General features: G+C 70.7%; 49 protein-coding genes and 2 pseudogenes. 29 read left to right on the top strand and 22 right to left on the bottom strand.

Annotation, left to right across the window (positions count from 1 at the left end):
- The first annotated feature begins 127 nt into the window (after positions 1 to 127).
- From IPK81_01055 to rsmA, 4 genes are all read left to right on the top strand, one after another.
- Positions 128 to 2,356, top strand: coding sequence for an LPS-assembly protein LptD (locus IPK81_01055; protein QQS12905.1), 2,229 nt, complete (start codon positions 128 to 130; stop codon positions 2,354 to 2,356).
- A gap of 87 nt (positions 2,357 to 2,443) precedes the next feature.
- Positions 2,444 to 3,727, top strand: a complete 1,284-nt coding sequence (locus IPK81_01060) for a peptidylprolyl isomerase (protein QQS12906.1) — start codon at positions 2,444 to 2,446, stop codon at positions 3,725 to 3,727.
- On the top strand, positions 3,724 to 4,722 hold the full coding sequence (gene pdxA / locus IPK81_01065) for a 4-hydroxythreonine-4-phosphate dehydrogenase PdxA (protein ID QQS12907.1): 999 nt from the start codon (positions 3,724 to 3,726) through the stop codon (positions 4,720 to 4,722). Before IPK81_01060 ends, pdxA begins: the two co-directional genes overlap by 4 nt.
- Before the next feature lie 10 nt (positions 4,723 to 4,732).
- Positions 4,733 to 5,608, top strand: a complete 876-nt coding sequence (gene rsmA, locus IPK81_01070) for a 16S rRNA (adenine(1518)-N(6)/adenine(1519)-N(6))-dimethyltransferase RsmA (GenBank protein ID QQS12908.1) — start codon at positions 4,733 to 4,735, stop codon at positions 5,606 to 5,608.
- Here rsmA and IPK81_01075 read toward each other — a convergent pair.
- A complete protein-coding gene (locus IPK81_01075; GenBank protein QQS12909.1) occupies positions 5,596 to 7,056 on the bottom strand; it encodes a Ppx/GppA family phosphatase in 1,461 nt (486 codons plus the stop codon). The genes rsmA and IPK81_01075 overlap by 13 nt on opposite strands.
- A gap of 73 nt (positions 7,057 to 7,129) precedes the next feature.
- A complete protein-coding gene (locus IPK81_01080) occupies positions 7,130 to 7,837 on the bottom strand; it encodes a hypothetical protein (protein ID QQS12910.1) in 708 nt (235 codons plus the stop codon).
- Between the two features lie 307 nt (positions 7,838 to 8,144).
- Between IPK81_01080 and IPK81_01085 the strand changes: the two genes are divergently transcribed.
- Positions 8,145 to 9,404 (top strand): D-alanyl-D-alanine carboxypeptidase, encoded by a 1,260-nt coding sequence (locus IPK81_01085; protein ID QQS12911.1) that lies wholly within the window; start codon positions 8,145 to 8,147, stop codon positions 9,402 to 9,404.
- Positions 9,405 to 9,569: 165 nt separating this feature from the next.
- On the opposite strand, the gene IPK81_01090 is transcribed toward IPK81_01085, so the two are convergent.
- The 6 genes from IPK81_01090 to IPK81_01115 all read right to left on the bottom strand — a co-directional run bounded on the left by IPK81_01090 (position 9,570) and on the right by IPK81_01115 (position 15,358).
- Complete coding sequence (locus IPK81_01090) at positions 9,570 to 9,989, bottom strand: gamma-glutamylcyclotransferase (GenBank protein QQS12912.1); 420 nt, start codon at positions 9,987 to 9,989, stop codon at positions 9,570 to 9,572.
- A 28-nt stretch (positions 9,990 to 10,017) separates the two neighbouring features.
- Positions 10,018 to 11,415 carry a phosphomannomutase/phosphoglucomutase gene (locus IPK81_01095; protein QQS12913.1) on the bottom strand — a complete coding sequence of 466 codons (1,398 nt, stop codon included), beginning with the start codon at positions 11,413 to 11,415 and terminating at the stop codon, positions 10,018 to 10,020.
- 20 nt (positions 11,416 to 11,435) lie between these two features.
- Entirely contained in the window at positions 11,436 to 12,758 is a 1,323-nt protein-coding gene (locus tag IPK81_01100) for a UDP-glucose/GDP-mannose dehydrogenase family protein (protein QQS12914.1), read from the bottom strand.
- A 53-nt stretch (positions 12,759 to 12,811) separates the two neighbouring features.
- On the bottom strand, positions 12,812 to 13,687 hold the full coding sequence (galU, locus tag IPK81_01105) for a UTP--glucose-1-phosphate uridylyltransferase GalU (protein ID QQS12915.1): 876 nt from the start codon (positions 13,685 to 13,687) through the stop codon (positions 12,812 to 12,814).
- Positions 13,688 to 13,885: 198 nt separating this feature from the next.
- A complete protein-coding gene (locus IPK81_01110) occupies positions 13,886 to 14,635 on the bottom strand; it encodes a DnaJ domain-containing protein (GenBank protein ID QQS12916.1) in 750 nt (249 codons plus the stop codon).
- Between the two features lie 6 nt (positions 14,636 to 14,641).
- A complete protein-coding gene (locus tag IPK81_01115) occupies positions 14,642 to 15,358 on the bottom strand; it encodes a VWA domain-containing protein (GenBank protein ID QQS12917.1) in 717 nt (238 codons plus the stop codon).
- 148 nt (positions 15,359 to 15,506) lie between these two features.
- On the opposite strand from IPK81_01115, the gene IPK81_01120 reads away from it, so the two are divergent.
- Positions 15,507 to 16,781: an MFS transporter gene (locus IPK81_01120; GenBank protein QQS12918.1), complete on the top strand. Its 1,275-nt coding sequence runs from the start codon at positions 15,507 to 15,509 to the stop codon at positions 16,779 to 16,781.
- 16 nt (positions 16,782 to 16,797) lie between these two features.
- On the opposite strand, the gene IPK81_01125 is transcribed toward IPK81_01120, so the two are convergent.
- The 7 genes from IPK81_01125 to IPK81_01155 form a co-directional block, all read right to left on the bottom strand.
- A complete protein-coding gene (locus IPK81_01125; protein ID QQS12919.1) occupies positions 16,798 to 17,214 on the bottom strand; it encodes an iron-sulfur cluster assembly scaffold protein in 417 nt (138 codons plus the stop codon).
- The gene (sufS, locus tag IPK81_01130) at positions 17,211 to 18,431 is read right to left on the bottom strand and encodes a SufS family cysteine desulfurase (GenBank protein ID QQS12920.1); all 1,221 of its coding nucleotides are present in this window, start codon (positions 18,429 to 18,431) and stop codon (positions 17,211 to 17,213) included. Before sufS ends, IPK81_01125 begins: the two co-directional genes overlap by 4 nt.
- On the bottom strand, positions 18,428 to 20,119 hold the full coding sequence (locus IPK81_01135) for a molybdopterin-binding/glycosyltransferase family 2 protein (protein ID QQS12921.1): 1,692 nt from the start codon (positions 20,117 to 20,119) through the stop codon (positions 18,428 to 18,430). The genes sufS and IPK81_01135 overlap by 4 nt, the downstream gene beginning before the upstream one ends.
- Before the next feature lie 9 nt (positions 20,120 to 20,128).
- Positions 20,129 to 20,854, bottom strand: coding sequence for an XdhC family protein (locus IPK81_01140; GenBank protein ID QQS12922.1), 726 nt, complete (start codon positions 20,852 to 20,854; stop codon positions 20,129 to 20,131).
- Between the two features lie 15 nt (positions 20,855 to 20,869).
- On the bottom strand, positions 20,870 to 21,190 hold the full coding sequence (locus IPK81_01145) for an XdhC family protein (GenBank protein ID QQS12923.1): 321 nt from the start codon (positions 21,188 to 21,190) through the stop codon (positions 20,870 to 20,872).
- 48 nt (positions 21,191 to 21,238) lie between these two features.
- Entirely contained in the window at positions 21,239 to 22,423 is a 1,185-nt protein-coding gene (locus IPK81_01150; GenBank protein ID QQS14913.1) for a VWA domain-containing protein, read from the bottom strand.
- Positions 22,424 to 22,534: 111 nt separating this feature from the next.
- On the bottom strand, positions 22,535 to 23,461 hold the full coding sequence (locus tag IPK81_01155; GenBank protein ID QQS12924.1) for a MoxR family ATPase: 927 nt from the start codon (positions 23,459 to 23,461) through the stop codon (positions 22,535 to 22,537).
- 159 nt (positions 23,462 to 23,620) lie between these two features.
- Between IPK81_01155 and IPK81_01160 the strand changes: the two genes are divergently transcribed.
- The 4 genes from IPK81_01160 to IPK81_01175 all read left to right on the top strand — a co-directional run bounded on the left by IPK81_01160 (position 23,621) and on the right by IPK81_01175 (position 28,322).
- A complete protein-coding gene (locus tag IPK81_01160) occupies positions 23,621 to 24,364 on the top strand; it encodes an SDR family oxidoreductase (protein QQS12925.1) in 744 nt (247 codons plus the stop codon).
- A gap of 107 nt (positions 24,365 to 24,471) precedes the next feature.
- A complete protein-coding gene (locus IPK81_01165; GenBank protein ID QQS12926.1) occupies positions 24,472 to 25,287 on the top strand; it encodes a 1-acyl-sn-glycerol-3-phosphate acyltransferase in 816 nt (271 codons plus the stop codon).
- A gap of 146 nt (positions 25,288 to 25,433) precedes the next feature.
- Positions 25,434 to 26,672, top strand: a complete 1,239-nt coding sequence (locus tag IPK81_01170) for a class I SAM-dependent methyltransferase (protein QQS12927.1) — start codon at positions 25,434 to 25,436, stop codon at positions 26,670 to 26,672.
- A 117-nt stretch (positions 26,673 to 26,789) separates the two neighbouring features.
- Complete coding sequence (locus IPK81_01175) at positions 26,790 to 28,322, top strand: replicative DNA helicase (GenBank protein QQS12928.1); 1,533 nt, start codon at positions 26,790 to 26,792, stop codon at positions 28,320 to 28,322.
- A gap of 6 nt (positions 28,323 to 28,328) precedes the next feature.
- Here the strand turns inward: IPK81_01175 and tsaA are convergent, their stop codons facing one another.
- Positions 28,329 to 28,793: a tRNA (N6-threonylcarbamoyladenosine(37)-N6)-methyltransferase TrmO gene (gene tsaA / locus IPK81_01180; protein QQS12929.1), complete on the bottom strand. Its 465-nt coding sequence runs from the start codon at positions 28,791 to 28,793 to the stop codon at positions 28,329 to 28,331.
- 339 nt (positions 28,794 to 29,132) lie between these two features.
- On the opposite strand from tsaA, the gene alr reads away from it, so the two are divergent.
- The 8 genes and pseudogenes from alr (at position 29,133) to IPK81_01220 (ending at position 37,321) form a co-directional block, all read left to right on the top strand.
- A complete protein-coding gene (alr, locus tag IPK81_01185) occupies positions 29,133 to 30,224 on the top strand; it encodes an alanine racemase (protein ID QQS14914.1) in 1,092 nt (363 codons plus the stop codon).
- A 68-nt stretch (positions 30,225 to 30,292) separates the two neighbouring features.
- The gene (locus IPK81_01190; GenBank protein QQS14915.1) at positions 30,293 to 31,006 is read left to right on the top strand and encodes an ABC transporter permease; all 714 of its coding nucleotides are present in this window, start codon (positions 30,293 to 30,295) and stop codon (positions 31,004 to 31,006) included.
- On the top strand, positions 31,003 to 31,806 hold the full coding sequence (locus tag IPK81_01195) for an ABC transporter ATP-binding protein (GenBank protein QQS12930.1): 804 nt from the start codon (positions 31,003 to 31,005) through the stop codon (positions 31,804 to 31,806). Before IPK81_01190 ends, IPK81_01195 begins: the two co-directional genes overlap by 4 nt.
- A gap of 113 nt (positions 31,807 to 31,919) precedes the next feature.
- A complete protein-coding gene (locus IPK81_01200) occupies positions 31,920 to 32,822 on the top strand; it encodes a hypothetical protein (GenBank protein ID QQS12931.1) in 903 nt (300 codons plus the stop codon).
- Between the two features lie 49 nt (positions 32,823 to 32,871).
- Positions 32,872 to 34,350, top strand: a complete 1,479-nt coding sequence (gene radA, locus IPK81_01205; GenBank protein ID QQS12932.1) for a DNA repair protein RadA — start codon at positions 32,872 to 32,874, stop codon at positions 34,348 to 34,350.
- Positions 34,351 to 34,356: 6 nt separating this feature from the next.
- Positions 34,357 to 35,025 carry a CvpA family protein gene (locus IPK81_01210; GenBank protein ID QQS12933.1) on the top strand — a complete coding sequence of 223 codons (669 nt, stop codon included), beginning with the start codon at positions 34,357 to 34,359 and terminating at the stop codon, positions 35,023 to 35,025.
- 44 nt (positions 35,026 to 35,069) lie between these two features.
- Positions 35,070 to 36,552 (top strand): annotated as a pseudogene (locus tag IPK81_01215) (amidophosphoribosyltransferase).
- A gap of 4 nt (positions 36,553 to 36,556) precedes the next feature.
- The gene (locus tag IPK81_01220; GenBank protein ID QQS12934.1) at positions 36,557 to 37,321 is read left to right on the top strand and encodes an SDR family NAD(P)-dependent oxidoreductase; all 765 of its coding nucleotides are present in this window, start codon (positions 36,557 to 36,559) and stop codon (positions 37,319 to 37,321) included.
- Positions 37,322 to 37,327: 6 nt separating this feature from the next.
- Here the strand turns inward: IPK81_01220 and der are convergent, their stop codons facing one another.
- The 3 genes from der to IPK81_01235 are packed head-to-tail and all read right to left on the bottom strand — an operon-like array spanning position 37,328 to position 40,919.
- Positions 37,328 to 38,866, bottom strand: coding sequence for a ribosome biogenesis GTPase Der (gene der, locus IPK81_01225; GenBank protein ID QQS12935.1), 1,539 nt, complete (start codon positions 38,864 to 38,866; stop codon positions 37,328 to 37,330).
- Entirely contained in the window at positions 38,863 to 40,203 is a 1,341-nt protein-coding gene (locus tag IPK81_01230; protein ID QQS12936.1) for a PQQ-binding-like beta-propeller repeat protein, read from the bottom strand. The genes der and IPK81_01230 overlap by 4 nt, the downstream gene beginning before the upstream one ends.
- A 41-nt stretch (positions 40,204 to 40,244) precedes the next feature.
- Complete coding sequence (locus IPK81_01235) at positions 40,245 to 40,919, bottom strand: tetratricopeptide repeat protein (protein QQS12937.1); 675 nt, start codon at positions 40,917 to 40,919, stop codon at positions 40,245 to 40,247.
- 151 nt (positions 40,920 to 41,070) lie between these two features.
- On the opposite strand from IPK81_01235, the gene IPK81_01240 reads away from it, so the two are divergent.
- The 8 genes from IPK81_01240 (at position 41,071) to IPK81_01275 (ending at position 49,302) form a co-directional block, all read left to right on the top strand.
- Positions 41,071 to 41,406 carry a DUF2794 domain-containing protein gene (locus tag IPK81_01240; protein ID QQS12938.1) on the top strand — a complete coding sequence of 112 codons (336 nt, stop codon included), beginning with the start codon at positions 41,071 to 41,073 and terminating at the stop codon, positions 41,404 to 41,406.
- A 155-nt stretch (positions 41,407 to 41,561) separates the two neighbouring features.
- On the top strand, positions 41,562 to 42,116 hold the full coding sequence (locus IPK81_01245; protein QQS12939.1) for a TetR/AcrR family transcriptional regulator: 555 nt from the start codon (positions 41,562 to 41,564) through the stop codon (positions 42,114 to 42,116).
- Positions 42,113 to 43,234, top strand: a complete 1,122-nt coding sequence (locus IPK81_01250) for an efflux RND transporter periplasmic adaptor subunit (protein QQS12940.1) — start codon at positions 42,113 to 42,115, stop codon at positions 43,232 to 43,234. The genes IPK81_01245 and IPK81_01250 overlap by 4 nt, the downstream gene beginning before the upstream one ends.
- Before the next feature lie 25 nt (positions 43,235 to 43,259).
- Positions 43,260 to 46,406, top strand: coding sequence for an efflux RND transporter permease subunit (locus IPK81_01255; GenBank protein QQS12941.1), 3,147 nt, complete (start codon positions 43,260 to 43,262; stop codon positions 46,404 to 46,406).
- A gap of 100 nt (positions 46,407 to 46,506) precedes the next feature.
- Positions 46,507 to 46,674, top strand: a complete 168-nt coding sequence (gene rpmG, locus IPK81_01260; GenBank protein QQS12942.1) for a 50S ribosomal protein L33 — start codon at positions 46,507 to 46,509, stop codon at positions 46,672 to 46,674.
- A 207-nt stretch (positions 46,675 to 46,881) separates the two neighbouring features.
- Positions 46,882 to 48,381, top strand: a complete 1,500-nt coding sequence (locus IPK81_01265) for an aldehyde dehydrogenase (protein QQS12943.1) — start codon at positions 46,882 to 46,884, stop codon at positions 48,379 to 48,381.
- Positions 48,382 to 48,577: 196 nt separating this feature from the next.
- Positions 48,578 to 48,910, top strand: a complete 333-nt coding sequence (locus IPK81_01270; protein QQS14916.1) for a type II toxin-antitoxin system RelE/ParE family toxin — start codon at positions 48,578 to 48,580, stop codon at positions 48,908 to 48,910.
- Between the two features lie 23 nt (positions 48,911 to 48,933).
- Positions 48,934 to 49,302, top strand: a complete 369-nt coding sequence (locus IPK81_01275) for a transcriptional regulator (GenBank protein ID QQS12944.1) — start codon at positions 48,934 to 48,936, stop codon at positions 49,300 to 49,302.
- Positions 49,303 to 49,342: 40 nt separating this feature from the next.
- Here the strand turns inward: IPK81_01275 and IPK81_01280 are convergent, their stop codons facing one another.
- Positions 49,343 to 49,495 (bottom strand): hypothetical protein, encoded by a 153-nt coding sequence (locus tag IPK81_01280; GenBank protein ID QQS12945.1) that lies wholly within the window; start codon positions 49,493 to 49,495, stop codon positions 49,343 to 49,345.
- A gap of 95 nt (positions 49,496 to 49,590) precedes the next feature.
- On the opposite strand from IPK81_01280, the gene IPK81_01285 reads away from it, so the two are divergent.
- Positions 49,591 to 53,601 carry an AAA family ATPase gene (locus IPK81_01285; protein ID QQS12946.1) on the top strand — a complete coding sequence of 1,337 codons (4,011 nt, stop codon included), beginning with the start codon at positions 49,591 to 49,593 and terminating at the stop codon, positions 53,599 to 53,601.
- 52 nt (positions 53,602 to 53,653) lie between these two features.
- On the opposite strand, the gene IPK81_01290 is transcribed toward IPK81_01285, so the two are convergent.
- On the bottom strand, positions 53,654 to 54,511 hold the full coding sequence (locus IPK81_01290; protein ID QQS12947.1) for a citryl-CoA lyase: 858 nt from the start codon (positions 54,509 to 54,511) through the stop codon (positions 53,654 to 53,656).
- 241 nt (positions 54,512 to 54,752) lie between these two features.
- Here IPK81_01290 and IPK81_01295 point away from each other — a divergent pair, with 241 nt between their 5' ends.
- Positions 54,753 to 55,868 carry a transposase gene (locus IPK81_01295; GenBank protein QQS12948.1) on the top strand — a complete coding sequence of 372 codons (1,116 nt, stop codon included), beginning with the start codon at positions 54,753 to 54,755 and terminating at the stop codon, positions 55,866 to 55,868.
- Positions 55,869 to 56,365: 497 nt separating this feature from the next.
- Here the strand turns inward: IPK81_01295 and IPK81_01300 are convergent, their stop codons facing one another.
- A complete protein-coding gene (locus tag IPK81_01300; GenBank protein QQS12949.1) occupies positions 56,366 to 56,512 on the bottom strand; it encodes a hypothetical protein in 147 nt (48 codons plus the stop codon).
- Positions 56,513 to 56,793: 281 nt separating this feature from the next.
- On the opposite strand from IPK81_01300, the pseudogene IPK81_01305 reads away from it, so the two are divergent.
- A pseudogene (locus tag IPK81_01305) lies at positions 56,794 to 57,432 on the top strand (ROK family protein).
- The last annotated feature ends 239 nt before the right edge of the window (positions 57,433 to 57,671 follow it).

Below are 57,671 nucleotides of genomic sequence, written 5' to 3' on the forward strand. Positions count from 1 at the left end.
CCTCGGATAACCGACGAAACGCCCGGAGAGGCCGCCGTGGAGACGACGCAGACGCACGGGCGCGACGCCCCGCGCGCGTATCCGCCGGGCCGTCCAGCCGGGCCGCCGCGGAACCGCGGCTAGACGCGTGCGCGCCCCGTTCCACCGTCTCTTCGCCGCGGCGCTCGCGGTCTGCGTCGCGGCCGCCGCGCCCGGCGCGGACGCCCAGACCATGGAGCGCCGCCCGGACCGGACCGACCCGGACCGGGCGAAGCCCCCGGCCGCCGTCCCGAAGCGGCCCGCGCCCGAAAAGCGCACGCCGGCGTTGTTCAACGCCGACGAAGTGACCTACGACCGCGCTGCCGACGTCGTCACGGCGACCGGACGCGTCGAGGTCTCGCAGAACGACCGGATCCTGCAGGCCGACCGGCTCGTCTACGATCGCCGCCGCGACGTGATGACGGCGACCGGTAACGTGCGGATCGTCGAGCCGACCGGCGAGGTGATCTTCGCCGACACCGCGAGCGTCACCGGCGACCTCAAGGAGGGCGCGGCGCGCGACATCCGCCTGCGCATGTCCAACGACGCCCGCGTCGCGGCCAACGGCGGCACCTTCAGCGAGGGCAACCGCACCGAGCTCGTCAAGGCCGTCTACACGCCGTGCGAATCCTGCCCGGAGAGACCCGAGCGCGCGCCGCTGTGGCAGGTCAAGGCGCGCAAGATCGTCCACGACAAGACCAAGCAGGACATCTACTTCTACGACGCGACGCTGGAGTTCTTCGGGATCCCGGTCGCCTACACGCCCTACATGGCGCACGCCGATCCGACGGTCGACCGCCGGTCCGGCTTCCTCGCCCCGGTGTTCGAACAATCCCGGCAGCTCGGGTTCGGCGTCACCGTGCCCTACTTCTGGGCGATCGATCCCTCCAGCGACCTGACGCTGTACCCGCGCGTCATGTCGGAGCGCGGCCTGCTGCTGGGCATCGAGACGCGCAAACGGTTCGACAACGGCAGCCTGCGCTTCACGGGCACCGCCACCCGCGACACGTTCCACGAGCGTCCGGGCGCCGAGACGCGCGGCCACTTCATGTCCGAGGGCCGCTTCGACATCGACGAGCACTGGCGCGCGGGCTTCCAGGGGCAGCGCGCCACCGACAAGACCTACATGCGCTTCTACGACATCGGGTCGTACGATTTCCTCACCAGCAAGGCGTACGCCGAGCGCTTCGACCGCCGCAGCTACGGGTCGGTCTTCGCCTACGCCTTCCAGGAGCTGCGGTCCGGCTACTCGTCGCGGCAGACGCCCTACGTGGTGCCCGTCGCCGCGTACAACTACGTCGGCGAGCAGATGCGGTTCGGCGGCCATTTCATCGCCGACGCCAGCGTCCGCCACCTGTTCCGCGAGGAGGGCACCGACAGCACCCGGGTGATGGCGCGCGTCGGCTACGACTTCACGCACATCACCCGCGACGGCCACGTCTTCAACGTGCTGGCGACCGTGCGGGGCGACATCTACGACATCAAGAACGCGGTCGATCCCGACGATCCGGCGGGACAGTTCACCGGCACCAAGGCGCGCGCGTTCCCGCAGATCTCGGCCGACTGGCGATATCCGATGATCCGCCGGATCGGCGAGAGCTCGTACGCGACCGTCGAGCCGATCGTCGGCTTCGTCGCGGCGCCGAACGTCGGGCGCCAGTGGCGCTACGCCAACGAGGACGCCATCGACCAGGTGTACGACGAGACGAACCTGTTCAGCCCCAACCGCTCGACGGGCGACGACCGGCTCGAGGGCGGCCAGCGTCTGAACTACGGCATGAAGCTCGGACTCAACGCCGGCCAGGGCGGCTCGAGCTGGTTCTTCGTCGGCCAGAGCTTCCGGCTGCAGCGCGACACCTCCTACCCGGCCGCCACCGGTCTGCGCTCGAAGATCTCCGATCCGGTGACCGCGCTGTCGATCAATCCCGGCCGCTACTGGGACATCTTCGCGCGCGCGCGGTTCGACAAGGAGCATCTCAGCCGCGTCCGGCAGGCCGATGCGTACATCGCGGCCGGGCCGCGCGAGTTCCGCGTGATCGGCAGCTACGCCCTGATCGACGAGGCGCAGTCGACCCTCAACGCCTTCGGCGACCGCCAGGAGGGGCGCCTCGGCTTCATCGCGCGCCCGCACGAGAACTGGAAGTTCGGCGCCTCGATCGCGCGCGACCTCGAGCGCGGCGCGACGCGCCAGATGCAGGGGCTGCTGGAGTACGAGGACGAGTGCTTCCTGTTCGGAATCCGCCTGTCGCGCCGGTACTACACGGACCGCGACGTAAAGCCGGACAACCGCGTCGCGTTCCGCTTCGTCCTCAAGCAGACGACCGACACCAACTACTGAGTCGCGCCGGCCCCGCGCCGGTTGCGGATCGACCCCCGCCGGCTATAGTCCGGCCCCAGCCCACCCCATACGATACGGAAACCGCCCGTGCGCCGAACCTCCCTGCTCCACGCCATCGCCCTGGCCCTGCCGTTGGCGTTCGCGGCGTCCGCGGCCGGCGCCCAGGAGCACTGCATCGCCGCTATGGTCAACGACCAGCCGATCACCGGGTTCGAGCACGGCCAGCGGGTGAAGTTCGTCATGCTGTCGACCCGGATGGCGGACAGCCCGGAGAACCGGCAGCGCGTCGCCCAGCAGGTGCTGCGCCAGATGACCGACGAGCGGCTGCAGCTCGACGACGCCAAGCGCGCCGGCGTCTCGGTCGCCCAGTCCGAGGTCGACGACCGGGTCGGCAAGATCGAGGACCTCAACAACATGCCCTCGGGCACGATCCGGGCGCAGATGGCCGGCTCCGGAATCGCCTATTCGGTGCTCACCGACCAGATCCGCGCCGCCATCGCCTGGGAGAAGATCGTCCGGCGCAAAGTACGCCAGGGGCTCGACGTGACGGAGCCGGAGATCGACGAGGCGCTGCGGCTGATGCGCGCCAACATCGGCAAGTCGGAGAACCGCGTCGCCGAGATATTCATCGCGGTCGACCGGCCGGACCAGGCCGACGAGGGACTGCGCAACGCGCGCCGCGTGCTCGAGCAGCTGCGCGGCGGCACGCCCTTCCCCGACGTCGCCCGCCAGTTCTCGCAAGGAGCCACGGCGTCGAACGGCGGCGACCTCGGCTGGGTCCTGCCCGGCACGCTCGATCCCGCCCTCGACGCCGCCATCGCGGCGCTGCAGCCCGGCAAGATATCCGACCCGATCCGAAGCCCCGCCGGCTGGCACATCCTCGCCCTTGTCGACCGTCGGCCGTTCGGCAAGGCATCGGGCGGTGGCGACCTCGTGCTGACGATGCTCCAGCTCCTGCTGCCGCTGCCCGCCAACTCGACCGCCGCGGAGGTCGAGCGCCAGAAGGGCGTCGCGCAGGTGGTGATGAGCCAGGCCCGGAGCTGCGCCGATCTGCGCCGCCAGTGCGACCGCACCAAGGGCTGCTCGGCGAAGGACACCGAGGTCACCACCGGCCAGCTCCGCGCGTCGTCGCCGGCGATCGCCGAGCAGGCGGCCAGCGCCGCGCTCGGCACGCCGATCGGTCCGTTCCAGGCCGGCACCGCCATCCAGATCGTCGCCGTCTGCTCGAAGGAGCAGGACACCGGCATGCCGAGCCGCGACACGATCCGGCAGGGCATCTTCGAGCGCAAACTCGAATCCGCGGCGCGGCGGTACATGCGCGACCTGCGCCGGACTTCGGTCATCGAGATGCGGAAGAACTGCAAGATATGAACGCCGGCGCGCCGATCGCCGTGACGATGGGCGAACCGGCGGGCATCGGCGGCGAGCTCACCGTCAAGGCGTGGCGGGCGCGCCGCGGACGCGGCGGCCCCGCCGCGTTCTTCGCGATAGACGATCCCGACCGCCTGCGCGCGATCGCCGGCGACGACGGCGCGGTGGTCGAGATCGCCCATCCGTCCGAGGCCGCGCCGGCGTTCGACCGCGCGCTGCCGGTGCTGCCGCAGCGACTGCCGGCTCCCGCGGTCGCCGGCCGCCCGGACGTCCGCGCCGCGGCGGCGGTGATCGCCAGCATCGAGAGGGCCGCCGGGTTGGCGCTGTCCGGCGAGGCCGGTGGCGTCGTCACCAATCCGATCCAGAAGAAGACGCTGCAGGACGCCGGTTTCGCGCATCCCGGGCACACCGAGTTCCTCGCCGCGCTCGGCGGCGGCGCCGACGTCGCGATGATGCTGGCCTGCGAAGGGCTGCGGGTGGTTCCGGTGACGATCCACGTCTCCCTGCGCCGCGCCATCGAGACGCTGACGACGGACGGCATCGTGCGCGCCGGCCGCGTCGCGGCCGCTGCGCTGCGGCGCGACTTCGGCATCGACCTCCCGCGCATCGCCGTCGCCGGCCTGAATCCGCACGCCGGCGAACAGGGCGCGATGGGCGACGAGGAGGCGCGCATCGTCGCGCCGGCCGTCGAGACGCTGCGCGGCGACGGCCTGCCGGTCGCCGGCCCGATGCCGCCCGACACGATGTTCCACCCCGCTGCGCGCGCGCGCTACGACGTCGCGGTGTGCATGTACCACGACCAGGCGCTGATCCCGGTCAAGACGCTGGACTTCGCGGGCGGCGTCAACGTGACGCTCGGCCTGCCCTTCGTGCGCACCTCGCCCGACCACGGCACCGCGCTGGACATCGCCGGCAAGGGCCTCGCCGACCCGGCCAGCTTCCTCGCCGCGCTCGACATGGCGTCGGCGATGGCCGCGCGGCGCGCCGCCGCGTGAGCCGCGCGTCGTGAGCGTCGCCACGCGCGTCGCCGCCCTGCCGCCGCCGCCCGAGACGCTCGCCCGCCCCGGGCTCGCGGCGCGCCGCTCGCTGGGCCAGCACTTCCTGCTCGACCTGAACCTGACGGACCGCATCGCCCGCGCCGCCGGCGATCTCTCGGCCGGCACGACGATCGAGATCGGCCCCGGCCCCGGCGGCCTGACGCGCTCGCTGCTGCGCGCCGGCGCCACGCGCGTGGTCGCGGTCGAGCGCGACCGGCGGGCCGTCGAGGCGCTGGCCGAGCTGGTCGCGGCCGCCGACGGACGCCTCGAGCTGCTCGACGCCGACGCCTTGACGGTCGATGTCGCGGCGTTCGCGCCCGCGCCGCGCCGGATCGTCGCCAACCTGCCCTACAACGTGTCGACCGCCCTGCTGCTGCGGTGGCTCGACGCCGCCGACGCCCTCGAATCGATGACGCTGATGTTCCAGAAGGAGGTCGTCGACCGGCTCGTCGCCGCGCCGCGCACCCCCGCCTACGGCCGGCTGTCGGTGGTCACGCAGCTCGTGTGCGAGGCGACGCGGCTGTTCGACATCGCGCCCGGCGCCTTCACGCCGCCGCCCAAGGTCGTGTCGACGGTGGTGCGCCTGGTGCCGCGCGGCGGCGCGCGCGTCGACGACGACGGGCGGCCGTTCACGCTGGCGTCACTGGCGCGCGTCACCGCGGCGGCGTTCGGCCAACGCCGCAAGATGCTGCGCGCCAGCCTCAAGGCGGTGTTTCCCGACGTCGAGGGCACGCTCGGCGGGCTGGGTATCGCCGCCACATCGCGCGCCGAGGAGCTGTCGCCGCGCCAGTTCGCGGCGCTCGCCGCGCGCCTTCCGCCGGGCGGCGGCGCTCAGCCGACGTAGGTGATCGCGTCCTTCAGGTCGAACGCGCCGGCGACCGCCGACAGGCGGCGGCCCGTGACCTCGCCCAGCAGATTGCGCAACGCGACCGGCACGACCAGTTCGACCGCCTTGTCCGAGCGCCGCAGCACGATGCGCGACAGCAGCCCCGGCGCGCCGCCGGAGAGGTTGTAGGCCAGCCGCAGAGCGGTGCCGAGCCGACGCGCGAAGGCCCGCGCGTCGCGGTCGGCCAGCGCGTGCGCCACGGCGACAACGTCGGCGTCGGGGTCGCTCTCGTAGCGCCACGCCATCGCCAGCGCCAGGGTCGCGCGCTCGGCGTGGTCCATGCCAGGCGCCGGAAGCTGCAGCACGCGCTCGCACGCCATGCGCGTGCGGTAGTCGGGATGGTCGTCCCACGCGATGTCGCTGAGGTGGCAGGCGGCGAGCCGCAGCGTGCGCTCGCTGGCGCTCTCGCCCGCGAACATCGGCGTCAGCCAGTCGAAGATCTCGACCGGCGGCAGCGCGAAGCGCCGCCACCCCGCGCCCTCGTCCTCGGCGAACGCGATCAGCGGATGGCGCGAGCGCTCGGTCTCGGGCAGCTGCGAGAAATAGAACCCCTCGCGCAGGCCGAAGGCCGAGAACACCACGCGCTTCGGCCGCAACGCGACCAGCAACCGCTCCAGCGCGAGCGCGGCCAACGGCAGGCTCTCGAGGCGCCGCTTCGAGACGCCGACCATCTTCTCCAGCGACCGCGGGCTCTGGCTGGCGATCATGTGCGCCAGCGCGCGCGCGTCCTCGCCGGGGATCGCGTAGTGGTGGATGATGTGCAGTGGATACCGGGTCTGCTCCATGTGCAGCCGCGCGAACGCTCGCCAGGCGCCGCCGACGGGATAGAGCGTCCGCCCGCGGAATCGGTCGAGCCAGCCGACGCCGGCGATCGCCTGCTCCACCGCCTTCTTCGGGTCGCGGTCGGCGGTCAGCAGCCGCAGCGGTCCGACCGGCAGCGTCGTCGAGGGCCCGAGCGAACCGCCCGACAGACCGACCAGCTCGAGGCTGCCGCCGCCGAGATCGCCCATCACGCCGTCGACGTCGGGGATGCCGCACATCACGCCGAGGCCGGAGAGCCGGGCCTCCTCCTCGCCGCTGATCACGCGCGTCGCCAGGCCGGTCAGCGCCTCGATTCGCGCCACGAACGCCGCCCCGTCGCCGGCGTCGCGCACGGCGGCCGTGGCCAGGAGGTCGACGCGCGCCACGCGCATGTTGCGGGCCAGCGCCGCGAAGCGCTCGATGTTGGCCAACGCCATCTCGACGCCCGCGGGATGCAGCCTTCCGCTGACGTCGAGGCCGCGCGCGAGGCCGCACAGCACCTTCTCGTTGAACACCGGCAGCGGCGAACGGTTGGCGCGCTCGTAGACGACGAGCCGGATCGAGTTCGATCCGATATCGATGATGGCGACGCGGCCGTCCTGCATGGCGCCGCCGGTCTAGCCGAATTCGCGGCCCGGGGCCGCGGCAAAATCGTCACGCATGGAGGGGCGCGGACGCTCAGTAGTCGCGCAGGCCGTCGCGGCCGATCGCGAGCTGCCAGTAGCCGACTCCGTTCAGGTCGCGCTCGCGGTCGCGCCGGAATTGTCCCGGCGCCATGTCGCGCGGCTGCGCGACCGGAACGGCGCCGCGCTCCAGCGCGAACAACGGCGCCGCGAAGGCGACGCGCGCGAAGCGGTCGCTGGCGTGGTCGTAGGCGGCGAACCCCCAGCGCCCGCCGACGCACGACGCCACGGTCCACCAGAACTCGTTCGACCGCAGCTCGCGCCCGGCCGGCGGCGGGCCGTAGCCGCCGCTACGTCCGAGCGCGTCGCGCAGCGACGCGGCCTCGGCGGCGGTGAGCGCGACGTCCGTCCGCCGCATGCGCCACGGATCGAGCAGGCCGTTGAGGTCCCGGACGTCGACCGACGCCACGTTCCCCTGGTCGACCATGACGCGCGCGGCCATGGACATGCCGCCGCCCGGCGCCGGCGCCAGATCGTAGGTCCGCACCTGCTCGCCCCAGACGGCGTTGTAGACGAGGCGGATGTGGTCCGGACCGCCGGCGGCGCAGCGGCGCTTGATGTCGACGCCGCCGACGTAGCGGAACCAGTAGAGGCTGCGCGTGACCGGATTCTCGAGGCGCGTCTCGAGATTCGCGGTCTCCGGGCCGCACGCCGGCAGGGCGCACAGGGCGAAGGCCGCCAAAGCCAACCGTGACCACGCCATGCCGCCGCCCTCCGCCGAAGCGTTCCGCGCTCCCTCATCGACGCGCCGCCGCGACTTTTCAAGCGAATCTTGAGGATCGGCGTGTTGCGACGCCGAATTGTTTGCACTATTCTGTGCGGTAGTGTTCGCAAGTCCTTAACGTCCAAGGGCTTTCGCCTGCGTAGTGGATTCGAGCATGTTGGCGTGGCGTCGGCTTTCCAGTTGGTTCGCGGTGTCCGTGATCGCCGCGGCCGCGTTCGCGCCTTGCGTGACCGCTCCGGCCGCCGAGGCCGCCCCCCCAAGGCAGGCCGCCCCCGCCAAACGCGTCGTGCCCGGAAAGCGCGCCATTCCCGTCCGCCCGGCGGCGCCGGTCGCGGTGAATCCCGCCGTCAGCGGCCGCGACGCGATGCTGGTGATCGACGCAGAAACCGGCCGCGAGCTCGAGGGCTTCGCCGCCGCTGACCTGCGCCATCCCGCGTCGCTGACCAAGATCATGACGCTCTACATGGCGTTCGCCGCGCTCGATTCGGGGCGGTTGCGCCTGGCCGACCGCCTGCCGGTCTCGGCCCGCGCCGGCGCCGTCCAGCCGTCGAAGATGGACGCCCCGGTCGGCGGCACGCTGGTCGTGCGCGACGCGATCATGGGACTGGTGACCCGCTCCGCCAACGACGCCGCCGTCGTGCTCGCCGAGGGCATCTCCGGCGACGAGGCCAGCTTCGCGCAGGCGATGACGCAGACGGCGCGGCGGCTCGGCATGGCGAGCTCGACCTTCCGCAACGCGTCGGGCCTGCCGGACACGCACCAGGTGACGACGGCGCGCGACCTCGCGCGTCTGGCGCAGGCGCTGCTGCGCGACTTCCCGCACTACTACCCGATCTTCTCGCAGCAGGCTTGGCACTACGCCGGCCGCACGCTGACCAACCACAACCGCATGCTCGGCTCCTACGCTGGCGCCGACGGAATCAAGACCGGCTACATCCGCGCCTCCGGCTTCAACCTCGTGATGTCGGCGACGCGCGACAACCGCCGCCTGATCGGCGTCGTGTTCGGCGGCGAGAGCCCCGGCGAGCGCGACAGCGTGATGGCCGACATGATGGACCGCGGCTTCGACCGCGCCGCGGCGCAGCGGCTGCCGGCGTGGCGCCGCCCGTCCGCGCCCGCCTCGGCGCGCTACACCGCCGCGCATTTCGCGCCCGGCTCGGCGCTGCCGGCGGAACAGGCGGTCGCGGCGCAGACCGCGCCGGCCGCCGGCGTCCCGCGGCTGGTGTCCGCCTACGAGGCCGAAAGCGCACAGGGCGGCTCCGCCGACGGTCCGGTCGCCACGCCGCGCGGCGGCGCGCGGTGGGCGATCCAGATCGGCTCCTACCGGGACCAGAAATCCGCGAACGCCGCCCTCGCCCGCGCCATCGGGCAGCTCCCCGAGCTCAAGGGCAGCGCGCGACCGACGGTCGATCCCGTGACGTCGCAGGGCCGCAAGGTCTACCGCGCGCGCCTCGCCGATCTCGACGAGCGCCGCGCCACCACGGGCTGCAAGAAGCTCGAAGGCAAGCGGATCAACTGCGCCGCCGTCGAGATCGCCGCGCCGTAGCGGCTGTTCCGGCAGGGCCGGCCGGATCGCCCCGCCTCCGGATCGGACGCTGCCGCGCCGTTGGCCCGTCCCCTGCCGTCATCGCGATCGCGGCGAGGGATCATTCCGCCGCCGAAAGATCCCCCGCTGCGCTCGCGACGACGGAAGCGAGGCTCGAAATGCGACCTACCGCGCCTCGGGGCGGCGGCGCAGGCGGGCGAGGAACGCGTCCTTGTCCTTGGCGCGCCAATCCTCCAGCGACCATTCGCCCGCGACCGGCGTGAACGCGCCGGGCGCCGGCACGAAGATCTGGACGCCGCGCGGGCCCGCGCCCGCCACGTCGGCGGTCGCGCGAACCAGCCGGTATCCCGCGCCTTCGTAGGCCGACAGCTTCGCGACGTCGGGATCCAGCAGGCGGTCGACCACCACGCCGTCGACGGTGGCGGCGCGGTCGCGCAGGACGATGGGATAGCTGACGCCGCTGGCGCGCGCGCGGCGGTAGCCGCGCAGCGTCGCCGGCACCAGCGGCGTGGCGGCGACGGGGCGCTCCAGCACCAGCGACAGCACGTCGCGGTCCATCAGCGTGCCGTAGAAAAACAGCCGCACCGGCCCGTTCCGTTCCCGCCGCGCCGCGTCAGTGCGACGCCGTCGACTCGTCGGGCATCTCGACGCCGCTGGCCGCGAGCGCCGTCTTGACCGCCGTCTTGAGCCGATCCAGACCGGCCGCGTCGCGCGCCTCGCAGCGCGCCACCAGCACGGCCTGGGTGTTCGACGCGCGCAGCAGCCACCAGCCGTCGTCGGTCGAGACGCGGACGCCGTCGACGCCGGAGTAACGCGCGCCGGCGGCGTCGAGCCGCGCCTTGACCTCGTCCACCACCTTGAACTTGCGCTCCTCCGCGCACTCGAAGCGCAGCTCCGGCGTGTTCACCGGCTGTGGCAGCGCGTCGCGCATGTCGGCCAGCGAGCGGTCCGAGGCGCCGACGATATTGAGCAGCCGGATGCCGGCGTAGAGCGCGTCGTCGAAGCCGTACCACGTGTCGGCGAAGAACACGTGGCCGGACATCTCGCCGGCCAGCGGCGACTTCGTCTCGGCCATCTTCACCTTGATCAGCGAATGGCCGGTCTTCCACATCAGAGGCACGCCGCCGGCCGAGGCGACCTCGTCGAACAGCACCTGGCTGGCCTTCACGTCGGCGATGATCGTGGCGCCGGGCCGCTCGCGCAGCACGTCGCGCGCCCAGATCGCGAGCAGCTGGTCGCCCCAGAGCACGCGGCCCTTGCCGTCGACCGCGCCGATGCGGTCGCCGTCGCCGTCGAACGCGATGCCGAGGTCCGCTCCCCGCGCCCGCACCTCGCGCTTGAGGTCCTCGAGGTTCTTCTCGACCGTCGGATCGGGATGGTGCGCGGGAAACGTGCCGTCGACCCGCTCGAACAGGATCGTGTGCTCGCCCGGCAGGCGCGAGACCACGTCGCGCAGGCAGACGCCGACGGCGCCGTGGCCGCTGTCCCACACGACCTTCAACGGCCGGCCCGGCTTGAAATCGCGCAGCACGCGCTCGACGTAGGCCGGCTTCACCGGGCGCTCCTCCAGCCCCCCGGCGCCGGACTCGACGTCGCCGGCCGCCGCCATGCGGCCGAGATTCTGGATGTCGGCGCCGTAGAACGGCTTCTTGCCGATCATCATCTTGAAGCCGTTGTAGTCGCCGGGATTGTGCGAGCCGGTGATCATGATGCCGCCGTCGGCCTCGAGCTCGTAGACGGCGAAATACAGCATCGGGGTCGCGCACAGGCCGATGCGCAGCACGTCGATCCCGGCGGCGCGCATGCCCTCGACGCAGGCCGCCTGCAGCTCGGGCGAGCTGACGCGTCCGTCGTAGCCGAAGGCGATTCGTCTGCCGCCGGCGCGGCGCACCAGCGTCGCGAAGACGCGGCCGACGGCGCGCGCGTCGTCGGCGCTCAACGTCCGGCCGACGATGCCGCGGATGTCGTACTCGCGCAGGATGGTCGGGTCGAAGCTGTGGGCGTAGGTCATTCGCAGCGGATCCTCGTCGATCAGGCGGCGTCGCGGGGGCGCGGACGGCCGACGCAGTCGTAGGTGAAGCCGTGTCCGCGCATCTCCGCGGGATTGAAGATGTTGCGCAGGTCGACGACGACCGGCCGCCGCATCGTGCTTTTCAGGCGCTTGGGATCGAGCGCGCGGAACTCCGTCCACTCGGTCAGCACGACCAGGCAGTCGGCGTCCTTGGCGGCGTCGTAGGCGCTGGCGGCGTACTCGACGTCGGTCAGCAGCTTGCGCGCCTCGTTCATCGATTCGGGGTCGAACGCCCGCACCCGGGCGCCGGCCTTGCGCAGCGCCGGCACGATGTCGAGCGACGGCGCGTCGCGCATGTCGTCGGTGTTGGGCTTGAACGCCAGGCCGAGCACGCCGACCGTGAGGCCCTCCACAGATCCGCCGCAGGCCGCGATCACCTTCTCCGCCATGCGCTTCTTGCGCCGGTCGTTGACCTCGATCACCTGCTCGACCACCGTCACCGGCGAGCCGGCCTCGCGCGCGGTGTAGGCCAGCGCCAGCGTGTCCTTGGGGAAGCACGAGCCGCCGTAGCCCGGCCCCGGATGCAGGAACTTCCGGCCGATGCGGCCGTCCAGTCCGATGCCGCGGGCCACGTCGTGCACGTCGGCGCCGACCTTCTCGCACAGGTCGGCCATCTCGTTGATGAAGGTGATCTTGGTCGCGAGGAAGGTGTTGCCCGCGTACTTGATCAGCTCCGACGTCTCGAGGTTGGTGAACACCAGCGGCGTCTCGATCAGGTAGAGCGGCCGGTAGATGGCGCGCAGCGCGTCGCGGGCGCGCTCGGTCTCGGCGCCGATCACGACGCGGTCCGGCTTCATGAAATCCTCGATCGCCGCGCCCTCGCGCAGGAACTCCGGATTCGACGCCACGTCGAACTCGGCCGACGGCCGGCGCTCGCGCACGATGCGCTCGACCTCGCGGCCGGTGCCGACCGGCACGGTCGATTTGGTGACGATCACCGTGTAGTGCGTCAGCGCGTCGGCGATCTCGGCGGCGGCCGCGTAGACGTAACTGAGGTCGGCGTGGCCGTCGCCGCGGCGCGCCGGCGTGCCGACCGCGATGAACACCGCGTCCGCCCCGCCGACCGCCGACCGCAGGTCCGTGGTGAAGGTCAGCCGGCCGGCGGCGCGGTTGTCCGCCACCAGCTTGTCGAGGCCCGGCTCGAAAATGGGAATCTTCCCCGCCTCGAGCGAGGCGATCTTGGCCGCGTCCTTGTCGACGCAGACGACGTCGAAGCCGAACTGCGAGAAGCAGGCGCCGGACACCAGTCCGACATAGCCCGTGCCGATCATGGCGATACGCATGGAATTCCACCGGATGCGCGCCCGCCGCCCGCAGGCGGCGGCGGCGCTCCAATTCAGCCCTTGAGCAGCCCCGCGAGCAACGCCCGCGACTCGGCGGCGGTGTCGGCGCGCGACAGCGACACCGCGACGTTGGCCTCGAGGAAGCCGAGGCGGTTGCCGCAATCGTAGCGCGCGCCGGAATAGCGCACGGCGTGGAACGGCGCGCCGCCGATCATCCGCGCCAGCGCGTCGGTGAGCTGGATCTCGCCGCCGGCGCCGGTCTCGTGGCGCTCGAGATGGCTGAACACTTCCGGCAGCAGCACGTAGCGGCCGATGATCGCCAGGTTCGACGGCGCCTCGGCCGGCTTCGGCTTCTCGACCATGCCGGTGACCGCGGCCATGCGGCCGTCGTCGTCGCGCGTGGCGACGATGCCGTAGCGGTTGGTCTGCTCGCGCGGCACCTCGACCACGGAGATGACGCTGCCTTTGGTCCGCTCGTGGACCTCGACCAGCTCGGCCGTGCAGGACGGCGAGGAGATCGTCAGCTCGTCAGGCAGCAGCACCGCGAAGGGCTCGTCGCCGATCCAGTGCCGGGCGCACCACACCGCGTGGCCCAGCCCCAGCGGCTTCTGCTGGCGGGTGAAGATGGCGTTGCCGGCCTTGATGGTGGCACCCCGGGTCTGGCCGAGCTCGGCCTGCTTGTTGCCGCGCCCCTCCATCGTCGCCTCGAGCTCGTAGGCGTGGTCGAAATGGTCCTCGATCACCTGCTTGTTGCGGCCGGTGACGAACACGAACTCCTCGATCCCCGCCGCCAGACACTCCTCGACGGCGTACTGGATCAGCGGCCGGTCGACGATCGTCAGCATCTCCTTGGGGATGGCCTTGGTGGCCGGCAGGAATCGGGTCCCGAGGCCAGCGACGGGAAACACGGCCTTGCGCACGCGGGGCATCAGCGGTCCATCTTAGTGTCGATTCTAATATCGACCAATTTCAATATCTTAGAGAATATTACTACTCTAAAACATTAGCATGGTCGAGCGTTCTCCTTTGACCATCAGCGTCGGGCGTGAAGATGGCGTCGGCGGGGAGGATGTGGGGCAGTCCGCCGCCGAAATCCACAACATTTAGAACGTGGTGCGGGCGTCCCGTCACTCCCCCAGCAGCACGTCTCGGGCGCGGTTGATCCGCGCCGCGAGCCAGTCCGAGCCGCCGCGGTCGGGGTGGTTGGCCTGCATCAGCCGGCGATGCGCCGCCCGGATCTCGTCCGGCGTGGCGCCGGGCTTGAGGCCGAGGATGGCGTAGGCCTCGTCCGTGGCCATGCTGGCCGCCGACACACCCTCAGCGTCTCCGGCGCCGCCCTGCCCGCCCGCCGGACGCCGCGCGCGCCACGACGGCCCGAACCGGCGGTCGAGATACGCCTCCAGAACGCGGACGGAATCGGCGTCGGCGGCGCATTCCGACAGCAGGTCGACGAGGACCGGCTCGCCGAGGTCGTCGAGGCCGCGGCCGGCGAAGGCCCCGCGCAGCACGGTCCCGTCCATCCCGCCGGAGTCGTGGTCGAGGCGCATGCGGAGCCACGAGGTCTCGACGATCGAGGCGTTGCCACCGGACGACGAGCTGGTGCCGGGATTCTGCCACCCCTTCCCGAGCCCGGCACGCGCGCGGTAGTTGCGCCAGATCCACAGCGCGATCGGCATGCCGAACATCAGCAGCGAGAACAGGAAGCCCGGGGCGCGGAACAGGATGGCGAGCAGCACGCCGATCCCCGCGACCGCGCCGGCCGCGATCAGGAGCCGCCGGATCACGCGCGCGAGCGTCGCCGGATTCGCGCGCGCCAACCAACGAAGACCGAGGACCGTGCCGATCAGGAGCAGAATGCCGAACAGGAACTGCGGCATGGCGCCCTAGCGGCGGCGGCCGTCGGTGAGGCGCGCGGCGGCGCCGCCCTCGCGCCCGGCGTAGTCGAGCATCGCCGCCTCGCCCGCCGCGGCGTAGGCCGCCACCGCGCCAAGCAGCTTGCGCAGCTCGTCGGGGCTCGACGCGTCGAACTGGCAGTGCGCGCCGTTCGTGACCTTGGCGAACTGGCTGAAGGCGCGCGCCACCGCCGGCGACAGCCCTTCCTGGAACATGAACGCCGGCACGCCGAGCAGGCCGAGTTGTCCGGCCGCCGCGCCGACGGCGTCGATCTCCTCCTCGAAGGCGTCGCCGACGAAGATCAGCGCGTCGAGCTTGCGCGCGCGCGTCTCCTCCGCGGCGAAGGTGAACAGGCGGCCGATCTGGGTGTGCCCGGTCAGGCATCTCACCTGCGCCATCAGGCGCGCAAGGGCGACGCCGTCGGACGTCCAGCGCGACGCCTTGAAATCGTCGAAGCCACGGTAGAACGCCAGCCGCACGTCGAGCCCGCCGAGCTTCTCGGCGGCGATGAACATCTCGCCCTGGATCCTGGCGGCGCGGTCCCAGGTCGGTTCGCGGCTGGCGGTGGCGTCCATGCAGAACAGTAGCCGCCCGCGGCGGCCGGCGTGGCCGGTCGTCGGCAGCGTCGCGGCGCGGCGCAGAAACTCGTCGACGGCGACGGTCCCGCCGGTTCCCAGCGGCGCCGGCGTTTGGCGCGATCCGGACATGCGCAGACCTCCCGAAGCCCCGGCGGTTCGTCCCGATAGGTCGGTGATCATATGGGGATGCCGGGGCCGCGCCGTCCAGTGCCCATGTTCGAGGCATGGTCTTGGGCGCATGGACGACGCCACGACCGCCGGCTATGACCGCCGGGACATGACTGCCCAAAATCCGGGCGCCGCGGCGCCTTCGTTCACCATCCTCGCGCTGCGCGTCTATCTGCCGTTCGCCGCCGCCTATTTTCTGTCCTATCTGTACCGGACGGTGAACGCGGTGGTCGGCCCGGTGATCGCCGACGAGCTGCATCTGTCGGCCGGCAATCTCGGCCTGATCAGCAGCGCCTATTTCATCATGTTCGCCGGCATCCAGCTCCCGCTGGGGGTGGCGCTTGACCGCTTCGGCCCCAGACGCGTGCAGGGCACGCTGTTGGTCGCCGCCGCCGCCGGCGCGGCGATGTTCGCGATGGCGGACTCCGTCGCCGGACTGGTGATCGGCCGCACGCTGATCGGCATGGGGGTCGCCGCCGGGCTGATGGGGGCGCTGAAGATCTTCACGCTATGGTTCCCGCCGGAGCGCTGGCCGCTGATGACCGGCCTGCACATGGCCGCCGGCGGTCTCGGCTCGCTGGTCGCGACCGGTCCGACCCAGGCGGCGCTGTCGATCACGACGTGGCACGGGCTGTTCTTCTGGCTGGCCGGCGCCACCCTGGCGGTCGCGGTGGTGATCTGGACGGTGGTGCCGGAAAAGCCCGGCTCGCAGGCGCCCGGCAGCCTCGCCGACCAGTTCCGCGATGTCGGCCGCATCCTGCGCGACGGGTATTTCTGGCGGCTGGTGCCGGTGTTCACGGCGCAGCAATGCGCCTACATCGGCATCCAGACGCTGTGGATCGGGCCATGGCTGCGCGATGTCGGCGGCGAGGGCGAGGCGATGCGCGCGGTGTCGATGACGTGGACGGCGGGCGCGATGGCGCTGGGTTTCCTGTCGTCGGGCTTCGTGGCCGGCGCGCTGTCGCGACGCGGCATCGGCAATTTCGCGACCGCCACCGGCGGCATCGCGCTGTTCATCGTGGCGCACGCCATCGTCACCTTCTGCCCGCCGTCGAATCCGCTGTGGATCTGGATCCCGTTCGGCTTCCTCGGCACCTTCGTGATCGTCTATTTCCCGGTGCTGACCCAGGCCTTCCCGCTGGAGCTATCGGGCCGCGTCACGACCAGCGTCAACGCCTTCATGTTCGCCAGCATCTTCGTGGCGCAATGGCTGATGGGCGTGATCCTCGACATGTGGCCGCGCACCGCCTCGGGCGGCTACGACCCGCGGGGCTACACCTACGCGTTCGGCCTGTTCGTGGTGCTCGAGGTGGTGTCGCTGGCGTGGTTGCTGGTCTCGCGGGCGCGCCCGTGGACGGAGCGCGAGAGGCGGCCGGCCGCCTGACGGCGCCGGCAGACGCTCAGAACCCGGCGTCCTCGACGGCGGCGCGCACCGCCTCGAACGGCAGGGTCACGCAGTCGCGCCGGCTCTTGTGATCCTTGACCGGCGCGAAGGCCGCGAAATCGCCCTCGCCCGGCGCCGTGCCATCGAGCACGCCGTCGATCTCGGCGCGCAGCGCGCGAATTCCGACGCCGGGCTGTCCGACCATGCGCGCGGTCAACGCGGCGGCCGACGCCTGGCACAGCGCGCAACCGCGGACCTGGTGCGCCATTTCCTCGATGCGGCCGTCCGGGGCCAACCGCAGCTCGACGGTCACGCGGTCGCCGCAGAGCGGATTGTCGCGCCGCGCCGTCGCGGTCGGCGCCGCCAGCCGGCCGGCGCCGGCCTTGCCCTTGGCCAGCGCCACGATGCGCTCGTGATAGAGACCGTCGCTCACGCGAACCGCCGGACCGCCTCGCGCACGCCCGCCAGCAGCGCGTCCACGTCGGAATCGTCGTTGTAGGGCGCGATTCCGGCGCGGGTGGTGCCGGCGATGTCGAGCTTGTCCATCAACGGCTGCGCGCAGTGGTGGCCGGCGCGCACCGCGACGCCGAACGAGTCCAGGATCTGCGCGGTGTCGTGCGGATGGACGTCGTCGAGCGTAAAGGAGATCACCGGCAGGCGTCCCTGCAACCCCGCCGGCCCGACCAGGCGCGCGCCCTTCACGTCCGCCAGGCCGTCCATCATGCGCTGCGCCAGCGCCATCTCGTGCGCGCCGGCCGCCGTCCAGTCGAGCGCCATCATCCAGCGGCAGGCGGCGCCGAGCCCGACCGCCGGACCGATCGGCGGCGTGCCGGCCTCGAAGCGGCGCGGCGACGGCGCCCAGGTGATCTCCTGCAGCGACACGCGGCCGATCATCGAGCCGCCGCCCATGAAGGGCGGCATCGACTCCAGCAGTTCGCGCCGTCCCCACAGCGCGCCGATACCGTTCGGCCCGTAGGCCTTGTGGCCGGCGAAGGCGTAGAAATCGACGCCCAGCGCCGGCAGGTCGACGGGCCCGTGCGGCGCGCGCTGCGCGCCGTCGAGCATCACCACGGCGCCGACCGCGCGAGCCGCGGCGACGATCGCGGCCACGTCGGCCACCGCGCCGGTGACGTTCGAGACGTGCGCCACCGAGACGATGCGCGTGCGTGCGTTGACGACCTCCGGCAACGCCACCACGTCGATCCGCCCGTCGGGCGTCACCGGCAGCGTCCGCAGCGCGGCGCCGGAGCGGCGCGCGAGCTGGTACCAGGGCACGATGTTGGAATGGTGCTCGAGCTCGGAGAGGACGATCTCGTCACCCGGCCGCAGGCGTTCGCCGTAGCTGTGCGCCACGAGGTTGATCGCCGCCGTGCAACCGCCGGTGAAGACGACCTCCTCGGGCGCCGCGCCGAGGAAGCGCGCCACGTCGGCGCGCGCGTTCTCGTAGAGGTCGGTCGCCGCCTCGGCCAGCGCGTGCACGCCGCGCAGCACGTTGGCGCGCGACGTCGTCTCGTAGGCGCGCACCGCGTCGAGCACGGCGTCCGGCGTCTGGGCCGAGGCGCCGTTGTCGAGGTAGTGAAGCGGCTGCCCGTTGACCGTCCGCTGGAGGATCGGGAATTGCCGGCGCACCGCGGCGACGTCGAAGCTCATGCGGCGCTCCCGGCGGGCGCCGCCGTCTTGGGCCGGGCGCGGAACGCCGCCAACGCCTCGGGCGTGTCGAGGTCGATCAGCACGCCGTCGTCCATGCCGGGGCCGGACATCTCGACCTCGCAGACGAGATCGGCGTGCTCGCCGATCAGATGCCGCGCGCCGGTATCGCCGGCGATGGCGCCCATCTCGACGAAGAAGCGCTTGTCCCACAGCACGGGATTGCCGCGCTTGCCGCCGACCGTGGGCACGCAGATGGCGCGGCCCTCGACCGGGTTGAACGCAGCGACCAGCCGGTCGAGCTGGGCCGACGACACCGCCGGCATATCGCCGAGGCACATCAGCGCGCCGTCGATGTCGGCGCCGAGCGACGCCACGCCGACCTTGAGCGAGGTGCTGAGGCCCTGCGCGAAATCCGGATTCTCGACGAACCGCACATCGGCGGCGACGGCGCCGAGCGAGGCGACGGCGGCCCGCACCTCCGGCGCCATGTGGCCGAGCACGACGGTCACCGAGACGGCCTGCGATCTCAGCGCCGCCTCGACCATGCGCGCGACCATCGGCCGGCCGTCGATGTCGGCCAGCAGCTTGTTGGGGCCGCCCATGCGGCTGGACCGTCCGGCCGCCAGCACCAGCGCGGCGATGCGCGGCGCGTGCGGCGCCGCCTCCGGTTCGACCTCGACCGCGTCGCCGCCGGCGCGTGGCACGCCGCGGGCGGCCGTCTCGGCGAGAAGGCCGCCGACGCCCATGGCCATCACCTCGCGGCGGCCCACCTGCAGGCCGGCGGCGAGACGTTGGAGCACCTGGTCGAAGCCGTTGAATTTCGGCGACTTGGCGCAGCCCGGCAGGCCGATGGCGTGGCAGCCGTCGAACGCGCCCATCAGCAGCAGATTGCCGGGATCGACGGGCATGCCGAAATGCACGACGCGGCCGCCGGCCCGCTCGATGCCGGCGGGCACCGTGTCGCGCCGGTCGACGATGGCCGAGGCGCCGGCGATCAGGAACAGGTCGCAGCCCGCCGCGCGCAATTCCTTCAGCGCGGCAGCGATCGCGTCGGCGTCGTGCGCGACGCGCCGCTCGCCGTGCAGGGCGCCGCCGATGCCGGCCATGCGCGCCCGGGTCGTCTCGACCGCCTTGTCGAGCACCTTGTCGCGGGTGCCGGGCAGACGCGTCTGCACCAGTCCCGCCTTCAGCGGGCGGAACGGCGCCACCGACACCATCGCCGGTCCATCCGCGATGGCGAGCGCCGCGTCGAGAGCCGTCCGCGGCGCGGCGAAGGGGATGACCTTGATCGTCGCCACCATCTGCTTGGGCGTCACGGCGACATACGCCGGCAGGGTGGCGATGGTGATCGACTCGTCGAGCGCGTTCAGCGCGTCGATCCGCGCGGTGTCGACGACCAGCACGCCGGCGGCCCTGGCGAACAGGTTGGCGCGGCCGGTGAACGGCGCCGTCGCCGTCAACCCGTCGCCGCCCGCCGCCCGCGCCACCGCGCGCGCCGCCTCGTCCTCGTGCACGTCGTCCGGATCCAGGGTCGCCGCGACCACGACGCGCACGCCGGCGGCCTTGAGCCGCGCGACATCCTCGGCCGACAGGCGGCGGCCCTTGGCGAAGTTCACGCCGCCGTCGCGGTGCGCGTGCGCCAGGATCGCGCCCTCGGCCGCGTCGACGGGGATGTCGCCGAACCTCATGGCGGCGGCCTAGGCCGCGCGGTCCTTGGCCGGCGCGGGCTCGCGCAGCGCGGCGCGGGTCTGCACGATCTCCGCGACGATCGAGATCGCGATCTCGGCCGGCGACTTGGCGCCGATGTTGAGGCCAACGGGACCGCGGATGCGCGCGAACTGCGCCTCTGTGATGCCGGCCTCGAGCAGCCGCGCCTTGCGCTTCTCGTGCGTGCGGCGGCTGCCCAGCGACCCGACGTAGAAAGCCGACGATCTCAGCGCGACTTCCAACGCGGGATCGTCGAGCTTGGGATCGTGCGTCAGGGTCACGACGGCGGTCGAGGAGTCCGGCGCCAGCCGTTCCATCGCCTCGTCCGGCCAGTCGCCCAGCACGGTGACGTTGGGGAAGCGGTGGTCGGCCGCGAAGGCGCGGCGCGGATCGACGACGACGACGTCGAAACCGGTCATCGCCGCCATCGGCACCAGCGCCTGCGCGATGTGCACGGCGCCGACCACGATCAGGCGCTGCGGCGGGATGAACGCGTGCACGAACAGCTTGCCGCCGGCGGCCTCGACCGTCTCGCTGCGGCCGCTCTCCAGCGCCGCGCGTCCCGCCGCCATGGCGGCGGGGTCGCCGGCCAGCGCGCCCTGCGCGCCTTCCGGCGTGACGATGGCCTCGGCGCCGTCGGCGATCCGCTTGACCAGCACGATCGGACGGCGCGCCGTGCGCGCGGCCTGGACCGCCTTGAGGGTCTCGATCTTCATCGCGATGCTTCCGCCCTACTCGAGCCGTTCGACGAACACCTGGACCTTGCCGCCGCAAGCCAGGCCGACGTCCCACGCCTGTTCGTCGGTGACGCCGAAATCCAGCAGCCGCGGCTTGCCGTCGCGGATCGCCTCGATGGCCTCGCGCACCACGGCGCCCTCGATGCAGCCGCCGGACACCGAGCCCATCATGCCGCCCTTGTCGTCGACCACGAGCTGGCTGCCGACGGGCCGGGGCGAGGAGCCCCAGGTCAGCGTCACGGTCGCCAGCGCGACGCCGCGACCCTCCGCCTTCCACGACTCGGCGACGCCGAGCACGTCTTCCGCTGCGCTCATCGCATTCTCCTCCGGCCGGACACCGATCGACGCCGGCACCTTAGCATGTCACGCGGCGCGCGCCCGCGATCGCCACGTCGAAAGCCCCTCTTCCCGCCCCGGGTTCTCGTCGCCCAGCGCGGCCACCAGGTCGGCGAGGCTCTCCAGATTGTGCACCGGGCGGAAATCGTCGACATGCGGCAGCATCGCCTTGTTGCCCTGCGATCTGGGTTCGTAGGCGTCGTAGCGCAAGAGCGGGTTCAGCCAGATCAGCCGGCGGCAGGATTTGTGCAGCCGGTCCATCTGCTCCGGCAGGCCGGCGGCGCCCTCGCGGTCGAGCCCGTCGGTGATCAGCAGGATCACCGCGCCCTGCCCCAGGACGCGGCGCGACCACAGCCGGTTGAATTCCGCCAGGGTCGCGCCGATGCGCGTGCCGCCCGACCAGTCCTCGACCTGCTCCGACGCCTTGGCCAGCGCCACGTCGACGTCTTTTTGGCGCAGCGCGCGCGTGACGTTGGTGAGGCGCGTGCCGAAGGTGAAGGCGTGCACGCGGTCGCGGTCGTTGGTCAGGGCGTGCATGAAATGCAGGAACATCCGGCTGTACTTGCTCATCGAGCCGGAGATGTCGCACAGGATCACCAGCGGCGGCCGGCGCTTGCGGCGCTCGCGCAGCGCCAGCTCGATCACGCCGTGCGGCTTGAGCGAGCGGCGGAACGTCGCGCGCATGTCGATCTTCGAACCGCGCGGCGCCGGCGCCGTCCGCCGGGTGCGGGTCTCCGGGATCGGCAGGCGCATCCGGCGGATCGCGCGTAGCGCCTGCGCGATCTCGGCCGCCGACATCTGCTCGAAATCCTTGCGTTGCAGCAGCTCGCGGTCCGAGAAGGTGAGCGTCGCCTCCATCTCGAGCTCGGGCGGCTGGTCGGCGTCGTCCGGCGACTCTCCCTTGCCCGGCTCCAGCGCCTCCTGCAGTCGTCGGCTCAGCTTCTCGCCCGGATCCGCCGCCTCGCCGGTGTCGATCTGCGGCAGCATCAGCCCCATCATCTTCTCGAGCAGCTTGGGATTGCGCCAGAAGATGTGGAACGCCTGGTCGAAGATCTCGCGCTGGTCGCGCCGGTTCACGAACACGCTGAACAGCGTCCAGTAGAGGTCGTCGCGCCGGCGCAGGCCGGCGACCTCGACGGCGCGCACCGCGTCGATCACGCGGCCCGGACCGATCGGCAGGCCGGCGGCGCGCAGGGCGCGCGCGAAATTCATCACGTTGGTCGCGAGCTTGCCCTCGACGACGGCGGGCGCGACTGACGCGGCGGCGCGGACGACCTCGGACACGGCCGCGTCCTCAGAACGCGGTGGCGCGCGGCGGGCGGCTCATCCCGCCGCCCCGGCGACCGTCATCTCGCTCTTCACCTTGTCGAGGATCCGCGCCGCCTCGCTGCCCTGGATGCGCTGGATGTCGTCCTGGTACTTCAGCAGCACGCCGAGCGTGTCGTGGATGGCGCGCGGATCGAGGTCGAGCACGTTGAGCTCGCTCAGCGCGGTGGCCCAGTCGATCGACTCGGCGACGCCCGGCGCCTTGAACAGTTCCATGCTCCGCAGCTCCTGCACGAAGCCGACGACCTGCCGCGACAGGCTCGCCGGCACGCCCGGCGCCTTGATCGCGAGGATCTCCGCCTCGCGCTTGGCGTCGGGGTAGTCGACCCAGTGGTAGAAGCAGCGCCGCTTCAGCGCGTCGTGGATCTCGCGCGTGCGGTTCGACGTGATGATGACGATCGGCGGCTCCGGCGCCTTGATGGTGCCGAGCTCGGGGATCGTGACCTGGAAGTCGGAGAGGACCTCCAGCAGGTACGCCTCGAACGGCTCGTCGGTGCGGTCGAGCTCGTCGATCAGCAGCACCGGCGGCCCCTCCGGCGAAGGCTGCAGCGCGTCCAGCAGCGGCCGGCGGATCAGGAAGCGCTCGTTGAAAACGTCGCCGCCGAGCCGGTCGCGGTCGACGTTGCCCTGCGCCTCGGCCAGCCGGATCTCGATCATCTGGCGGGCGTAGTTCCACTCGTACACCGCCGAGGCCGCGTCGAGGCCCTCGTAGCATTGCAGGCGGATCAGGCGCCGTCCGAGCGACTTCGCCAGCACCTTGGCGATCTCGGTCTTGCCGACCCCTGCCTCGCCCTCGGTGAACAGCGGCCGCCCCATCCTGAGCGCGAGGTACAGCACGGTGGCCAGGCTGCGGTCGGCGACGTATTCGCCTTGGCGGAGCAGTTCGACGGTGGCGTCGATCGAATCGGGAATGGGCGTGCGCATCAACTCGTCCGGGTCCAGAAGGGCGGCGGATACTAACCAAGACCCCGCGCCCGCGATACGCCCCCGCGCGGCCGGCACCCGCGGCGTTTTCGGCGGGGTTGGTGGCGGCGGACCCGGCCGCTAAGGTGCCTGGAACGCCATCAACGGGGGCTGTGAGCGATGTACGGCGACATGTTCAAGGGCAGAACGGCGGTGGTCACCGGGGGGGCGCGGGGCATCGGGCTGGCCTGCGCCACCGCGCTGCACGGTCTGGGCGCGCGCATCGCGCTGTGGGACCGCGATTCGACGGTCGTGGCGGCATCGGCCGCCGCCCTGCCGGGCGCGGTCGGGGTCGCGATGGACGTGACGTCCGAATCCAGCGTGGCCGGCGCGCTGGCGCGGACCGAGCGCGAGCTGGCAGCGGTCGACATCCTCGTCGCCAGCGCCGGTATCACGGGCCCGAACAAATCGGTCGCCGACTACGGCTTCGACGAATGGCGCCAGGTCGTCGACATCAATCTGAACGGGCTGTTCCTGTGCGACCGGGCCGTCGTGCCGGGGATGGTGGCGCGCAAATGGGGCCGCATCGTCAACATCGCCTCCATCGCCGGCAAGGAGGGCAACCCGAACGCCTCGGCCTACTCCGCCTCCAAGGCCGGGGTGATCGGCCTGACCAAGTCGCTGGGCAAGGAGCTCTCCGGCACCGGCGTGCTGGCCAATTGCGTCTGCCCGGCCGCGATCAAGACCGAGATGTTCCAGCAGATGACCGAACAACACATCGCCTTCATGCTGTCGAAGATCCCGATGGGCCGGTTCGCGACCGTCGAGGAGGCGGCCGCCCTGGTGACCTGGCTCTGCTCGCCGCTCTGCACGTTCAACACGGGCGCGGTGTTCGATCTGTCCGGGGGTCGGGCGACCTACTAGGCGGGCCCGCATAAAAATGACGTTCCGTTCATTTTCATCTTGAATGATGAGCATACACTCATTATACGAAGGCCACGACACCCTCACGCCCTGAAAGGGCCCGTCCCATGGCTTGGCTGCGCTCGTTGGCCTTCAACGTCTTCTACTGGATCAGCACCGTCCTGATCGCGCTGGTCTGCGTGATCGTCCTGCCGATCCCCTCGCCCCGGCCGTTGCGGGCCCTCCTGCACGCCTGGGCGCGGCTGACCGTCTGGGCGATGCGCGTCCTGGGCGGCATGCATGTCGAAGTCCGCGGCCGCGAACACATCCCCGCCGGTCCGGCGCTGATCGCCGGCAAGCACCAGAGCGAGTGCGACGGCACGCTGATGGCGGCGCTGATTCCGGGAATCGCCTTCGTGGCGATGAAGGAGCTGTTCTCCTGGCCGGTGATCGGGCCGATCCTCTACCGGCTGGACATGATGCGGGTTGACACCTGCGGCGGCGAGCGCGAGCGCCGGAACCTCGCGGCGTTCTCCAAGCGCGCGGTCGAGACGAGGCGCGTGCTGACGATCTATCCCGAGGGCCATCTGATGCCGATCGGCGACAAGGAGCGCTACCGCACCGGCATCTACTACATGTCGCGCGATCTCGATCTCGCCGTGACGCCGGTCGCGACCTGCGTCGGCCTGCTCTGGCCGCGCTGGGCGTTTTGGAAGACGCCGGGCCGCGCCGCCGTCGAGTTCCTCCCGGCGTTGCCGCCGTCGCCCGACAAGGACGGCTTCATGCGCGAGTTGGAGGACCGGATCGAGACCGCGACCGCGCTCCTGGTCGCGGAATTCACCGGCCAGCCCTTCGCGCTGGCGCGCTACGCGCCGCGCTCCGAACCGGCGACCGACCGCACCGCCGCCATCGTCGCGCCCGTCGAACCGGGAACCCCGGCCTGATCAACGCGTTGCCGGCGGTGCCGGAGGCTCGATGATGGGGGCTTTACAGCGCTCAACCGCCGTTCCTACACTCGATCGATAATTCCGGGCCCGAAACGGGTCTTCGCGCCGTCAGCCCCTCGAGCGGCGCCCCGGGAGAATCGGGTATGCTGCTCGCGACGGTTCTGCGCCGCGTGCTCCATACGGGCACGCTCACCATCGTCGACGCCGCCGGACGCGCGCACCGCGTCGTCGAGGCGCCCCCCGGCCCGCCGGTGACCATCCGGATCCACGACCGCGCGACCGAGCTGCGGATCGCCTTGTCCCCGCGGCTGGCGTTCGGCGAGGCCTACATGGCCGGCACCCTGACGGTCGACGACGGCCGGCTGTACGATTTTCTCGATCTGCTGGGCCGCAACATGGCGGCGCTCGAGCGCTCCGCCTGGCTGAAATGGTCAATCCGACTGCAGGCGGTCACGCGCTGGTTCGAGCAGCGCAATCCCGTCGGCAGGGCCCGGGCGAACGTCGCGCACCACTACGATCTGGACGGCGCGCTGTACGATCTCTTCCTCGACCACGACCGGCAATACTCCTGCGCCTATTTCGCGACGCCCGACGTTCCGCTGGAGGCGGCCCAGGCGGCCAAGAAGCGGCATCTCCTCGCCAAGCTGATGGTCGACCCGGACCACAAGGTCCTCGATATCGGCTCGGGCTGGGGCGGCATGGGGCTGTACATCGCGCGCGAGAGCGGCGCGGACGTCACGGGGGTGACCCTGTCGATCGAGCAGCATGGCGTATCGCAGCGCCGCGCCAAGGCGGAGGGCCTCGCAGACCGCGCGCGCTTCAAGCTCCAGGACTACCGCCACGAGACCGGGGTCTACGACCGCATCGTCTCGGTCGGCATGTTCGAGCACGTGGGCGCGGCGCACTACGACGAGTTCTTCGGCAAGGTCTCCTCGCTGCTCAAGGACGACGGCGTGATGCTGCTGCACGCCATCGGCCGCATGGAGCCGCCGGGCGGCACCAATCCGTGGATCCGCAAGTACATCTTCCCCGGCGGCTACTCGCCGGCGCTGTCGGAGGTGCTGGCGGCGGTCGAGCGCGCCGGGCTGTGGGTCACCGACATCGAGATCCTGCGGCTGCACTACGCCGAGACGCTGCGCCACTGGCGCGGGCGGTTCATGGCCAACCGCGACCGCGCCCTTGCGCTGCCGGGCATCGACGAGCGCTTCTGCCGCATGTGGGAGTTCTACCTCGCGTCCTGCGAGATGAGCTTCCGGCACATGAACCAGATGGTGTTCCAGATGCAGATCGCGAAACGGCAGGACGCGGTGCCACCGACGCGCGACTACATCCACGACGCCGAACGGGCGCGCAAGCTGCCCTTGCAAGTGGCGGCCGAATAGGCGTCGCGGCCGCGCCCGGCGCGTTATCCACGGGACTCACGGGATAGCGCGCGCGACGCCGCCGCCGGGCCGGATCGGACGCTCGCGCGCGCCGGTCCGGCGACCTAGTTTGCCGCCATGGACAACGCCGCTAGAGACTCCTCGAACGTCGCCCGCCTGCCCGGCGCCGACGACGGCCGCCTGCGCGAACCGCCGCACAATTTCGAGGCCGAGCGGGCGCTCCTCGGCGCCGTGCTCGTCAACAACCTCGCCTACAACCGCGTCTCGGACTTCCTGCGGCCGGAGCACTTCGCCGATCCCCTGCACGGCCGCGTCTTCGAGGCCGCCGCCAAGCTGATCGAGAAGAACCAGGTCGTCTCGGCCGATCTTCTGAAGACCTACTTCGAGTCGGACGAGGCGCTCAAGGCCGGCGGCGGCGTCGCCTACATCGCGCGCCTCGCGGCCGCCGCCGTCAGCATCATCGACGCCGGCGACTACGGCCGCCAGATCCACGACCTCTACCTGCGGCGCCAGCTCATCGACGTCGGCGAGACGATGGTGAACGGCGCTTTCGCGCCGGAGATCGACGAGCCGGCCACGTCGCAGATCGAGGTCGCCGAGAAGCGCCTCTACGAGCTCGCCTCGTCGGGCCAGATCGAGGGCGGCTTCCGGCCGTTCAAGGTGGCGCTCACCGAGGCCGTCGAGATGGCCGAGAGCGCCTACAAGCGCGAGGGCCAGCTCACCGGCGTCGCCTCGGGGCTGACGGCGCTCGACCAGTTGCTGGGCGGTCTGCACCGCAGCGACCTGCTGATCCTCGCCGGCCGGCCGTCGATGGGAAAGACGGCGCTGGCGACCAACATCGCGTTCCACGCGGCCCTCCACTACCGCGAGGAGTTCGATGAGAACCAGCGCGCCAGGGCGGCCGACGGCGCCGTGGTCGGATTCTTCTCGCTGGAGATGTCGGCCGAGCAGCTGGCGACCCGCATCCTGTCGGAGCAGGCGCTGGTGTCATCGGAGAAGATCCGCCGCGGCGAGATGAACGCGCACGATTTCGACACCGTCCTCGCCAAGAGCCGCGAGCTCGAGATGATGCCGCTGTTCATCCACGACACCCCCGGCCTCACCGTCCAGGCGCTGCGCACCCGGGCGCGCCGGCTGAAGCGGCAGCACGGGCTGGGCCTGCTGGTGGTCGACTACCTCCAGCTCCTGCAGGGCGCCGGCCGCGGACGCGAAGTCAACCGCGTGCAGGAGATCTCCGAGATCACCCGAGGCCTGAAGACGCTGGCCAAGGAGCTGGACGTGCCGGTGATCGCGCTGTCCCAGCTGAGCCGCGCCGTCGAGCAGCGCGAGGACAAGCGGCCGCAGCTCGCCGATCTGCGCGAGTCCGGCTCGATCGAGCAGGACGCCGACGTCGTGATGTTCGTGTTCCGGGAGGAGTACTACCTGACGCGCGGCGAGCCGTCGCGGCGGCCGGAGGAGAGCGACGAGCGGTTCAACGACCGCCACGACGCCTGGAAGCTGCGATGCGAGCAGTCCTATGGCAAGGCCGAGGTGATCGTCGCCAAGCAGCGCCATGGACCAACCGGTATCGTGCGGCTGAAGTTCGACGGCGCCATCACGAAGTTCGACAACCTCGCGCTCGAGGACAGCTACGGCCAGTCGAACGAGTGACGCCGCTCAGGGGCGCGCCAGCCAGCCCATCGTCGCGTCGGGAACGCTGTCCGTGCGCGGCATGTAGGGTTTTATGTCCAGCAGCGGCGTGCCGTCGACGCAGTCGAGGTAGCGCACCCGTAGGACGCCGCCGCCGTCCGGCGCGTCCGGATCGCGCCCGTCGAGCGCGACCACCGACAGGCCGACGGGGTTGGGCCGCCGCGGCGTGCGCGTCGCGAAGACGCCGCGCGGCGCGCTGTCGAACGGCGGCGTGAACACCATCTCCGGCGGGCCGGCGCGGTCGAGCGCATAGAGCAGAATGAGGTGCGAGAACGCCTCGACGCTGAGCAGGCCGGCGGCGAACTCCGGCGCCACGTGGACGCGGCACACCGGCGCCGGGTCAAGCGCGCGGCCGTTGCGCGGACAGTCCTTGGTCGTCGCGAACGGCGTCTCGACGCGCCCGATCGGACGAAAGCTGAAGCCGGCTTCCATGACACCACCATAGGCTGGACGGACACGCCGCCCGCCGCCGGCGGATCATAGCGTCGGCGGCCGCCGCTTGGCGACGTGCCCCCGCCGCGGCCGATGGCCGGCGGTTCCCGACCTGGCCCGCGCCCGGCGGCGCGCCTGACGGGCCCGCGGCGACGATCGCCCGCGAAGACATATCGTATTGATATAAATGGATCATTGGCCCATAGGTGGCGTCGACCTTGCGTGCGTCGAGGGCCGCCACCGGCGGGCCGCGATGCCGTCGGGTTCCATCAGATCGAGCCTGTAGCGCCCCTCCGCGAAGCATGCCCTTGACCCCCGAAGCCCGCCGCGCCGGCGCCGATCCTGACCGTCGACCTCGACGCGATCGCCGCGAACTGGCGTGCGTTGCGCGATCGCGGCCGCGCCGCCGGCCGCCCGGTCGACTGCGCCGCCGTCGTCAAGGCCGACGCCTACGGCCTCGGCGCCGCGCCGGTCGGCCGCCGCCTGCACGCCGAGGGCTGCCGCCACTTCTTCGTCGCCCATGTCGACGAAGGCATCGCGCTACGCGCCGCCCTGCCCGACGCCTGGATATGCGTGCTGAACGGCGTGCCGCCGGGCGCCGACGTCGATCTGGTCGAGCACGAGCTGACCCCGGCCTTGAACGATCTCGGCGATGTCTCGGGCTGGCGCTCGACCGCACAGCGGCTCGGTCGGCCGCTCGACGCCGTCATCCATTTCGACACCGGCCTGAACCGGCTCGGCCTGACCGCCGAGGAGGCCGCGCTGCTGGCGAACGACCGCATGCGGCTGCGCGGCCTGCGCCTGGCGCTGCTGATGAGCCATCTCGTGTCGTCCGAGAAGCCGGCCGATCCCGTGAACCGCGAGCAGCTGGCCCGGTTCCGCACCTTCGTCGAGCGCATGCCCGGCGCCCCGGCGTCGTTGGCGAACTCCTCGGGCATCCTGCTCGGTCCCGACTACCACTTCGACCTGCTGCGGCCCGGGGCGGCGCTGTACGGAATCAACCCCGCCCCGGGGACCGCGAACCCGATGGCCAACGTCGCCACCTTGCGCGCGCGCGTCATCCAGCTCCGGCAAATTGATGCCCTGTCCGGGGTCGGCTACAATCATGAATGGCGGGCGGCGCGGCCGAGCAGGATCGCGGTGGTCGCCGCCGGCTACGCCGACGGATACATGCGGACGTTGACCAACCGCGGCGAGGCCGCCATCGACGGAGCGATCGTGAAGGTGGTCGGACGCATCTCGATGGACCTGATCGCGCTCGACGTCACCGACCTGCCGGAATCGGCGGTCGAACCCGGCGTCGCCGTCGAGCTGATCGGCGCGCACCAGCCGCCCGACCTGGTCGGCGAGCGCGCCCGCACCAACGGATACGAGATCCTCACCTCGCTGGGCGGGCGCTACCACCGCGAATATCTCGGGGCCGTCGCGTGACCATACCGCTGCTGACGGTCCTCGGCCGCGTCACCCTGGCCTTCCTGACGGCGGCCGGCTCGGTCACGATGTTCGCCGGCCGCGCCGTTTGGAACTGCGTGCGGCCGCCGATCTACCACCGCCAGATCCTCCGGCAGATGCTGGAGATCGGCTACTACTCGCTGCCCGTGGTCGGCCTGACGGCGATCTTCACCGGCATGGTGCTGGCGCTGCAGAGCTACACGGGTTTCGCGCGGTTCTCGGCCGAGAGCGCCATCCCCAACGTCGTCGTGGTGTCGCTGACCCGCGAGCTCGGGCCGGTGCTGGCGGGCCTGATGGTCGCCGGACGCGTCGGCGCGGCGATGGCGGCCGAGATCGGCACGATGCGCGTCACCGAGCAGATCGACGCCCTGACCACGCTGTCGACCGACCCGTTCAAGTACCTCGTCGCGCCGCGCCTGATCGCGGCCATCGTCACCCTGCCGATCCTCGTCATGGTCGCCGATTCGATCGGCATCCTCGGCGGCTACGTGGTCGGCGTCTACAAGCTCGACTTCAACTCGGCGACGTACATCCGCAACACGATCGACTTCCTCCAGTTCCAGGACGTGTTCTCGGGCCTCGTGAAGGCGGCGGTGTTCGGCTTCCTGATCGCGCTGATGGGCTGCTACCACGGCTACCACTCCAAAGGCGGTGCGCAGGGCGTCGGCGCGGCGACCACGGCCGCGGTGGTCTCGGCCTCGATCCTGATCCTGACCTTCAACTACTTCATCACCGAGCTGTTCTTCGCGCGCGCGCCATGACCACGACGCCGACCGATCCCGCCGCGCCGGCGGAACCCAAGATCAGCCTGCGCGGCGTGCGCAAGGCGTTCGGCGCCAAGAAGGTGCTCGACGGGATCGACGTCGACGTGCCGCGCGGCCAGTCGCTGGTCATCATCGGCGGCTCCGGCAGCGGCAAATCGGTGCTGATCAAGTGCGTGCTCGGCCTGATCGCTCCCGACGCCGGTTCGATCAAGATCGACGGCATGGAGACCGTCGGGATATCGGGCGGCGAGCGCACCGAGGTCATGCGCAAGTTCGGCATGCTGTTCCAGGGCGGCGCGCTGTTCGATTCGCTGTCGGTCTGGGAGAACGTGGCGTTCGGCCCGATCCAGAGCGACGGCGTCGCCCCGGCGGCCGCGAAGGAGATCGCGCTCGCCAAGCTGGCGGCGGTGGGACTGCCTCCCGAGGTCGGCGAACTGCGCCCCTCGGAGCTGTCCGGCGGCATGCAGAAGCGCGTCTCGCTGGCCCGCGCCATCGCCCGCGAGCCGGAGATCATCTTCTTCGACGAGCCGACCACCGGGCTCGATCCGATCATGTCGGACGTCATCAACGACCTGATCGTCAAATGCGTGCGCGAGCTGGGCGCGACCACGATCTCGATCACCCACGACATGCACAGCGCCCGCAAGATCGGCGACCGCATCGCCATGATCTACGAGGGCAAGCTGATCTGGCAGGGGCCGGTCGGCGACATCGACCGGTCGGGCAATCCCTACGTCGAGCAGTTCATCCACGGCAGCGCCGAGGGTCCGATCAAGATGGCGGTGCGCAAGGGCTAGGGTACGCCGGCCGGTCGATCCGCCGGCGCCGGGAATAACGGCGGCGGGGCGGTGTTCATATCGGCGGGACCGGGGCCGATGATGGCGCCGCCCGCCACGGGGGACCTTCGGCCATGCCCGCTGACAACGCCTTCCTCGCGCGACGACCGGCCGCCAAGCAGTCCAGCCTGATCAAGATTCCGGGCATCGACGAGCTGATCAAGCGGTTCATGGAGCGCGGCGCGACCGCGATCTGGAGCTTCGTCGACAAGACGGCCTTCGCCGACGATCTCCGCGCCATCGCCCGCAATCCCCATTTCATCAACCAGGGCGACCATACGCCGACCTGCGGGCCGGCGGCGTTCCTGTTCAGCCTGATCCAGGCCGACCCTGAAGCCTACGTCCGCTTCGCGATCGCGCTGTACGAGAAGGGCGAGGCGACGATCGGCACGCTCGAGATCAAGCCGAGGCGGCACCTGTTCAAGGTCGCGCCGCCGCCCGACGTGTCGCCGGCGGACTGGGTGACGATGGCGTCGATCCGCAACTCGGAGAACGCCTTCTTCCGCTTCGCCAGCATGGACGACAACGTCGCGGCGTCGGTCGCGAAGGGTTTCCTGCGGACGACGATCCGCACGGTGCTCGCGGTCGACGACAACATCGCCGGCATCACGATGCCGCGCGAGGTGTCCCGCTGGTTCAGGCGGACCGGCTTCCGCGAGGTGGTCGAACGCACCAGCGTGCTGCGCGACCGGAGCTGGAACGACGCGCTCGACGCCAGCCGCCTGCTGCAGCAGGGCCACCAGGTCGTGCTGTTCATCAACGCCAAGATGATCCAGGGCGACGCCACCAAGGGCTCGCTGATCCCCAACCACTGGGTCGGCCTCACCTCGCCCATCGCGCAGGGCCCCAACGAGACCGTGCGGTTCACGATCTTCACATGGGGCGACGGCGCCCGGGCGGTGCCGTCCGGCACGGGCCGGCTGGCGAAGAAGGACTTCCTCAACCATTTCTACGGCTTCATCGCCGCCAAGCTCTGATCCCGGCGGCGCGCTTGCCGCGGCGGCACCGGATTGGCCATAAGGGGCCATGGCCAAACCCCAGAAGCTCTTCGCCTGCCAGAGCTGCGGCGCCGTCCACACGAAATGGGCGGGCAAGTGCGAGTCCTGCGGCGCGTGGAATTCCATCGCCGAGGAGACCGGCGGCGCGGCGGCGGCCCCCGGCAGTCCGCTGGCGCGGTCGGGCGGCGGCAAGGGACGGCGCATCGACTTCGCCGGCCTGACCGGCGTCTCCGAGCGCCAGCCGCGCCATCTCACCGGCACCGCCGAGTTCGACCGCGTGTGCGGCGGCGGCCTGGTGCAGGGTTCGGCGCTGTTGATCGGCGGCGATCCCGGCATCGGCAAATCGACGCTGCTGCTGCAGGTCGCGGCCGCCCTGGCGAAGAGCGGCGTGGGCTGCGCCTACATCTCCGGCGAGGAGGCGCTCGACCAGGTGCGCCTGCGGGCGGCGCGGCTGGGGCTGGCCGACGCGCCGGTGCAGCTCGCGACCGCGACGTCGGTGCGCGACATCGTCGCCACGCTGGAGGCGCGCGACGCGCCGCAGGTCGCGGTCATCGACTCGATCCAGACGATGTGGCTGGACACCGTCGACAGCACGCCGGGCACCGTCACCCAGGTCCGGGCCAGCGCCCAGGCGCTGATCGAGCTGGCCAAACGCCGCGGCGTGACCGTGCTGCTGGTCGGCCACGTCACCAAGGAGGGCACCATCGCCGGGCCGCGCGTGCTCGAGCACATGGTCGACACCGTCCTCTATTTCGAGGGCGAGCGCGGCCACCAGTTCCGCATCCTGCGCACCGTGAAGAACCGCTTCGGGCCGACCGACGAGATCGGCGTGTTCGAGATGTCCGACCGCGGCCTGACCGACGTCGCCAATCCCTCCGCCCTGTTCCTCGCCGAGCGCCGCGGCGCGGTGTCGGGCGCCTGCGTGTTCGCCGGCGTCGAGGGCACGCGCCCGCTGCTGGTCGAGATCCAGGCGCTGGTGTCGCCCTCCTCCTTCGCGACGCCGCGCCACGCCGTGGTCGGCTGGGACAACAACCGCCTGTCGATGGTGCTCGCGGTGCTGGAGGCGCGCTGCGGCGTCTCGATCGGCCCCAACGACGTGTATCTCAACGTCGCCGGCGGCCTGAGGATCGGCGAGCCGGCGGCCGATCTGGCGGTCGCCGCGGCGCTGCTGTCGTCGCTGGCCGACGAGCCGGTGCCGGGCGACATGGTGGTGTTCGGCGAGATCGGGCTCGGCGGCGAGGTCCGGGCCGTCAGCCAGCGCGACGCCCGCCTCAAGGAGGCCGCCAAGCTGGGCTTCGCGCGCGCGCTGGCGCCGCCGGCGCGCCCCGCCGGCGCCGGCGCCGCGCCGCGGGCGGCCACCGGCATCGACGTTGACGAAATCTCGCATCTATCCGACCTTGTGGCCCGACTCCGGCCGCCCGGCCGGGTGCCGCAGCGGCGGACGGAGGCGGGCGACGGCCGCCGCGCCGGAGCGCCGGCGACCCGTCGGTCCGCCGACAACGACTGACGGACCATGGAATCGTTCGGCCTGACCCCTCTCGACATCGTCGCCTTCGGCGTCCTGATCTTCGCGGGCCTCATGGGCCTGTCGAGCGGGCTGGTGCACGCCGTCCTGTTCATCGGCGCCTGGGTCGGCGCCGGGGTGGCCGCCTGGCAGCTGACCCCGGTGCTCCAACCGGAGGTCGAGAAGTTCGTCTCCGGGCCGCAGGTCGCGTACTTCGCCACCCTGCTCGGGGTGTTCGTGCTGGCGCTCATGGCGTTCACGATGATCGCCGGCACGATCGGCAAGTTCGTGCGCGGCAGCGCGCTGAAGACCCCCGACAAGATCCTCGGACTGGGCTTCGGCGCCGGCTGCGGCGTGCTGGTGCTGTCGACCGCGTTCCTGCTCTACACCTACATCGTGCGGCCCGATCCCCTGCCGCGGATCGTCTCCGAGGCGATGACCTTCCCGATCGTCCGCGAGGGCGCCGCGCTGATCGAGCCCCGGCTGCCGGAGAGCTTCAAGACCCGGGCCCGGTCGATCTCGGTCAAACCCCAGGCGCCGGCCACGCCCGGCGCCGGCGAGCCGGGCGCTCCGCCGGCCGGCGCGGGACCCGCCGTGGCCCCCCCGGCCGGTGCGCCGCCGGCGCTCGCGACGCCCCCCGCCGGCGCCCCGAATCCCGCTGGCACGACGCCGCGATAGGAGTATAAGGGGCCGCCTTCGGGCCCCCACCGAAGCGCGCGTACATGCGGAGGGTGATCGTGGATCCCGGCACGTTTTCCGGCACGAATCCGCTCGACGACGACAAATTGCGCGAAGAATGCGCGATCTTCGGAATCTACGGCACGGTCGACGCCGCCGCCCACACCGCGCTCGGGCTGCACGCGCTGCAGCACCGCGGCCAGGAGGCCTCCGGCATCGTCGCCTTCGACGGCGCGACCTTCCCCAGCCACCGCGGACTGGGGCTCGTCGGCGACATCTTCGGCGAAGAAGCCGTCATGCGGAAGCTCAAGGGCCAGTCCGCCATCGGCCACAACCGCTACGCCACGACCGGCGAGACCATGCTGCGCAACGTGCAGCCGATCTACGCCGATTTCGACTTCGGCGGCTTCGCCATCGCCCATAACGGCAATCTGACCAACGCCGTGCAGCTCCGGCGGGAACTCGTGCGGCGCGGCTGCCTGTTCCAGTCGACGATGGACACCGAGGTCGTCAACCACCTGATCTCGCGCTCGACCTACCACACCGTCGTCGACCGGCTGATCGACGCCCTGCAGCAGGTCAAGGGCGCCTACTCGCTGGTCATGCTCACGGCCGATGGCCTGATGGGCGTGCGCGATCCGCACGGCGTGCGGCCGCTGGTGCTGGGGCGCCTCGACGGCGCGTGGATCCTGTGCTCCGAGACGGTCGGCCTCGACATCATCGGCGCCACCTTCGTGCGCGACGTCGAGCCGGGCGAGCTGGTGATCGTCGGCAAGGACGGCGTGAAGTCGATCAAGCCGTTCAACAAGGCCTCGCGCCGCTTCTGCGTGTTCGAGCACATCTACTTCGCCCGTCCGGATTCGAGCGTCGAGGGCCTGGGCGTCTACGAAGTGCGCAAACGCATCGGCGTCGAGCTGGCGCGCGAGAGCCACGTCGACGCCGACGTCGTCGTGCCGGTGCCGGATTCGGGCGTGCCCGCCGCGATGGGCTACGCCGCCCAGGCGGACCTGCCGTTCGAGCTCGGCATCATCCGCAACCACTACGTCGGCCGCACCTTCATCGAGCCGGCCGACCACATCCGCCATCTCGGCGTGAAGCTGAAGCACAACGCCAACCGCGCCACACTGGCGGGACGGCGCGTCATCCTGGTCGACGACTTCGATCGTGCGCGGCACGACCTCGGTCAAGATCGTCGCCATGGTGCGCGCCGCCGGCGCGCGCGAGGTCCACATGCGCATCGCCGCGCCGCCGACCACGCACTCCTGCTACTACGGCGTCGACACGCCGGAGCGCGACAAGCTGCTGGCCGCGCGGATGGACGTCGCCGGCATGGCCCGGTTCATCGGCGTCGATTCCCTCGCCTTCGTCTCGATCGACGGGCTCTACCGCGCCGTCGGCCTGGCGCGGCGCGACGCCGCGGATCCGAAATTCTGCGACGCCTGCTTCACCGGCGACTACCCGATCAGCCTCGACGACCACGAGGATCCGGACCAGCGCCAGCTGTCGCTGCTCAAAGAGACGGCCTGACACGATGGACAGGACGGCGGAACGGTCCGGCGCCGGCCGGCTCGCGGGCCGCGTCGCGCTCGTGACGGGCGCGTCGCGCGGCATCGGCGCCGCCGTGGCGCGGCGTTTCGCGGCCGAGGGCGCGCACATCGTCGCGGTGGCACGCACCACCGGCGGCCTCGAGGAGCTCGACGACGCCATCCAAGCGGCCGGCGGCAGCGCCACGCTGGTGCCGCTCGACATCACCGACGGTCCGGCGATCGACCGCATGGCCGAGGCGCTGCACGGCCGTTTCGGGCGCCTCGACGTGCTGGTCGGCAACGCCGGCGTGCTCGGCGCGTTGTCGCCGGTCGGCCATGTCGAGCCGAAGCAGTTCGACCGCATCCTCGCCGTCAACGTCACCGCCAACTGGCGGCTGATCCGCGCGTTCGATCCGCTGCTGCGCGTCGCGCCGGCCGGGCGCGCGATCTTCGTCACCTCCGGCGTCACGGCGCGCAGCGTGCCCTACTGGGGCCCGTACGCGGCCAGTAAATCGGCGCTCGAGACGCTGGTGCGGACCTACGCCGCCGAGATCGCGCACACCGCCGTGCGCGCCAACCTGGTCAACCCCGGCCCGACGCGCACCAAGCTGCGCGCCGAGGTGTTTCCCGGCGAGGATCCCGCGACGCTGCCGTCGCCCGACGATGTCGCGGAGGCGTTCGTGCCGTTGGCGGAGGAGGCCTGCGCGCTCAACGGCGCCTGGGTGGCGGCCGACGAATGGCTGGCGGCGCGCGGCGCGGCGCGGCACTGACGGCGCTCAGCCGGCGTCGGCGTACGGATTCTTGGGCTTGCGCGTGACGACGCGGATCGGCGTGCCGGGCATGCCGAAATCGTCGCGCAGCGCGTTGATCAGATAGCGCAGGTAGCTGTCGGGCAGCTCCGCCGGCTTCGAGACGAACAGCGCGAAAGTCGGCGGCCGCGTCTTCACCTGGGCGCCGAAGCGGATCCGGATGCGGCGGCCGTCGACCATCGGCGGCGGGTTGCGCTCGAGCATGACGCCGAGCCAGCGGTTGAACGCCGGCGTCGGCACGCGCTTGTTCCAGACCTCGTAGATCGACATGACGGCCGGCATCAGCTTCTCGACGCCGCGGCCGGTGCGGGCCGAGAAGCCGACGATCGGCACGCCCTTGACCTGCGCGAACGACGCCTCGAGCCGGTCCGTCAGCCGCTTCCACGCCTGCGTGCGGGCCTTCGGTCCGCCGGCGTCGAGCAGGTCGACCTTGTTGACGGCGATGACCAGCGCGCGGCCTTCCTCGACGACCATGCGGGCGATGGAGAGATCCTGCTTCTCCAGCATCTGCTCGGCGTCGAGCGTGACGACGACGACGTCGGCGTAGCGCACGGTCTCCAGCGTGTCGCGCGCCGACATGCTCTCCAGCTTGGCCGAGATGTTGGCGCGGCGGCGCAGGCCGGCGGTGTCGACCAGCCGGATCGGCCGGCCGCGGAAGCTCCAGTCCACGGCGATCGCGTCGCGCGTGATGCCGGCCTCCGGACCCGTCAGCACGCGCTCCTCGCCGAGCAGACGGTTGAGCAGCGTCGACTTGCCGACGTTCGGCCGTCCGATGATGGCGAGCTGCAGCGGCCGGTCGGGGGCGTCCTCGACGCCGCCGCCCTCCCACGCGACGGCCTCGGCGGCGTCGACGTCGACATCGAGCCCGGCGACGGAGCCGTCATCGCCGTCCTCGTCGGGCGCCTCGTCGTCTTGCGGCGTCGATTCGGGATCGCGCAGCAGCGGCTCGAGCGCGTCGTGCAGCTCGCCCATGCCCTGCCCGTGCGCGCCGGAGATCGCGACCGGATCGCCCAGCCCCAGCGCGAACGCCTCGCCGATGCCGGCGGCCGCCTCGGCGCTCTCGCACTTGTTGACCACCAGCACGGTCTTGCGGGCGTGCGCGCGCAGCCAGTTGGCGAAGCTCTTGTCGAGCGCCGTGATGCCGGCGCGGCCGTCGACCACGAACATCACCGCGTCGGCCGCCGCGACGGCCTTCTCGGTCTGGTGGCGCATGCGCGCCTCCAGAGCGTCGCCCTTGGCCTCGTCCCAGCCGGCGGTGTCGACGACGCCGAAGGTCAGGTCCGCGAGCCGGCCGACGCCCTCGCGGCGGTCGCGCGTGGTGCCGGGCTCATCGGCGACGATGGCGGTGCGGCGGCCGACCAGGCGGTTGAACAGCGTCGACTTGCCGACGTTCGGGCGCCCGACAAGCGCCAGGGTGCGCGTCGGTGTCGCGGGACGGTCGCGGCGGTGCCGTTTGTTCTTCGCCGGGCCGCGTGAGGCCGGCCGGCCGGCGCGGGCGTCGCTCACCGGATGGCGATCAGGCGGCCGCTGTCGGTGAGGACGTAGGCCGTCCTGTCGGCGACGATCGGTGCGATGAGAACCGGGGAGCCGATCACGATCTTGCCGAGCGGCTTGCCGTCGTACGGGGAGAGCGACAGCAGCTCGCCGTTGGAGCCGGCGACCAGCAGCCGGTCGCCGGCGAGCACCGGCCCCGACCACAGCAGCGGATCTTTCTTCTTCTTCTCGTCCTTGAACGCGGTCAGGGGCGTGACCCAGCGGATCTTGCCGTCCTCGCGGTTGAGGCAGATGACCTCGGCGGCGCCGCTGATGATGAAGATGAACCCGCCGGCCACCCACGGGGTCTGCGCGCCGGCGATCTGGCGGTCCCACAGGCGCGTGCCGCTGCGCAGGTCCACGGCCGCGATCTGTCCGGCGCTACCGATCGCGATGGCGCGGTCGCCGTCGATCACCGGGCGGCTGCGGATATCGGTCAGCGCCGCGACGGCGCCGGCACCGCGGCGCGAGCCGACCAGCGATTCGTTCCAGGCCTGCCGGCCGTTGTCGAGGCGCAACGCGACCAGTTCGCCCGAGCTGAACGGGGCGACCACGACCTCCCCGGCCGCCGCCGCGCTCGCGCCGGCCATGAACGCGGCGCTCTCGGACAGCGCCGAGTAGTCCCAGAGCGGCGAGCCGTCGACCGCGGCCAGCGCCTGGAGGCGGCTGTCGATGCTGATCGACAGCACCCGGTCCTGGAAGACCGTCGGCGCGCCGCGGACCGGCGCGCTCGCCGGCGCGCGCCAGATCTCGTCGCCCGTCGCCGGATTGAGCGCGAACACGTCGGCGAAGCCGGTCGTGACGAAAAGGCGGCCGCCGTAGAAGGCCAAACCTCCCCCGAACTCGTCGGCGTCGCGGCTCTTCTTGGGTTCCAGACGCTTGCGCCACACCAGCGCGCCGGTGGCGGCGTCGAACGCCGAGACGCTGCTGAGCGCGTCCTTCACGAACACCCGGCCCTCGGCGACGATCGGGGGCGCCAGCAACTGCCGCTCGTACGTCGAGCCGGCGCCGACGCTGGCGGTCCACGCGATCTGCGGAGCGTCCGCCAACGCGAGATGCTGCATCGAATAGTGCGCGAAACCGCCGGATTGGGGCCACGAATCGTTGGAGACGGGCTTCGGCAGCGTCAGCGGGCCGGACGCGCCGGCATCGGGATCCGGCTTGGCATCGGTGTCCTGGCTGGACACCGCCACACGCTCGCCCGGCAGCGGCGGCTTCGACGATCCGAACAGGTCGCAGCCCGTCAGCGCGACCAGCATGGCGGCGAGCGCGAACGCGCCGCCGGAGCGCGCGAAGGATTGCTTCGTCATGGTGTCGGTTCCGATTCTCGGCGCGCGGCCGTCGTCGTCGATCATGGCTTGGCGGGGGTCGGCGCCGGCGTGGGCGGCTCGCCGCCGGCCGCCGCCAGCAGCTCGCGCACGCGGTCGCGCAGCGTCGTGGGCGCGCCCGGATCGGCGGCGATCTCGATCCACAAGGTCCGCGCCCGGGCGGTGTCGCCGGCCTTCAGCGCCAGCGCCGCCGTCAATTCCATCGCCGATGGACGCAACGGCCGGCCGGCCGCCGTCAGCGGCTGCAGGCGGGCGATCAACTCGTCGGAAGGCGCCGTGTCGAACGCCTGCATGGCGCCCAGCAGGATGGCGACGTCGCGGAGATCCTCGCTCGCCGCGGCTTTGGCGGCGGCGTCGTACGCGGCGGCGGCGGCGGGTTTGTCACCCGACTCGGCTTTCAATTGCGCGATCTTGAGGCGGGCGAATCCGGCATAGGGCTCCACCCCGCCGGCCGCGATCCGCTCAAGCGCGGGAATGGCCGTTTTCGCGTCCTTGCCGGCGTCGGCCACGGCGACCGAGAAGGCGGCGCCCGCCGCCCCTCGCTGGTCGTCCCGGTAGACGCTCCAGCCCTGCCATGCGGCGACCGCGACCACGACCCCGACGCAGGCGCCCACGACCCAGTTTCCGTAGCGGTTCCACCACTCCCGGGCCTGGTCCTGGCGTACCGCCTCGTCGACTTCGCGGATTATGTCGCTCACACGCGTGTTCCCAACATCTTGCGCGGCATTCCCGCGCCGGGTTCTAGCCCGGGGCCCCAGGTTTGGCAAACCGCGCCCGGCTTTACCGTCCGGCGCGATTCTGCAAGACTTGCGGGGTCGTTCAGACCGTTCCGGGGCGCCGCGCCGACGCATGACGAATCTGCTGAATCTCGCCGACGCCCGCGCCCGCCGCCGCGTCGTGACCTTCGACCGACGGGAGTTGACCGAGCTTCTGAACCTCTACAGCCGCCGGGTCGCCTCCGGCGAGTGGCGGGACTACGCCATCGATTTCCGCCCCGGCATGGCGGTATTCTCGATCTTCCGGCACGCCGCCGAGCAGCCGCTATTCGCCATCGCCAAGGTCGCCGGCGGGCACCGTGACGGCCGCTTCCAGGTCTTCAACGGCCCCCGGCGGCTGGCGTCCGGCGACACGTTGCCGGACGCGCTGCGGATCTTCGACCGTCAACTCCGCCTGCTCGGCTCCTGACGCCGCTTGATTCCGGCGCGGCGCGCCCCTATATCGCGCGAATGAATACTGACCAGTCAGTCAATATCGATCCGGCGAACGGACCGATCAACCTGCCCCGCCCGCGACGGATCCGACGCCCGGAGGATCGGCGCCGGGAAATCGTCCATGCGGCCATGCTGCTGTTCACCGAGCGTGGCTTCGCCGCCACCAAGTTGCATGACGTCGCCAAAGCCGCCGGCGTCAGCAAGGGCCTCCCCTACCTGTATTTCCGCAGCAAGGAGGAGCTGTTCAAGGCGGTGATCGCCGAGGCCATCCTCGGCCCGCTGAACTCCGGCGCCGACCTGGTCGCCACCTTTTCCGGCACCACCGCGGCGCTACTGCGCGAGCTCGTCGCCCGGTTCCGGGTGTTCGACGACAGCCCGGCCGGAGGTGTCCTCAAGTTGGTGGTCTCCGAGGCCGGCAACTTCCCGGACGTGGCGCGCTACTTCGTCGACGAGATCGAGAAGCGCGGCCTGAAAGTGTTCGTCGACGTGCTCCACCGTGGCATGGCGCGCGGCGAGGTGCGCCCGCTGGCGGATGTCGAAGCCACCGCCGTGGCGCTGCGGTCACCGCTGGGGATGTACTCGATGTGGCGCCGCTCCCTGCTGCCGCACGATCCGTCCTCGCCATCCTGCGATGGCTTCTTCGACGCCTATCTCGATCTCATGCTCGCGGGGCTACGGCCATGAGGACGCGCGACATGTTCCTCCTCGGCATCGCCGTGCTGGCCGCGGCGGGCGGCATCGGCGCGTACATCGCCGGCCAGCGCCAGGCGCGGCCGCCGGCCCTGGCCGGCGCGGCGGCCGGCCGGCCGCTCGAGTTGTCGCCGGTCGAGATCGCCACCATCGCGCCGCGCGACCTGCGCGAGATCGTGCGCTTCACCGGCTCGACCCAGCCGGTCGACCAGACCGTCGTGAAATCACGCGTCGCCGCCAAGCTGGCGGAGGTGCTGGTGCGCGAAGGCGACCGCGTCGTGATCGGCCAGGTGCTCGCGCGGTTCGAGACGACCGACGCGACCACCCGGCTCAACGAGCGGCTGTCGGCGCTGGAGGCGGCGCGCGCCGAGGCGCGCTGGGCCGAGAAGGACCGCTCCGACAAGGAGCGCCTGTTCGAGCAGAAGGTCGTGGCCCAGACGGCGCTGGCGCAGGCCACCGCCGTCGCCGACGCCAAGAAGTCGATGGTCGCCGTCAACGAGGCCCAGGTCGAGCTCGCGCGCAAGGCGCTGGCCGACGCCGAGGTGCGCGCGCCGATGGCCGGGATCGTCGGCGAGCGTCTGGCCAATCCCGGCGAGTCGCTGCCGGTCGACGGCAGGATCCTGACCCTGCTCGACACCACGCGGGTCGAGATCGCGGCCCAGGTGCCGGCGGCCGACGTCGTGCGCCTGAAGGTCGACCAGCCGGTGGCGGCCTCGGTCGAGGGCTTCCCGGAGCGCGTCTTCCGCGCCCGCGTCGCGCGCATCAGCCCGACCACGCAGGCCGGCTCGCGCTCGGTGCTGGTGTTCGTCGAGATCCTCGACGGCGATCCGGCGCTGCGCGGCGGGTTGTTCGGCACCGGCGAGGCCGTGGTGGCGGAGAAGCTCGGCGCCATCGCGCTGCCGGTCGCGGCCCTGCGCCGCGACGCGGGCGGCGACCACGTGCTGGCGCTGCGCGACGGCGGGCTGACGCGCGTCGCGGTGAGGGCCGGCGCGCGCTGGGACCGCGGCGAGCTGGTCGAGGTCGAGGGCGTCGCGGCCGGCGAGCGCGTCGTGGTCGCCCCCCTGCCCGGCCTCAAGGCGGGACAGGCCGTCAAGGTCGAGGGCGCGAAGTAATCCCGGCCGCCGACGGAGCCGATCGATGAGACTGACCCGCATCGCCGTCGACAACCCCGTCTTCGCCGTCATGATGATGCTGGCGCTGACGGTGCTCGGGCTGTTCTCGTACCGCCAGCTCGGCGTCGAGCAGTTCCCCAACGTCGACTTCCCTGTCGTCGTGGTCAGCGTCGAGTACCCGGGCGCCTCGCCGGAGACGGTCGAGACCGAGATCTCGCGCAAGGTCGAGGAGGCGGTCAACGCCATCGCCGGCCTGAAGACTCTGACCTCGCGTTCCTACGAGGGCCGCTCCGTCGTCATCGCCGAGTTCGAGCTGTCGGTGCCCTCGACGCAGGCGACGCAGGACGTGCGCGAGAAGGTGCAGCAGATCCGCGCCCAGTTCCGCGACGAGGTCAAGGAGCCGGTCATCCAGCGCTTCAACCCCGACGACCAGCCGATCGTCTCGATCGCGGTGCGCTCGGAGCTGCGCGCGGCGCGCGACCTCACGACCATCGTCGACAAGACGATCGTCAAGCGGCTGGAGAACGTGCGCGGCGTCGGGCGCGTCACCATCGTCGGCGGCGTCAAGCGGCAGATCAACATCCAGCTCAACCCCGAGCGGCTGCAGGCGCTGCGCGTCGGCGTCAACGAGGTGATCCGCGCCGTGCGCGAGGAGAACCAGAACTTCCCGGCCGGCAGCGTCACCCGCGGCAACGACGACCGCACCATCGAGATCGACGGCCGGGTCGGCGACGCCCGGCGCTTCGCCGAGCTGATCGTCGCCCGCCGCGGCGGCGCGCCGGTCTATCTCGGCCAGGTCGCCGACATCGTCGACGGCGAGCAGGAGCTCGACAGCGTGGCTCTGCTCGACGGCAGGCGCGCGCTTGCGGTCGACATCGTCAAGGTCCAGGGCAGCAACACCATCGACGTCGCCGACGGCACGCGCCGCGCGGTCGAGGAGCTGCGCCGGTCGCTGCCGGCGGACGTGTCGCTGGAGATCGTGCGCGACACCTCGCGCGGCATCCGCAACTCGGTCGCCAACGTGCAGCGCACGATGATCGAGGGCGGCCTGCTGACCATCGCCATCGTGTTCCTGTTCCTGCATTCGTGGCGCAGCACGGTGATCACCGGGCTGGCCCTGCCGGTGTCGGTGATGGGCGCGTTCATGGTGATCGCCGCCTTCGCCTTCACGCTCAACGTGCTGACCCTGATGGCGCTCAGCCTCGCCATCGGCATCCTGATCGACGACGCCATCGTGGTGCGCGAGAACATCATGCGCCACCTCGGGATGGGCAAGTCGCACCGCGACGCCGCCATCGACGGCACCGAGGAGATCGGGCTGGCGGTGCTGGCGACCACCTTCACCATCGTCGCGGTGTTCCTGCCGGTGGCGTTCATGGGCGGCATCATCGGCCGCTTCTTCTTCCAGTTCGGCATCGTGGTGTCGGCCGCCGTGCTGCTGTCGCTGTTCGTGTCGTTCACCCTGGACCCGATGCTGTCGAGCGTGTGGTACGACCCGCAGGCGCATGGCGGCGGCCGCATGGCGCGCGCGCTGGAGCGCGTCCAGGACCGGCTCAACGCCGGCTACCGCGCCCTGCTGCTGGTGGCGCTGCGCTGGCGCAAGACCACGCTGCTGGTGGCGCTGCTGGCCTTCGTCGGCTCGTTCGGGCTGGCGCGCTTCGTCGGCGTCGAGTTCGTGCCGCAGGCCGATCTCGGCGAGCAGGTCGTCAGCGTCGAGACGCCGGTCGGCTCGTCGCTGGAGTACACCACCGCCAAGCTGCGCCAGGTCGAGGCCGCGATCCGCGAGTTCCCCGAGATCGCCTACACCTACGGCACCGTCAACACCGGCGCGGTGCAGGGCAAGAACCAGGCGAGCCTGTACCTGCGCTACGTCGAGGTGCTCAAGCGCAAGCGCACGCCCGAGCAGATGGCGCAGCCGATCCGCGACCGGCTGGCCTCGATCCCCGGCATCCTCGTCTCCGTCAACATCCCCGGCGGGCCCGGCGGCGGCGTCCAGAAGCAGATCCAGATCTCGCTGCAGGGCCCCGACATGGCGACGCTCGACCGGATCTCGACCGACGTCATGGCGCGGCTGGCGGCCGTGCCCGGCGCCGTCGACATCGACCGCAACCTGAAATCCGCCCGCCCCATCCTCTCGGTGCTGGTGAACCGGGACGCGGCCTCCGACCTCGGCCTGGGCACGGCGCAGATCGCCGCCACGCTGCGGCCGCTCTTCGCCGGCGACGAGACCAGCGTGTGGCGCGCGCCCGACGGCGAGAACTACGGCGTGCTGGTGCGTCTGCCCGCCACCGACCGCTCCGGCCGCGCCGACCTCGACCGCATCTGGATCGCCGCCGGCGCCGATCTGTCGGGCGCGCCGCGCATGGTGCAGCTCGGCCAGGTGGCGGAGATCGTCGAGACCACCGGCGCCTCGCAGATCAACCGCCGCGACCTGCAGCGCGAGGTGCAGATCACCGCCAACGCGTCCGGCCGCTCGACCGGCGACGTCGGCCGCGACGCGCAGGAGATCCTGAAATCCATCCAGCTGCCGCCGGGCTACCGCTTCGTGGTCGGCGGCTCGAGCAAGGATATCGCCGAGAGCATGTCTTACGCCGGCCAGGCGCTGGGACTGGCGGTGATCCTGATCTACCTGATCCTCGCCTCGCAGTTCGGCAGCTTCCTGCAGCCGCTGGCCATCATGCTGTCGCTGCCGCTGTCGCTGATCGGCGTGTTCCTCGGCCTGCTGATCGCCGGCTCGACGCTCAACATCTTCAGCATCATCGGCTTCATCATGCTGATGGGCCTGGTGACCAAGAACGCCATCCTGCTGGTCGATTTCGCCAACCAGGCCATGCGCCGCGGCGCCTCGATCCAGGACGCGCTGCTGGAGGCCGGCGTCATCCGCCTGCGGCCGATCGTCATGACCACGCTGGCGATGATCTTCGGCATGCTGCCGCTGGCGCTGGGTCTGGGCGAAGGCGCCCAGCAGCGCGCGCCGATGGCCCACGCGGTGATCGGCGGGCTGATCAGCTCGACCCTGCTGACCCTGGTCGTGGTGCCGGTGGCGCTGGTCTACGTCGACCGGCTGTCGCGCTGGGGCAAGCGCCGGTTCGGCCGCAGCGCCGACGAGATGGCCGGCCACGCCATCCCGGCCGCGCCGATCGCCGCCCCGGGGCCGAAGCCGGCGGAGTGAGGGGCCGGCGGACGCGCCTTGACATCGCGGCGTTCGCGGCTATTTTCCCGGCACTTCCAAGGATTTCCGGGCCCCAGCGGCCCTAGAACGGAACAAGACCATGGCCAAGCCGACCGCTATCCTGATCAAGATGATCTCGACCGCCGACACGGGCTACTTCTACGTCACCAAGAAGAACCCCCGCACCAAGACCGAGAAGATGGAGCTCAAGCGCTACGACCCCGTCGCGCGCAAGCACGTCGCCTTCAAGGAATCCAAGATCAAGTAGGCCGCTCCCCCGAGCGCCCGCCCGAAAGGCCGCCCCACCGGGCGGCCTTTTCCGTTTCACGCCCTCTCCCCCGCTGCGCGGCGGAGAGGGCAAATAGCGCGGGCCCGAAGGGCGCTCCGCCTCCCCGCTTCCGCGATTCCATCCGCCCCGGAAACGCTCTAGTCTCCGGCCCGCATTCGCACGGACACGCACCTGGAGGAGACGACGATGAACGCCCCGCTCAGCAAGGACGACTGGAAGGCTCGCGCCACGGCGCTGGATTTCCGCGCGCAGGCCTTCATCGGCGGCAAGTACGTGGCCTCGGTCTCCGGCAAGACCTTCGACCGCGTCAACCCCGCCACCGGCCAGGTGATCGCCAAGGTCGCGGAGTGCGATGCCGCCGACGTCGATCTCGCCGTGAAGGCCGCGCGCGCGGCGTTCGAGAAGGGAACGTGGGCCAACATGCCGCCCGCCAACCGCAAGCGCGTCATGCTCAAGCTGGCCGACCTGATCCTCAAGAACCGCGAGGAGCTGGCCCTGCTCGAGACGCTCGACATGGGCAAGCCCATCGCCTTCTCGACCACGGTCGACGCGCCCGGCTCGGCCAACACCTTCCAGTGGTTCGGCGAGGCGATCGACAAGATCTACGACGAGATCGCGCCGACCCCCGGCAACGTCGTCGCCATGATCACGCGCGAGGCCGCCGGCGTCGTGGCCGCCGTGGTGCCGTGGAACTTCCCGCTGCTGATGGCGTCGTGGAAGATCGCGCCGGCGCTGGCCGCCGGCAACTCCGTGATCCTCAAGCCGGCCGAGCAGTCGCCGCTCACGGCCATCCGCCTGGCCGAGCTGGCGGCCGAGGCCGGCATCCCCGAGGGCGTGTTCAACGTGCTGCCGGGCTTCGGCGAGACCGCCGGCCAGGCGCTGGGCCGCCACATGGACGTCGACGTGCTGGCCTTCACCGGCTCGACCGAGGTGGCGAAGTACTTCCTGAAGTACTCCGGCGAATCCAACATGAAGCAGGTCTGGCTCGAGGCCGGCGGCAAGTCGCCCAACATCGTGCTGGCCGACGCGCCCAACCTCGACGTCGCCGCCCGCCGCGCCGCCTTCGGCATCTGGTTCAACCAGGGCGAGGTCTGCACCGCCGGCTCGCGCCTGATCGTCGAGGACAAGATCAAGGACCAGTTCCTCGAGAAGGTGATGGCGGTCGGCCAGAAGATGCAGCCCGGCGATCCGCTCGACCCCAAGACCCAGATGGGCGCCATGGTCGACGAGACGCAGACCAAGCGGGTGATGGGCTACATCGAGGCCGGCAAGAAGGAAGGCGCCGAGCTGCGCATGGGCGGCAAGCAGGTGCACATCGAGAACGCCGGCAACTTCATCGAGCCGACGGTGTTCGACAAGGTCGACAATAAAATGAAGATCGCCCAGGAGGAGATCTTCGGCCCGGTGCTGTCGGTGATCTCCGTCAAGGACGCCGAGGAGGCGGTGCGCGTCGGCAACGACACGATCTACGGGCTGGCGTCGGCGGTGTTCACCTCGGACATCAACAAGGCGTTCAAGATCGCCAAGGGCCTGCGCACCGGCTCGGTGTGGGTCAACACCTACGACGGCGGCGACATCACCACGCCGTTCGGCGGCTACAAGCAGAGCGGCATCGGCCGCGACAAGTCGCTGCACGCCTTCGACAAGTTCACCCAGATCAAGACGACATGGATCCAGCTGGGGTGAGCGGCTGACGCGATTGCGAGACTCACGCGGGGCGGCCGAAAGGCCGCCCCGCTTCGCTCTTGCCCCCTCTCCCCGCGCAGGCGGGGAGAGGGTTGGGGTGAGGGGCTTCGTCCCACTGCTCAGGTCCCATCGACGCCGAGCGACGCACGTCGCGACGTTGCGCAATAGTACCATATATGTTACCACCGCACTCGTGATCGAACTCCTCGAATATCAGACCGAGGATACCAAGCGACCGTTCGGCGATTGGTTTGATTCGCTCGACGCCATCGCCGCCGTCAGGATCAACACCGCGTTGACGCGGCTGGCGGCGGGCAATCTCTCGAACGTCGAACCGGTCGGCGCCGGCGTCGCGGAGTGCAAGATCGACTGGGGGCCGGGCTACCGTATCTATTTCGGCAAGGATGGCGAGCGGATCGTCATCCTGCTGACCGGCGGAACCAAGAAGCGGCAATCCGCCGACATCGCGAAGGCGAAGCGGTTCTGGGATGACTACAAACGACGCAAGCGACTATCGCGGGCGCCGTGACGGTGAGGCCGGTGGAGGGTCGTATGGGACTGACGCGCGACTTCAAGGAAACGGTTCGGGCCCGCGTGGTACGCGATCCGGCGTTCCGCGCCGCCCTGCTGCGCGAGGGCATCGACACCATGCTCGCCGGCGACGTCGATACCGGCAAGGCGATCCTGCGCGACTACATCAAGGCGACGGTGGGATTCGAGAAGCTCGCCGCCGGCACCGGCACGCAGGCCAAGAGCCTGATGCGCATGTTCGGCCCGACGGGAAACCCCCAGGCCCGCAACCTGCTGAACGTGATCGGCTATCTGCAGCGCGACGCGGGCGTCCGGCTGCAGGTCGCCGTGACCCAACCGAGCGCCAAAGCGCGCGTCCTCCGTCCGAAGCCGTCGCGCATCGCGGCGTAGCGCCCGCTCCGCCGTCGTTGCCGCGACGCACGCCGCCAACCTACCCCGCCTCCGGCCCCGTGTACGTCACGCCCTCCTGCGGCACGTGCCGCCATTTCACGCCCTGCGCCTTCTCCTCGATGTAGTGCGCCAGCGTGCTGAAGCTGCGCGGGATCATCACGAAGGCGGCGGCGCATTCCGGCGGCAGGCGCACACTATCGTAGCGGATGACTGTAGCGCGTTTCCCGCGTAGCGTGTAAATAGTGGGTAATCTTTCGATCAACATGCCCGGCGCTTCCGCGGCGTGAGTTGAAACACCCACGAGGCAGCCCATTGGCCGGCCACTCTACAATACGGATTTCTGACCTTACTCTTGATGAGGTCGTCCTGCATCTTATCGCCGGCCACACGTTGCAAGCTTCTGGCGGCGAAGAGTTCTCACTATCGCTACCGGACAGTCGGGCGATTCTTGCCTTTTACAATCAGGACCGCCGAACCTATTGGAATCCTGAAAAAGACCCGACCATCCAGGACGGCGAAATCGACCGGGTGCTCGATGCCCTGGACACGTTGCCCAAGGCGGCGACCGCTGCCGCTCGGCCGGCGGCGACGCTCCAGAAGTGGCGTCTTGTGAGAGTTGTGGCCCACCGTTTTCGCGGCCTGCACCGCCATTGCGCTGAGGCAGGCGCCGATCCGCATCCTTTCGAGCTCGAGCTTGCCGCCCATGCTTCGTTGTTCCGCGGCTTCAATGGCGCCGGCAAGACGTCGCTCGTCAGCGCGATCTGTTGGTGCCTGACCGGCTACGGTCATCGCTCGCAAGGTCTGCCGTCCGTTCTACACGAACCGATTCAAGTTCAGGTTCGAGCCGACGACGGCAACGGAGATGGCGAAGCGAAGGACAAGAGTTTTCCGCTGCCGGTGATCGTTCCCATTCCCACCGAAGCCGAGCTGGTCGCCGTGGACGGTGTTCCGAAAGTGGATACCTGGGTCCGCTTGACGTTTCGTTCTCTGATTGATGGGCGCGAAGTCGACGTCGAACGCCGGCTCGAACGGGACGGCAAACGTGCCTTCAAGACAACGGCGACAGGACTGGACAAGCTCGGCCTGCCGGATTTAGCACTTCAGGTCGGGACATTGATGCCCGGCATTGCGGCCGCAACTCGTTTCGACGACAAAACGACGCTATCGCAGGCGGTCTCGACCTTGACAGGCCTGCGGCCGCTCGCGCATTTCGGCAAGCGGAGCGAACGTCTGCATGATCGCCTGACCGACAAATATCCCAAGCAAGCGAATGACGAAAAGACGGGATGTGAGATCACGGTGGGGAAGCAACTGCAAACGCTGGCCGATCTGCTGAAGGATGGCGAGGGTCTGCCGAATCTCGATTGCGTGGTCGCCCCAACCGATGCGAAGCCCGATGCTTGGAAGGCTGGGCTTGAGGAAGCGGAAAACCGCCTCAAAACCGTCGAGACGAAGGCTGCCGCTGATGCGCTCCTGATTCTCGACACCTTGCCGCCGCTGACCGCGGAAACCGATGTGACGCGCTTCAGCACCGTCCTGACGGCGGCGGCCAACTGTTTCAGTCCGGCGGCGCTCAAGGGGCTGCCGTCGATGCAGCTTTCATCGAAGATCGGTGAAATGACCGCCGAGCACATGACCGACGCTGAGCTCGTATTGCAGGCAATCGAGGCCGAAGCGGCGGCCTTGGTTGCCCATTTGTCCGACACCGCCCGCGCCGATCGGCTGCGTCTCTATGGTCTGGTCGCCAAGTGGCACGATGCCATCCATCCCGGCAAACCGCTGACCGACTGTCCGGTGTGTGCGCGGGACCTCAATCGACCTGGCGCGATTCCACAGGATGCACTCCTGGACCGCTCTGTCGCGGAAGCATTGAACCAAGCGCGGACGGCCGATGCGGCAATGCTGAAGACTGCTGCCGAATGGGAGCACGACGCGAAACAGGCGTTGCGTGGCCGCTTGCCGGCCACGGTACAGTTGTTCGTCGAGCAAGAGGTGCCGGACGATCTCGCGGCGCTCTATGAAGCCGCGCTGTCGAAGGAAGTCTTCGCGCTGACAGAATTTCCCGCCATGCTCAAGAAGATGGCACCTGGCATCGCGGCGCTTTGCCGGGCTGCGTGGAAGGACGCGCCACAACGCGATCCACTGCCCGGCGTCAGCCTTCCACCGGAGATCCCCGACAATGAAGGTCTGCGCGCGGCAATCAAGAACGTCCGTCGCGCCGTCCAGCTTGCCCGGTATCGCGCCGCGCATGCCGAGTTCGCGAAGAGGGCGATGACCGGCGTTCTGCGCGCGGACAAGGACGAGACCAACCTTGCTGCCAATTGCCGGTCCATCGACGGCAAATTGGCGGTCCTCAAGGCGTATCGCGACGCCGCGACGGTCTTTGCCGGCATCCGGCGTCAGCTCGCGCAGATCAAAGAGACCTGTGAGAAATGGGCCAAGCTGAGGCTCCGGATCGCGAAGCTGGCGCGCGCCGCCAAGGCAGTCGAGCCGTTCGTCCGGTTCCCGGCCTTGGTGCATGACCAGGTGGCGGGTCTGATCGCCGATCTCGACGCCCAGGTCAGCGCGTGGGCGCAACGTATGTACAAAGCGCAGTTTCTCCAGGCTCCTGCCTATGCCGGCCTCGATCCGGCAAAGTCCGACGGCCTCGGCCTGCTGGCATCTCAGGGCAAACACCTGGTCGAGGCGCATCACGTTATGAACGCTTCGGCGTTGCGGGCCTATCTCGCGGCGTTCGTTCTGGCCCTCCGGCAACAGATTTGGAGTCGCACCGGCGGTCTTTCGACCATTCTAATGGATGACCCGCAAGATCTGTTCGATCCCGGCAACGTCGCGAATCTCGCTGCCACAGTGTCGGCTTTACTGGCGGTGGATATGCACCCAGTGATCGTTAGCAACGATTTCGGCTTCATCCCGACAATCGAAGCATTTGTCGCGGCGCATCAAGCCACCGGCGGTCCCTATCGCTCGGAAACTTGGGAATTTTCCGCGATCTCGACCTCGAAATGCACCGCCAGTCTTGCGCCTGTGGCCGATGAAGCGCGAACTCGCTGCGACCGTTGGCAAAAGACCAATCCAAACGACCCGGCGCTGGCGCGTGCTTTCGTCGATCCAGTGCGCGTCCGAATTGAAACTAAGCTTTGGGACCTTCTGGCTTCCGATCCCTCGGTCCTGAGAGCTCCGACCTTGAATGATCTCCTAGGCCGGATCGCCAAAGCGCGCAATCGTGGCGAAAGGCCGTTCAACGAAGAACCGTTCCAGCGCCTTCTCAATCTGCCACTGTTGCGTGCGGGAGCACCGTTTCGCGAAGTCATCAACAAAGCACATCACGGCCGGGCGGACCAGGTTTCGCCAACGGAAGCTGATGACGTCCGGCAAGGATATGAAGATGTCTTCTCTGCAATCGACGCCTGTTGGTTGGCCTATGCGCGCTTCATGGGACGGCTGCCAGCAGAGCAGCGTGTGGCGGAGGTCAGCAGGACGTCCTCCACGCTGACCGTCGTTTCCCTGCCTGCGAGACCGATTCCGATCGTCAGCCGGCTGGCGGCGCGCGATGTCGGTGCCGCGCTGACCAGCGTAGAGGACGCCACCGAGACATTCGATCTTGCGTCCCTTGGCGAGGTTTCGCTGTTCACGCTCCGCGCTCCGACGCTTGGGATTGTCGCCTTCACTGGACAGACATTGATCGTCTCGACGTCGGCGGAGGTGAGGAACGGCGACTTCGCGGTTATTCAAACGCCCGGCAAAATCTATGCCCGCCGTGTTGGCATCGCCAAAGGCGATTTGTCGTATATCTCGCTGGAGACGATGCCGTCAGCCAATTCAGGCGGACCGCCGACGCATTTCGTGCAACGCAGCAGCGCGAGATTGAGCAAGGTCGTCGGAGTCCTGTTCGACGAAGCCACACCGGCTAAATCGCAGGATGAAGCCGTCTTCGTCGCCAGTTCGCCGGTACTCGATCAGGTCGTGGCGACGGGTCGCGTCGCCGGCGACAGCGCATTTCCCGTCGCTTTGGACCGGGGTCACGTGCTGTTGGGGCAACCGCCCGCTCTCTCCCTCCTGAACGGACGTATACTTGCAGTGGTTGCGCAGGCGAATGAACGGGCGACCGAGTACTTCGCCTACCTCAAGCGCCTCGGCAAGCCGATGCCGGGTGCGGCGTCGGTGTTCTATCTGGAGAATGTCGGGCAGAGCGGAGAAGGAGAGTATGTGCAGTTTGTTGCAGGCGGCGTAGCGCCGGTTTCTGGTGTTCCAGTGGTGCAGCAGTACTGGAAGGTTCTGGGGACTATTTTTCCGTAGTCCTATCCGCCGTTTCTCTTGTTGCCTCCGTCCTACGCTCCGCCACAAAGTATCAAGGCATCGTTGCAGTACGCGGTCCAGGAGCCGCCTCCGGCCCCGTGTACGTCACCTCCTCCTGCGGCACGTGCCGCCATTTCGTGCCCTGCGCCTTCTCCTCGATGTAGTGCGCCAGCGTGCTGAAGCTGCGCGGGATCATCACGAAGGCGGCGGCGCATTCCGGCGGCAGGCCGAGGTCGAGCGTCACGGCGGCGACGATGCCGTCGATGTTCATGGCGAAGCGGCGGCCCTTCACCCGGGCCAGCTCGTTCTCCATCGCCACCAGCAGATCGCAGTACGCGCCGGCCGCGCCCTGCCCGCGCGCCACGGCCAGCAGCGCCGGCGCGCGCGGATCGACGGCGTGGGCCGGGATGCCGAAGCCCGGCACGCGACCTCCATCGCGCAAGCCGTCGGCCACGACGCGCGCCGCCGCCTTGGCGATGGTCGCGGCGGCGACGGGGCTTTGGCCGGCGGGGCTCGTGGAGTCGCCGGCGCCCTCCGCCGCGATGGCCTCGCGCAGCGCCGCGACCATGGCGCGGGCCATCGGGTCGCCGGCGCCGCCGGCGATGTCGCCAAACATCAGGATGCCGCCGGCCACCGCCGCCGTGGTCGAGGTGCCGTAGGACGCGAAGGCGCGCCCGATCATCGCCGCCGGGGTGACGGCGTGGTCGACGCAGGCCGTCCACAGCGCGTCGAGCGTGCGCGCCTGGCCCGGCGTCGGCGTGCGGCCGGTGAGCATCAGCAGCACCGACTCCGCGAAGCTCGCCGTGGCGATCAGGTCGGTCAGCCGCCGCCCGCGCAGGATCAGATCCTCGTCCCCGCCCCCGCTCACGATCTTCGAGATCGCCGTGACGTAGTGGTGCATGTCGTTCATCGCGGGCTCCGTGGGTTGGGTCGCGCCGCCATTGTCCGCCCGCGCGCGCCACCGGGAAAGCGGTGCGCGCGTCGACGGAAGCGGAACGCGCCGGCCGCGGTTCCGCGCACCCTCATCGTATCCGGGTCGGTCGCGGGCGGTGTCGCCCCCGTGCGCTTGACACCACCACCGCACCCACCGAAGCATCACCGCGCGCGCCGCTTCGTCCGCGCGAACGCCGCCACGCCCGGAGGATCTCGCCATGACCGAGACAGCCCGTCACGACGCCTGGCAGGCCGGCGACAGCTACGACGCCTACATGGGACGGTGGAGCCGGCTGGTGGCGCCGCGCTTCCTCGACTGGCTCGCCGCGCCCGCGGGCAAGGCGTGGCTGGAGGTCGGCTGCGGCACCGGCGCGCTGTCGGCGGCGATCCTGGCGCGATGCGCGCCCGCCGGCCTGCTCGCGATCGACGCCTCGGCCGGCTTCGTCGGCGCGGCCCGCGCCGCCATCGCCGATCCACGCGCCACGTTCGAGACCGGCGACGCGGCGGACGGAGCGGAGCTGGCGTCCGCAGGGCGACGATCTGGGGACGGGCGAGCGTCCGAACGACGTGTGGTGCGTGGACTTCAAGGGCTGGTGGCGGACGCGCGACGCGCGGCGGCTGGATCCGCTGAGCCTGAGCGACCACCGCAGCCGCTACGTGCTGCGGCTGGTGGCGGTGGAGCGCTGCGACTTCGCGACGGTGCGGACGGTGCTGTCGGGGGCGTTCCGCGAGCACGGGCTGCCGCTGTCGCTGCGCTCGGACAACGGGCCGCCGTTCGCGGCCGCGGGATGGGCGGGATCGGGCGCCTGGCGGTGTGGCTGGTGCGGGCCGGGGTCCGGCCGGAGCGGATCGCGCCGGGCCGGCCGCAGCAGAACGGCCGGCACGAGCGGCTGCATCTGACGGTGCAGCAGGACACGGTGCTGCCGGTGGCGCGGGACCGGCGCGAGCAGCAGCGCCGGTTCGCGGCGTTCACGCGGATGTTCAACGAGGAGCGGCCGCACGAGGCGCTGGACATGGCGACGCCGTCGAAGGTGTGGAGCCCGAGCCCGCGTCCGTGGGACGGCGAGCTGCGCGCGCCGGAGTATCCGGCCGGATGGGAGGCGCGGGCGGTCAGGAGCAACGGCGAGGTTCGCTGGGGCGGGGAGATGGTGTTCCTGAGCGAGACGCTGGCCGGCGAGACGGTCGGCTTCGAGCCGACCGCGCGCGACGGCGTGTGGGTGGTGCGCTATGGTCCGATGCGTCTGGCGGCGATCGACGCCAAAGGAAAAGTGAGCCGCCTGCGCCGGGGGGTTAACCCCCCGGCGCAGGCGCGGCCCGGCCCTCCAGCCGGGTGATGTGTTACCCATCCGCCCGGACGCTTCTGTTACCCATCCGCCAGTTCGCACAGAGGGAGGGGCCCGCGCGTAGCGCGGGAGGGTGAGGTGGTTGTCGTATCGGTGAAAATGGTCGCTGGATGAACGGCGCGCGTCGATATCAGACGCGACCACCTCCACGGCGACCCACCTCACCCTTCCCATCGCGCTGCGCGCGACGGGCCCCTTCCCTCTCCCCCCACTTCGTGGGCGGAGAGGGTGCAATACGCGCGAACAGCACACGCCGTGCCACCGCGCCGGATCGCCGGCGCATGGCTGTACCGGTTTTCGAATCGCCGATAACCGGCACCACTTCTTCCACGCGGCGCCCCGCGTCCGGCGGAGACGGCATGGACGTCAGGGCAGGACGCGCCGCGGGTCTTGTGGGACCGGTTGCAGCGCGACAGTGGCCGCCGCGCAACACCCGCTACAAGACCGCTACCGCGCGCGTCACCGCGCTTACAACCGGGGTGCCGCGGCTACTTGAACGACCGGATCACGACGGCCATCAGCAGCAGGATGCCGATCATGCTGACCACCGCCTGGGTGCCGTAGGTGCGCGCCACCAGCACGCAGCCGACCAGGAACAGGCACGCGACGACGAACGCTCTGACCCGCGGCGGCATCGCCCCTCTCGGCTCCCAGCTCAGGCCGCGGGACCGGCCCCGCGCGCCGCCGGCAAACTGCACGTCCGGCCGCCGGGCGGCAAGCGCGACGCACCGGGCGGCGCGTGGACCGGCGGCATCGCATCGCCGACCCGGCCCCGGCACGAAACGCGGAAGCGCGCGGGCCGGGGATTCGGAGCGCGGCGTCGATCAACACCACGCGCGGCCCGCCAACCGGCGGCTTCGCATCGCCGGCCGGGCCGGTTACGGTGCGCGTTCCAGCGGCGGCGCGGACCCTCGGCATGCGCATCGGCATCGACCTCGGCGGCACCAAGATCGAAGGCATCGCGCTCGACGATTCCGGCCGCGAGACCGCGCGCCGCCGGGTGCCGACGCCGCAAGGCGCCTACGACGACACGGTGGCGGCGATCCGCGACATGGTGGCGGCGCTCGACGCCGCCGCCGGCGCGCGCTGCACCGTCGGCGTGGCGACGCCGGGCGCGATCTCGCCGGCCACCGGGCTGATCAAGAACGCCAACTCGACGCGGCTCAACGGCCATCCGCTGGACCGCGACCTCGCCGCCGCGCTGGGCCGCGAGGCGCGGCTGGCCAACGACGCCAATTGCTTCGCGCTGTCGGAGGCGGTCGACGGCGCGGCGGCCGGCGCCCACGTGGTGTTCGGCGTGATCATCGGCACCGGCGTCGGCGGCGGCATCGCGATCGACGGCCGCGCCTTGACCGGCGCGCAGGCCATCGCCGGCGAATGGGGCCACAATCCGCTGCCGGCGCCGTTCGACGACGAGCGGCCGGGACGGCTGTGCTATTGCGGCCGCGCGGGCTGCCTGGAGACGTGGCTGTCGGGGCCAGGATTGTCGGCCCAGTACCGCGCCCTGACCGGCGTCGACGTGGCGGCGGTGGAGATCGCGGCGGCGGCGGAGGCGTACGCGGCCCGTGGCGGTGGCGGTGATCGGCGTGTCGACGGCCGGATCGCGACGGCCACGGTAGGCGGAGCCGGCGCGGATGGCGGCACGCGCGGCCCGACGACGGATCGTGGCGGTGTGGACGGCGGACCGGCGGTCGACGGGCGGATCGCGGCGACGTTGCTGGAGCGCTACGCGCACCGGCTGGCCCGCGCGCTGGGCGGCGTGGTCAATCTGCTCGATCCCGACGTCATCGTGCT

This window comes from Rhodospirillales bacterium (assembly GCA_016699855.1).
GTDB lineage: Bacteria > Pseudomonadota > Alphaproteobacteria > Reyranellales > Reyranellaceae.

Coding starts and splice junctions, on each gene's coding strand:
- pdxA (QQS12907.1), top strand. CDS start 3,724: ATGAACGCCGGCGCGCCGATCGCCGTGACGATGGGCGAACCGGCGGGC.
- IPK81_01075 (QQS12909.1), bottom strand. CDS start 7,056: ATGCAGGACGGCCGCGTCGCCATCATCGATATCGGATCGAACTCGATC.
- IPK81_01080 (QQS12910.1), bottom strand. CDS start 7,837: ATGGCGTGGTCACGGTTGGCTTTGGCGGCCTTCGCCCTGTGCGCCCTG.
- IPK81_01095 (QQS12913.1), bottom strand. CDS start 11,415: ATGACCTACGCCCACAGCTTCGACCCGACCATCCTGCGCGAGTACGAC.
- IPK81_01100 (QQS12914.1), bottom strand. CDS start 12,758: ATGCGTATCGCCATGATCGGCACGGGCTATGTCGGACTGGTGTCCGGC.
- galU (QQS12915.1), bottom strand. CDS start 13,687: ATGCCCCGCGTGCGCAAGGCCGTGTTTCCCGTCGCTGGCCTCGGGACC.
- IPK81_01110 (QQS12916.1), bottom strand. CDS start 14,635: ATGCCGCAGTTCCTGTTCGGCATTCTGCTCCTGATCGGCACGGTCCTC.
- IPK81_01115 (QQS12917.1), bottom strand. CDS start 15,358: ATGTCCGGATCGCGCCAAACGCCGGCGCCGCTGGGAACCGGCGGGACC.
- IPK81_01120 (QQS12918.1), top strand. CDS start 15,507: ATGACTGCCCAAAATCCGGGCGCCGCGGCGCCTTCGTTCACCATCCTC.
- sufS (QQS12920.1), bottom strand. CDS start 18,431: ATGAGCTTCGACGTCGCCGCGGTGCGCCGGCAATTCCCGATCCTCCAG.
- IPK81_01135 (QQS12921.1), bottom strand. CDS start 20,119: ATGAGGTTCGGCGACATCCCCGTCGACGCGGCCGAGGGCGCGATCCTG.
- IPK81_01140 (QQS12922.1), bottom strand. CDS start 20,854: ATGAAGATCGAGACCCTCAAGGCGGTCCAGGCCGCGCGCACGGCGCGC.
- IPK81_01145 (QQS12923.1), bottom strand. CDS start 21,190: ATGAGCGCAGCGGAAGACGTGCTCGGCGTCGCCGAGTCGTGGAAGGCG.
- IPK81_01150 (QQS14913.1), bottom strand. CDS start 22,423: ATGAATTTCGCGCGCGCCCTGCGCGCCGCCGGCCTGCCGATCGGTCCG.
- IPK81_01155 (QQS12924.1), bottom strand. CDS start 23,461: ATGCGCACGCCCATTCCCGATTCGATCGACGCCACCGTCGAACTGCTC.
- IPK81_01160 (QQS12925.1), top strand. CDS start 23,621: ATGTACGGCGACATGTTCAAGGGCAGAACGGCGGTGGTCACCGGGGGG.
- IPK81_01165 (QQS12926.1), top strand. CDS start 24,472: ATGGCTTGGCTGCGCTCGTTGGCCTTCAACGTCTTCTACTGGATCAGC.
- IPK81_01170 (QQS12927.1), top strand. CDS start 25,434: ATGCTGCTCGCGACGGTTCTGCGCCGCGTGCTCCATACGGGCACGCTC.
- IPK81_01175 (QQS12928.1), top strand. CDS start 26,790: ATGGACAACGCCGCTAGAGACTCCTCGAACGTCGCCCGCCTGCCCGGC.
- tsaA (QQS12929.1), bottom strand. CDS start 28,793: ATGGAAGCCGGCTTCAGCTTTCGTCCGATCGGGCGCGTCGAGACGCCG.
- IPK81_01190 (QQS14915.1), top strand. CDS start 30,293: ATGTTCGCCGGCCGCGCCGTTTGGAACTGCGTGCGGCCGCCGATCTAC.
- IPK81_01195 (QQS12930.1), top strand. CDS start 31,003: ATGACCACGACGCCGACCGATCCCGCCGCGCCGGCGGAACCCAAGATC.
- IPK81_01200 (QQS12931.1), top strand. CDS start 31,920: ATGCCCGCTGACAACGCCTTCCTCGCGCGACGACCGGCCGCCAAGCAG.
- radA (QQS12932.1), top strand. CDS start 32,872: ATGGCCAAACCCCAGAAGCTCTTCGCCTGCCAGAGCTGCGGCGCCGTC.
- IPK81_01210 (QQS12933.1), top strand. CDS start 34,357: ATGGAATCGTTCGGCCTGACCCCTCTCGACATCGTCGCCTTCGGCGTC.
- IPK81_01220 (QQS12934.1), top strand. CDS start 36,557: ATGGACAGGACGGCGGAACGGTCCGGCGCCGGCCGGCTCGCGGGCCGC.
- IPK81_01230 (QQS12936.1), bottom strand. CDS start 40,203: ATGACGAAGCAATCCTTCGCGCGCTCCGGCGGCGCGTTCGCGCTCGCC.
- IPK81_01240 (QQS12938.1), top strand. CDS start 41,071: ATGACGAATCTGCTGAATCTCGCCGACGCCCGCGCCCGCCGCCGCGTC.
- IPK81_01245 (QQS12939.1), top strand. CDS start 41,562: ATGCTGCTGTTCACCGAGCGTGGCTTCGCCGCCACCAAGTTGCATGAC.
- IPK81_01250 (QQS12940.1), top strand. CDS start 42,113: ATGAGGACGCGCGACATGTTCCTCCTCGGCATCGCCGTGCTGGCCGCG.
- IPK81_01255 (QQS12941.1), top strand. CDS start 43,260: ATGAGACTGACCCGCATCGCCGTCGACAACCCCGTCTTCGCCGTCATG.
- rpmG (QQS12942.1), top strand. CDS start 46,507: ATGGCCAAGCCGACCGCTATCCTGATCAAGATGATCTCGACCGCCGAC.
- IPK81_01265 (QQS12943.1), top strand. CDS start 46,882: ATGAACGCCCCGCTCAGCAAGGACGACTGGAAGGCTCGCGCCACGGCG.
- IPK81_01275 (QQS12944.1), top strand. CDS start 48,934: ATGGGACTGACGCGCGACTTCAAGGAAACGGTTCGGGCCCGCGTGGTA.
- IPK81_01290 (QQS12947.1), bottom strand. CDS start 54,511: ATGAACGACATGCACCACTACGTCACGGCGATCTCGAAGATCGTGAGC.
- IPK81_01295 (QQS12948.1), top strand. CDS start 54,753: ATGACCGAGACAGCCCGTCACGACGCCTGGCAGGCCGGCGACAGCTAC.
- IPK81_01300 (QQS12949.1), bottom strand. CDS start 56,512: ATGCCGCCGCGGGTCAGAGCGTTCGTCGTCGCGTGCCTGTTCCTGGTC.